Here is a 57,671-nt window from a genome sequence, read left to right on the forward strand (position 1 = left end):
TTGATAGTGCTTTCTTTTTTAATGGGACGATTTTTTTTAATGTGGCCTCAACGCTGAAACAACACAATAAAGGTCACTCACTATGGATAAAATCATCATCAGCCCAAGCAAATATGTGCAAGGTGAAAATGCTCTTCGCTCTATTGCGGGTTATGTTAAAGCACTAGGTGAAAACCCACTTGCCATTGCCGATGGATTTGTAACGAGCTTAGTTGGCGAAACAGTAAAAAAAAGCTTCGCTGATCAAAAAATGGCTCATTCAATGGAGCTTTTCAATGGTGAGTGTTCACGCCAAGAAATCGATCGCATTATCGATATCGCCTTAACTCAAAAAAATGATGTGATTATCGGTATTGGTGGTGGCAAAACGCTAGACACAGCAAAAGCGGTCGCTTTCTACGCTAAAGTTCCTGTCGTGGTTGTACCTACGATTGCTTCAACAGATGCGCCAACTAGCGCACTGGCTGTTATCTATACTCCAGAAGGCGAATTCAGCGAGTACTTACTATTCCCACAAAACCCGAACATGGTGGTGATGGATACAGCAATCATCGCAAAAGCGCCAGTACGCTTGCTTGTGGCGGGTATGGGTGACGCACTATCTACTTACTTTGAAGCACGCGCAAACATGACTTCTGGTAAAGCGACAATGGCGGGTGGCGCACCAACACGCTCCGCTCAAGCACTGGCTAAACTATGCTATGAAACGCTACTTGCTGACGGACTTAAAGCGAAAGTTGCGGCGGAGAACGGTGTCAGTACAACGGCTTTAGAGAACATCATTGAAGCGAATACTTACTTAAGTGGTATTGGCTTTGAAAGTAGCGGCTTGGCTGCAGCGCACGCAATTCACAACGGCCTAACCAAACTAGAAGAATGTCACCACCTATATCATGGTGAGAAAGTGGCGTTTGGTACATTGACCCAACTTGTGCTTGAAAATGCACCAATAGAAGAAATCAATACCGTTCTTGAATTCTGCCGCTCTGTCGGTTTACCAACTAACCTGTTCCAGATGGGTGTAAAAGAGTTGGACCACGACAAACTACGTGAAGTCGCAGCCGGTGCAACGGCGGAAGGCGAAACTATCCACAATATGCCATTCCCAGTAACGGCGGATGCGGTTTACGCAGCGCTTCTTACTGCGCATCAACTAGGCCAGTAACCTCACGTTTAACGCGAACGAATTTATAAGACGCCCCCAATTATTAAAGGTTTAAGATGTCTGATCTAATTTTAAATAACAAAGACTCATTTGTTCTAGATTCAATTCATGGAACGCTATACGCAGCGAAAAAAGCAAACCTAACACTGCTTGATTTTGACAACGATATTAAAGTCGTAGCGCGCAACGACTGGAACAAAGACAAAGTTGCCTTAATCTGTGGTGGTGGTTCTGGCCACGAGCCTGCGCATGCTGGTTTCGTTGGTAAGGGCATGCTAACTGCTGCGGTATGTGGCGACCTATTTGCGGCCCCAAGTGTCGACGCAGTGCTTAACGCAATTTTGCACGTAACGGGTGACGCTGGCTGTTTGGTTATCATAAAAAACTACACTGGTGACCGTTTAAACTTCGGCTTAGCGGTTGAGAAAGCAAAAGAAATGGGCTGTAAGGTTGATCTCATCGTTGTGGGTGATGATATCTCTATCCCAGGTAACCCTCAGCCGCGTGGTATCGCAGGTACGCTATTTGTGCAAAAAGTGGCGGGTCATGTTGCTGAAAAAGGTGGTTCTTTAGAAGAAGTAAAGCAAGCAGCTGTTAATGCGTGTGAAAAAACAGCGTCTATTGGTGTAGCGCTAACCAGCTGTTCACTACCAGGTGAAAGCAATGACCGCATTGCGCTAGGTAAAGCGGAACTTGGTCTTGGTATTCACGGTGAACCTGGAATTGAAACGATTGATCTGCCTAAAGCAAAAGAACTCGTTTCAACGATGGTCAGCAAAATTGTTGAAGCAAAGCCAATCAAAGAAAACGCAATTCTTCTAAATAATCTTGGTGGTCTTTCTCCAATTGAGATGAACATCGTCGTGAAAGAGGTAATGGAATCTGAGCTTGGTCAAAACACTAAGCTAATCGTTACTGGCTCGTTAGTCACAGCTATCGATATGAAAGGTTTCTCTATCTCTGCTATCCAGCTTGATGATGTGATTGTTGAAGCATTGACGTCTGATGTTGATGCGGATGCATGGCCAGGTATGGTTGAGTGTCGTGAAGTGCCTATCACTAAGTGTGAAAACTTGATCGCGAGGAAGGTGTTTGAACCGTCTTACGATGAAGCAGTCGCGCAAGTACTACGCAAAGTCTGTCTGTCGGTAATCAATATCGAGGCAGAACTAAACCACCTAGATTCAATTGTTGGCGATGGCGACACAGGCTCTACTTTTGCTGCAGGTGCTCGTAAAGTGCTTGCACAACTGGAAGCAAAGCAACTACCAATGCAAGACAATGCGAAGCTACTTACGACGATTGCAGATTGCCTAACTTCTGTGATGGGTGGTTCTTCAGGTGTTCTGCTATCAATCATGTTTACAGCAGCAGGTCGTGACTTTGAGCAAAACGGCTCTTTAGCGAAAGCAATGCAAGAAGGTCTGGCTCAAATGATGGCTTACGGGGGGGCGAAGCCTGGTGATCGCACGATGCTCGATGCTCTTCACCCCGCATTTGAAGCGTGGGTTAGCGAAGGCTTCAGCGCTGCAATTAAAGCTGCAAAGGCTGGTGCAGAAGCAACGGTAAACATGAACAGTGCTAAAGCGGGCCGATCTTCTTACCTAAACAGCGATAGTTTGTCAGGTACCAAAGATCCAGGTGCTTACGCGGTAGAATCGGTGTTTAGCCAATTCTTAAAATAAATTCGTCCTCATATTCGTAATCCCACTTACATAAAAATAAGGATTGCAAACCAAATTAAGGTGTAATAAATAATTGTCACACCTTAAGAGTGACTCTAAGTGAAATAAATGGAATCTTTATTTCTGGTTAGCCAGTTAATTTTTAAGGTCAATAATATGAACAAAGAAAATCTAGCTCGTTACTTTCAGTTCGCATTAGTTATTCTAGCAGGAGGTTCAATATTTCCTTTAGTTTATTTAAAAGCGCAGTACCAAGAAACCATATTGGAAGTGTTCAGTATGTCAATGGGACAAATGAACACCATTTATACTATATTGGGTTTTGTATTCCTTATTGGATATTTTCCAAGTGGCGTTTTGTGTGACAGATTTTCAGCCAAAAAATTATTGGCGGTTTCTTTATTAGGGACTGCAGCTGGAGGTTTTTGGTTTGCACAAGTGCCTAGTTACACGAGCGTGTTAATTATTTTTGCTATTTGGGGATTCTCATCGGTGTTTACCTTCTGGGGAGCTCACCTGAAAATTACCAAAATGTTAGCGAAAGAGGGCGAAGAAGGGCGCTTCTTCGGCATTCTTGACGGTGGTCGTGGATTGGTTGAAGCTGTGTTGGCAAGTATTGGTCTTGTGATATTTACTTCAGTACTTGGTGGAAGTATTGAGTTTTCAGATAAGAAACAAGCGCTTGAGTCGGTCATTTACATGTACTCGATAGCTTTGGTTATCGCTGCTGTACTTATTATGATCTTTGTCAAAGAAGATAAAGAGGTGACTGCTGCGACCAGCGAAGACAGCAAGATCAAACTATCTGATATTGGTAAAGTGTTTAAAAATAAACTGGTTTACCTGCACGGCTTGATCATTTTTGCCGGCTATACCATTTTTTGGACCAGCTACTACATTGGTGGCTACCTGCAAACCAGTTTGGGTTTTGATGCTGTAACCGTAGGTTCGATGATGGTCGGTCTACTATGGATGCGTCCTATCGGTGGTGTGCTTGGTGGTTTCTTAGCGGACAAGCTTGGTCAGGCGAACACTATCGCAGCTGGTATCTTAGGTGGTGTAGTTTGTTTGGGAGCTTTAGTGGTTGCGCCTAGCTCGTTGCCAACCTACTTAATTACCGCATTGGTCATGGTTACAGGATTATTTTCGTACATAATTCGTGGTACTTACTGGTCGCTTCTAGGTCAATCAAAAATTGATGCTGCAATAATGGGTACAGCTATTGGTGTTATTTCAGTAGTTGGTTACATTCCAGATATCATCATTCCTGAAATGAATACAGTATTATGGGATATATACGGGAATGAAGGAGGATACCACGCTTACTTTATTGTTAGCATGATGGTGGGTCTCGTAGGTTTTGTATTGACAATGCTGTATAAGCGAGAGCAAAAAAAAACCAGTGAAGTTAGTTTTAAATCTGATAATGAGAAATTATAACAATTATCTGGCAGTTAAGTGTTAACTATTTATTCCGGAAATTAATTTTTAATTACTCATAATTAAATTCATGAAAAAAATAAAGCGAGAAGTATTATGTTTAAAATGAATATCAATAATGATAAGAGCCGTTTTCACATTAAAGACGGTCAAAAAACAATGAAGGCTGTCGTGACTATGGGTAACGGTGGTTATGAAATGCTTGAGTACAAAGATGTACCAATTCCAGTTATCAGTGAAGGTGAAGTGCTAATTAAAGTACTTGCTGCGGGTGTGAACAACACAGAAATCAATACTCGTCTTGGTTGGTACTCATCGAAAGTAACCAAAAGCACCAACGACATGAGTGTAAATGATGAAGAAAAAGGCGCAGCAGCGAAAGAGGGCGATGGTGGCTGGAGCGAAGCAACACCATTCCCGTTCATTCAAGGTACGGACTGCTGTGGTGTTGTGGTTGAAGCGTTCGAAGAAGCTGATAAGCACCTAGTGGGTAAACGTGTACTAGTACGTGCTTGTATTCGTCATGAGGGCTTTGGATCTCGCGAAAATATTTGGATGGCTTCTGATTTTGACGGTGCTTTTGCTCAATACGTTAAGATTTCTGCAAGCGAAGTATTCCCAGTTGAGTGCGACTGGACGGACGCTGAACTAGGCATTATTCCATGTGCTTACGGTACATCTGAAAATATGGTTCAACGCTCCGGTGTAAAAGCGGGTGACCGTGTGTACGTTGCGGGCGCATCTGGTGGTGTTGGTTCTGCAGTTGTACAGTTAGCAAAACGTCGTGGTGCTTACGTTATCGCAGCAGCCGAAGGTGAAGATAAAATCGAACGAGTACGTTCATACGGTGCAGATGAAGTTATCGACTTTGGTAAAAATGCGTTAGACGTTTTGGGTGAAATGTCGGTAGATATCATTATTGATAATGTGGCTGGTGACAACTTCGCAAACAACCTAAAACTGCTTAAACGTGGTGGTCGTTACGCCACTTCTGGGGCTATTGCAGGGCCAATTGTTGAGCTAGATTTCCGTACAATGTACCTGAGAGATCTGACTCTTGTTGGTTGTACAGGTTGGGATGGGGCTGTATTCCCAAGCGTAATCGAAGCAATCGAAAAAGGCGAAATTAAACCAGCGCTTTCAAAGGCTTTTCCTCTTTCAGACATCGTTGAGGCTCAAAAAGAACTCGTGAGCCGCAAACATGTAGGCAAGCTTGTTCTAATTCCTGACCACGAAGATTAATTTAGTCGAGTCGGGGTTCACTGATCCTCGACTTTTTGAGGAAATCAAAATGTCTATTTTTGAGAAAGTTCATGAGATTAAGCACCCTATGTTGACTAAGGAAAACTGGGGTGAGGAGCAGCCGCTTGTTCGTGTCAATTTTCTAGGCAAAGAACTTGATATCAGTCAACCTTCATCAACGTTTTGGGTATACCTATTGGGTGTTATCGTCACATTGGTAGGTATTCAGTTCCTTGTGATGCAAGATGGTCAAATGTCTCGCCTCTGGTGGGGGATTTCGATGATCCTTTGGGGTGTGGGTGCGCTTATTGCGGGTACGAGTTATCAAGCATTCGGTTACGAACTCAAAGCCAAATACCGAGACGCGTGTTCGTGGACCACATGGTGGGAAATTGTTTACCTAATCTTCCAACAGGTGAGCATGAATGCCATGACAATTGCTATCGCATACTCTTCAATACCACCAGAGTCAATTTGGTTTGATATCTTCATTTGGTATGCAGTGATCGTTACCGTTGGTTACACCATTCTTACTCTTTGGGGTGCATTTACCGCAACTAAATCGGTGATCACCTTTGAGTTCATGATGATGGTGTCACTACCAAGTTTCCTAGCTTTCATCTTTATAAACACGGTAAGCTATATCAACACGGGTGCTACTTATGATTTGCTTTGCATGATCTCTTGGGCTTTGATTTATGCTTCATATTACTTCTACGATAAGTACTGGAAGGCGGGTATTGGGGAAGTTCTTTGGAAAGCGAAGAAAATTTGGTTCTCTGAAAACGATGTGCTTCACGTAATTCTAATTGCATGGTCTTTAGTGATGATCGCCGTGCCGTTTTTCACATTCGATTACGTAGTTTCTAATTAATAATATCGTTTAGATATAAAGTTAATTGTTCGTAAGGGGAATATTGTTCCCCTTTATATTTATCTTTTACTGAAATACTGTCTTCTGTATGGATGATTTATTTAGAAATTCAAAGGTAAAATCTCGAAGAGAGAAAATACTATCAATAATTGATGAGTTAGGGGCTGTTAATACAAAAGAACTATCTGAATACTTTAATGTAAGCAATCATACTATTCGTCGGGATTTAAATTTTCTGTCTAAGCAACTAGATTTAAAACGATACCACGGTGGAGCGAAATGTGTTAATTCTTTGATGGTTAAATGCAAGAATAATTATCGAAGTAGAATTAAAATAGGAAATGAGATATCGGCATTATTATTTAAAGGCAGTAAAGTGTATATAGATAGTCATTATATACGCGAAACCTTTGTGGGATTGTTACCTGATTTTAACTTGAAAATAGTAACTAATGATATTTATATTTATCATTTAATTTCAGATAAAGAACATATAAGCATGTTAATGCTGGGTGGTTGTGTTGGTCAATTTGGTTGCGATTGCAATCATGCTAATGCCATTAACTCTTCTTTTTTTGATGATGTAGATATAGCAGTTGTTGAAGTTGATTATATTGATAGTGATGGCTACATACTTAGTAAATGTTCATCTCAAGCCACACGGCAAAGACTTGCTTTAGAAAATGCTAAATATAAATATGTCATTTACAAGCCAAGAAATAATCCGATATCATCGGAATATATTTACAATGTATATTCGATAGGAAAGATAGGAAACCTAACTGAGATTATTAAATGAATATGGAACGAGAAAAGTTACAATATCAATTAGAACATGCAAGAGCTAATTACTGGATTTTTACAGTCTTCTGTGGGATATTGTTAGCTCTCACTATTAATAAAATCAGATTTTTTGAATTTGATGGAATCACAGTGTGTTATGTATCTCTGTTTGCTTTAGTTGGTTATGCAACATTAAAGTTATCTGAATATATAAAAAATCTGAAAGAAAAAATGAATTAACGTTATACCTGTGATCATTGAATATACTTCATTTTCCATGAAATCAGGATCATGCTACGCATCATGAAAATCGTACTCACTCCTGAGCAAAAAAGGCAACTCCAACAGATGCATGATTCCAATCGTGATGGTCGAAATACTCCTTTTAGTTGAATGAGGCTAAATAATATAGTTTTGGTGTATGTTTTGACGTGTTTTTTAACATAAATAGAGCAAATATCCAAAATTGTCTCAAGTCAATAAGCGCAAGCTAAGTCATCTGCTTTTTGACTATGAACAAGACTTTTAGCTTTACGTCTTTTCGCGCTATGATTGAACTGTATTGTTTATCCTAGTTTGGTGATGATGGATCAGAGTCCCCGTAATTTTAGTCGTCGTGATCTTTTTCGTGGTTTAGTTGCCAGCTTATTGATAGTGCAACTTGATTATAAAAGCAAAAAAATGGGGAGCGTGATTGCTCCCCATTGTCATTTTTACCACTGGTGGCATTACTTTTCTTTGATGGCTTCACAGCCTTTAGGTACGGCGATGGTCGATACATCCTTGCCAGATGCTTTTGCCGCTTTCACATCTATTTTGTATGAGTGCATTTGCCCACACAGGCGATGAGCAATATCAGTTCCTTCATCAATGTTCCCTTATTGACAATGCGTCTATACAAAATCTTGCGCAAGTGCTTTCGGAGCAATGGCAGTATGGTGAATACATGGTCAATAAAGAGGGGGCTGTATCAACGCATCGGCTGGGAGTCTCCAGTATTGCGGCCAAAGGCTTTGAGCGCAGAGGGCCGGATATTCATCTTGAATTGTCAACAGCGGCGATGGCGTATGAATACGCACAAGGACTTAGGGCTCATCATTTTCTTTTTGATGGGGAGCAATATTCAGAAGTGCCAGCCTGCAAGGTGATCGCTGGTTTTTACAATGGCGTTCGCTCCCACTCGCAGAAGATTCAAGAATCTGAGTTAGGTACATTGCTTAATGAAATATTTGCTATTGATAACGATATGGACATTCTTGAGCTCGACTCAGCGTTGTCTAATAGCTTAATGCGTTCGTTACCCAATATCGTTAATCAGTTTGCTGGTATGGATGAAGGTGAGCGGTTTCATAAGCTGAGAGAACTCAGGGAAGAAGTGGCTAAAATTGAAAAAATAAAAAACGAATGTCGCGATTAAATATATCAGGATTCCCTTCTGTCGCTGCTGGAGTTGGAATGGAGATGACAGGAATCAAGGGTGGTGCCATCGTTGCACTTGGTGGTTGGCTCCTCAATGCCCTCAACGTATATGCAGATGAATTGGAGCTTACGAACAGCCCAATATATACCAAACTCTCAAGCTTAAACCACTTCACTAGCCATGATGCTGTAATTGTACAGCGTGTAAGAGGTTCTATCTCAAGGCGGTAATATTTAGCTGTTAGTTAAAGGGGCTATTAAGGTAACGAACCTTTTCTTGTGATGGCTTGGAGTTAGACTTTTATCACTCCCGTACCCCAAGCCGTACCCATAACGATTTTTGCTACAATTAAAACCCTTTTAAATCCTTATTTAATGAGCTCCAACATCACACCCGCTTCCATGTGGTGGGTGTAAGGGAATTGGTCGAATAGCGCGAAACGAGTCACTTTGTGTGTTTCACACAGAGTGTCTAAATTTTCTTTTAAGGTTTCTGGGTTGCAGGAGATATACACAATCCGCTCGTAGCCTTGCACCATTTTGCAGGTATCGATATCCATACCCGAGCGCGGCGGGTCAACAAAAATGGTGTTGCAACGATAGCTTTTGAGATCAACTCCCGCTTGTTGCAAACGGCGAAACTCACGTTGACCTTCCATTGCTTGAGTAAACTCTTCGGCAGACATGCGGATGATTTGCACATTGTCTATTTTATTCGCCGCAATGTTGTATTGGGCGGAATCAACAGAAGGTTTGGCTAATTCGGTTGCGAGCACTCGCTCGAAATTTTTCGCCAATGCCAGTGAAAAGTTACCATTCCCACAGTAGAGCTCTAATAAATCGCCTTGGCTCTCTTGCGTACAGTCAACGGCCCATTCCAACATTTTTTGTGCGACAGTACCGTTTGGCTGAGTAAAGCTGTTTTCCACTTGTTGATAAATATAACTTTGACCATGTACGTTCAGCTTCTCAATCACAAAATCTCGATCGAGCACGACTTTCATTTTACGTGCACGGCCAATCAAATTGAGGTTGAATCCCTCATCATTGAGACGCTGTTTTAATGCTTTTGCTTGGGTTATCCATTCTTCATCGAGTTGGCGATGATAAAGCAGAGAAACCAGTACTTCACCACTAAGAGTGGAGAGAAAATCGACTTGGAAAAGTTTACGACGCAGTGAGTCGCTGCCTTTAAGTGCATCGACCAAAAGTGGCATTAAATCATTAATTAAACGACTGGCCGCAGGAAACTGGTCAACGCGGTATTTTTCACGCGTTTCTTGATTGAACATGATGTAATAAAGCTCATCACCTTCGTGCCAAACTCTAAATTCTGCACGCATACGGTAATGCTGCTCTGGTGATTCAAACACTTCCAACTGAGGCATGTTGTATTGTGCGAACATTTGGGTCAGACGCTCGGTCTTTTCCGCCAACTGTTGCTGGTAGTGTTGTGGGTTTACATCAAGAGTCGCCATGGTATTACCTTTGCTTGGGTATGGTGCATTCAAATAATAAAGAGCGCAGATTTTATTCAATCCCTCGCGCTTGTCCAGTGTTGTCCTGAATTAGTCATCAATTGTTAAGCAACAAAGGTAGCCTATACCAATCAGTACTAGACAAATTCTTAATAGAGCCATAGTATCGCCCTCAGCTGGTACTATCTAGCGGTATAGATGGCCGAAAAGGGAATCTGGTGTAAATCCAGAACTGACGCGCAGCGGTAAGAGAGAACGAACACCCAATATGACACTGCAGGAACAAATACTGTGGGAAGTCGGGTTAGTAGGTTAATCGCTCTCAAGTCCGAATACCTGCCAGCAACTGAGTGATGCAGTGGTGTTCCACTCAGTAGGATTCACGCGATTTAGGACAACATAATGCAAAAATCAGCACTGGCGATCGCTCTAGCATCGCTGCTTACCCCTATCTCTTATTTACACGCAAATGAAGCTCAACGTACAGAAACAGTCGTTGTGACGGCGAATCGTTTTGAGCAAAAGGCCAGTTCAACCTTGGCGGATGTGGAAATTATTACCCGTCAAGATATCGAACAAACACAAGCAAAAACATTGCCTGATTTGTTGCGTAGATTAACGGGTGTTCAGGTCACGCAAAATGGCGGACGTGGTCAGTTAGCCTCTTTATTTGTACGTGGCACAAGTTCAGATCAAGTATTGGTATTAGTGGATGGAATTCGTTTTGCTCGTGCTGCAAAAGGGGCGGTCGATTTCAACCAAATTCCACTAACTTATGTTGAGCGTATTGAATATGTTCGTGGCGCTCGAGCTTCGTTATATGGATCTGAAGCGATTGGTGGTGTGATTAACATCATTACTAAAGCTCGTTCACAACAACAAGGCACAACCGTAAGTGCTGGACTGGGTTCATTGGATTACCAAGAACTTAGTATTGCTTCTGGGGTTGCGATTGGTGAAAAAGGCCAGATGAATGTGGCTTTGGGCACAGAGAGTGATAAAGGTTACAACGTCCGTCCAGTTCCTGGAGTGAATGATGGTGATCGTCACGGTTTCAGGTCAGATAATGCGTTGTTGGGTTACGTGCACCAATTTGATGAGTCTTGGTCTTTGTTTGCCAACGCCCGCGCTTATGAAAATATTTATCAGTACGACAACAGCTATGGTGTTCGTGACTATAAAGAGGCAGAAAAGGATGACCTTTCTTTTACAATTGGCACTCAGTATCAAAGTGAACGTTGGTTATCTGAATTGCAGCTAACTACCCAGAAGCAAAAATCATGGGATTACACCCAATCTAAAGGAAAATACTCGGACACATCGGATAATCTTGAACAACGAAATATCCAGTGGATTAACCGCTATTTGGTCAATGATGTGTGGACGTTGGCTGGTGGTGTGGACTGGCGAGACGAGTCGTATCTTGATAAAACGGAGGATAAAGAGTTTGACCGCAGCAACACTGCTGCATTTGCTGTGGTTGCTGCTGAGTGGCAACAATGGCTGTTGGAGGCAAGTCTACGCTTTGATGATAACCAAGAGTATGGTTCGCAAACTACCCACAACATTGCTCTAGGGTATCAGTTTATCCCTGAGTTCGGGGTTAAAGCATCTTATGGCTCAGCATTTAAGGCTCCCAATTTATATCAACAGTACGCTCCATCTTCTGGCAATGCTAATTTACAACCGGAAGACGCAGATTCAGCAGAGTTGAGCTTCTACGGCTTATTTTCAGGTATTAAATGGTCTATCACTGGCTATGATTACAAAATCAATAACCTGATCGATTACAACTCAACAACGAAGAAGTACCAAAACGTAATTGGTGAAAGCCATATAAAAGGAGTTGAGTTTACAACCGAGTTTGCCACTGGAATTGTGCAGCACCAGTTAAGTGTTGACCTAAAAGATGCCGATGATAGTAAAGGGAAAACATTACAGCGTCGTGCTGAGCATATGTATAAGTGGAATGCGCTAGTGGCTTTCGAACAACTCGATTGGTCAATCGGATATCAATATGTAGGTAAACGTCCAGACAAAATTTATCCTTCTCAATATATAACGCTTGATGCTTATTCTCTCGTTGATACCTCAGTTAGCTACTATGTCACAGACTCGACGACTATTAGCGCTCGAATTGATAATTTATTAGATAAAGAGTACGAAACCGCCAATGGCTATCCTGCTGCTGAGCGCGCGTATTATCTTAATATTGGTTATCAGTTTTAAACGCAGGCATTGTCTTTAATCAAAAGCCAGTCAGAACATCTGACTGGCTTTTATTGTTTAATGCGTTATGTTAGTAGCGAGCCACTAAACTGACATTGTTAAACTCAGTGGTGCCATAGAGTGTAATGAAGTGGCGACCTGCTCGGGTATAAGTGAAGGTACAAACTTCATTATTGCCGTTACGGTAAGATGCGCAATCCCAAGCAGAAGGTTCTGGTTCTCTACCCAAACGAACGTAGAGATCAAGATTCCCCCTACCTCCGTTGGTCTCGATACTCAAGCGACGACCTGCAGGCACATCAATATAGAATTTTTTCAATTCACCTTGCTTGCCGCTGATGCCTGTAACCACTTTACCATTAGTCAGTTGACTATCCGGTTGCGGTTGCGGTTGCGGCTCTGGTTGCGGATTTGGCTCAGGATCCGGAGTGGTATTGTTATCGGTCAAACTATACAGCAGCTTATTAGTCGTGCCGCGCGTGTCGCTGACTTTGCCTTTGGTTGAGCGGTCGCTAAGCAGCGTTTTGATTTGATTCGGAGAGAGGTTCTTATTCTCTTGTAAGTACAAGGCTACGACCCCAGCTACATGCGGTGCCGCCATTGATGTGCCTCCCATAGTGGTGGTGCCTGTGTCTTTATGTGAAGCTGAGGTGACATCAGAGCCGGGAGCAAAAATATCAACACAGTTGCCCCAGTTAGAAGCCCACCAAAAGCTGCCATCTTGGCGTAAGTGATAAGAACGACGATCATTGCTATCGGTGGCGCCTACAGTGATACCACTTGGTTCACGTGCAGGGGATACTTGGCAAGCATCTTTATTATCGTTACCAGCAGCAATGACCGCAGTGACTCCTCTTTGGACGAGTCGAGCGACTGCTTGATCCATCGCCTGAGATATCCCTCCCCCTAAACTCAAATTGGCAACAGAAGGGCCGGACGCGTTTTGAGCCACCCAGTCAATACCACGGGCGATCGCTTCAGTTGAACCACTACCATCACATCCCAGCACTCGCACACCAACTAAGTTAACGTTTTTAGCTACACCGTATTGAGCGCCACCGATAGTGCCAGCCACGTGTGTGCCGTGGCCTTGGCAGTCACTTGCATCATTATCGTTATCGATAAAGTCATAGCCGGATTGTGCTCGTCCACCAAATTCGGGATGGTTGAAAGCAATACCGGTATCGATCACATAAGCAGTAACGCCACTGCCATCATAGTTGTAGTTATAACTACGATTAAGCGGTAGATCGCGCTGATCGATGCGGTCGATTCCCCAGGTTACGTTATCTTGAGCCGCATTCGCTGATGCAGAGATGATCGGATTAACCGTAATAATTTGGTTTTGCTCGATATAGTCGACGTTAGGATCAGCACGGAGAGTTTGTAATTGCTCAGCCGTTAGCTCTGCAGAAAAACCGCTTAACGCACTATCAAAAACATGTTTGATTTCGAGTGCATGCTTATTGGCTAATGCATTGACAGAGCGTTGAGTAAATTGCTGAAAAGCTTGCAAGTCATTACTCATGATTGTCGCTGGTTGTTTGAGTACAACAATATATTGATTTTTAATGCCTTTCCCTGAAGCGGCTTTCATCAATGGTGCTAATTGTTGAGGAGATGGTTTGCCAACAAACTCATTGGGCTGGGCTAATGCTGATGTTGCTGCGACGGAAAACGTCGAGACAATACATAAGCTTAAAAACTTTTTAAACATGATAGGTTTCCTTGAAAAGTGAATAAAAATGTTTGGATCGTGGCTCTCAACATAACGTTGGGCGCACAAGCAACGCTCTTTTGGTTCCAAAGCGGCTGCGCGTGAAAACTGTTTATAGCTTTCACATCTACACATTAAACTCACGCTGTTTGTTTTTTGTTCTATTTTTGTAAGGTGAACGTCAGGTCGTATATGCGTCTTCTTATTGATACAAATAGATTTTTTGCTCTAATCGATATGTATGTTTTTACAATATTGAGAGTAATATTTGTACTGAGTGTTGAGCCGGCAACGTATGTTTAAAATACAAAATGGAGTGCTTTTATTCACTAGAACAAGCTCATTGACACAGTAATTACTGAATGTGAGATCATCTACCAGCTTGATCGAGTCTAGAAATGACAATTCAAACTAACATCTCTTTTAACAAAAGGTATCTGGCATAGATTGCCTAATCGAAAAGAGCGAGTATGATCAGAACGTTTTTCTTAGTAAGGTGCTCAGAGTGTCGCAACCGTCTCAGCTTAATGTGCTTATCTTTGACTCTGGTGTTGGTGGGTTATCGGTTTATAAAGAGGTCCAAGCCAAACTACCACAATTGAACTACATCTACCTGTTTGACAATGAAGCTTATCCTTATGGTGAGCTCAATCAAGAGGTGTTAATTAAGCGTGTGGTTAGGTTGGTAAGCGATGTCGTGGTGAAAGAGCGCATTGATTTGGTCGTTATTGCTTGTAATACCGCAAGCACTATCGTCTTACCCAAGCTGCGTTCTTGTCTTGCTGTACCGGTTGTGGGGGTTGTTCCTGCGATTAAACCAGCCTCATCACTGGCCAATAAAGCCGTGGGACTCATTGCTACCCCAGCGACTATCACTCGTCAATACACTCACGATTTGATTCGAGATTTTTCATCTGACAAGAATGTTGAATTGCTAGGGTCAACGCGCTTAGTGGATATGGCAGAAGAAAAATTGAGGGGCAAAGCTGTCGATCTTGCAGAATTAAAAGAGATTCTTAGCCCTTTGGTGAACCGTATTGATGTGGCGGTCCTTGGCTGTACACACTTCCCATTAATAAAAGAAGAGATCCAAGCCGTATTAGGGAAGAGTGTCGTGCTAGTTGATTCCGGAGAAGCTATTGCTCGTCGTGTGCAAGAGCTATTGGGCGTGAAAAGCGAGCCACAATGCAAAATCAAACAACACAAGATATTATCAAGCGCACCTCCTTGGCAAGAAAGCGCGCTCAATAGTCGATTAGCTCACTTAGGGTTTACTCCTGTTCAAACATATCGTCATCAGGATGTTTAGGATCATTCGCCACACGTACCTTCAACGTACGCTGCATATAGTCTTTCTCATTCAGTGCTGAAATAGCACCATCTACATCAGCAGAAGCTATCACAACAAAGCCAAAGCCTCGCCTCTTGCCTGTGCGTTTGTCTTTCATTAAGCGAACAGCAAAAACTTCACCGTGTTTAGCAAATAGTTCACGGACGTGAGCCTCATTGGCTTTGTATGGCAAATTTCCGACATACAGTGTTTTCGTTGAGAGTTTTGATTCCTCATCGATTACCGTGTTGCTGCCAAAAAATTTAAAAACAAAAGCGGAAGAGACAACACCAAGAACAAAAGTAATTGCGGGAGACAGCGCGACCAGAGAAAAGAGGATTGCGCCTATGATTGCAAGAGATGCAATCAGTACAGTCGATTTATTAGAGTTCATATTTGAATACTACATATCAAGTAAAAGAAGAAGGATGTCTAGGATTAACAAAATAGACACATCAATCTTACGTTTATGCTTGGTGTTTTTCCAACCAATTGCTGTGATAACCTTCAAATGTTGAAGTTTTATTCAATAAAACGCGACATTGGTGGCTTTTTAAGCGAATGAAAGGTGATTTTAAAAAAGAACTTGTCACATCGTAAAACCTCCCTATAATGCCGCCTCACTGACACGGAGTGAGGCAAGCCTCACAAACGAGTTACTAGTTGAAAGAGAAAGATAGTTAAAAATAACTCTTGACTCTTAAAAACTAAAGCGTATTATTCGCACCCCTAGCGACACGGACTTAACGGTCTTGTTCGACAGGAACGCTCTTTAACAATATAAACCTATCAATCTGTGTGGGCACTCGTTGATGATAATCGAAAAAGATTTATCAATGAACTGAGTGACCTGAACTAGCAATAGTTCGAATGCTTTTTGATTTCACTTTTTCTTAAAAAGTGAAGACCAAGAAGCGGCACAGTCAATTCATTGTTGTTCTGTTGGAACAACAATAGCTTTAAAATTACTTTTTTACTTTCGAGTAAGAGCAGTTTTGAAGTCAGTATTCATTGAGCCGGTCTTAGGACCAACAAAACTTTAATTGAAGAGTTTGATCATGGCTCAGATTGAACGCTGGCGGCAGGCCTAACACATGCAAGTCGAGCGGCAGCACAGAGGAACTTGTTCCTTGGGTGGCGAGCGGCGGACGGGTGAGTAATGCCTAGGAAATTGCCCTGATGTGGGGGATAACCATTGGAAACGATGGCTAATACCGCATGATGCCTACGGGCCAAAGAGGGGGACCTTCGGGCCTCTCGCGTCAGGATATGCCTAGGTGGGATTAGCTAGTTGGTGAGGTAATGGCTCACCAAGGCGACGATCCCTAGCTGGTCTGAGAGGATGATCAGCCACACTGGAACTGAGACACGGTCCAGACTCCTACGGGAGGCAGCAGTGGGGAATATTGCACAATGGGCGCAAGCCTGATGCAGCCATGCCGCGTGTATGAAGAAGGCCTTCGGGTTGTAAAGTACTTTCAGTCGTGAGGAAGGTGGTGTTGTTAATAGCAGCATCATTTGACGTTAGCGACAGAAGAAGCACCGGCTAACTCCGTGCCAGCAGCCGCGGTAATACGGAGGGTGCGAGCGTTAATCGGAATTACTGGGCGTAAAGCGCATGCAGGTGGTGGATTAAGTCAGATGTGAAAGCCCGGGGCTCAACCTCGGAACCGCATTTGAAACTGGTTCACTAGAGTACTGTAGAGGGGGGTAGAATTTCAGGTGTAGCGGTGAAATGCGTAGAGATCTGAAGGAATACCGGTGGCGAAGGCGGCCCCCTGGACAGATACTGACACTCAGATGCGAAAGCGTGGGGAGCAAACAGGATTAGATACCCTGGTAGTCCACGCCGTAAACGATGTCTACTTGGAGGTTGTGGCCTTGAGCCGTGGCTTTCGGAGCTAACGCGTTAAGTAGACCGCCTGGGGAGTACGGTCGCAAGATTAAAACTCAAATGAATTGACGGGGGCCCGCACAAGCGGTGGAGCATGTGGTTTAATTCGATGCAACGCGAAGAACCTTACCTACTCTTGACATCTACAGAATCCTGCGGAGACGCGGGAGTGCCTTCGGGAACTGTAAGACAGGTGCTGCATGGCTGTCGTCAGCTCGTGTTGTGAAATGTTGGGTTAAGTCCCGCAACGAGCGCAACCCTTATCCTTGTTTGCCAGCACGTAATGGTGGGAACTCCAGGGAGACTGCCGGTGATAAACCGGAGGAAGGTGGGGACGACGTCAAGTCATCATGGCCCTTACGAGTAGGGCTACACACGTGCTACAATGGCGCATACAGAGGGCAGCAAGCTAGCGATAGTGAGCGAATCCCAAAAAGTGCGTCGTAGTCCGGATTGGAGTCTGCAACTCGACTCCATGAAGTCGGAATCGCTAGTAATCGTAGATCAGAATGCTACGGTGAATACGTTCCCGGGCCTTGTACACACCGCCCGTCACACCATGGGAGTGGGCTGCACCAGAAGTGGTTAGTTTAACCGCACTTTCTTCGGAGAGAGTGGAGGACGATCACCACGGTGTGGTTCATGACTGGGGTGAAGTCGTAACAAGGTAGCGCTAGGGGAACCTGGCGCTGGATCACCTCCTTATACGAAGATTACACTGATGAGTGTCCACACAGATTGATGGTTTATACAGTTTAAGAGACGAGGATGTTGCCAAACATTCTTACTTAGTGTCCCGTTCGTCTAGAGGCCTAGGACACCGCCCTTTCACGGCGGTAACAGGGGTTCGACTCCCCTACGGGATACCATCTTTAAATGTTCTTACGAGAATCTTTAAAAATGGTTTCTTTCTTTAGTAGAAAGTCAAATCGTGCTCTTTAACAATTTGGAAAGCTGACTGATAACAACGAACGTGTTTGTTGTTATCAAATAAAAGTTCTCAACATCAATGCGTTTAACGTATTGATACCAAACACATTCAAGTGTTCTTGGGAAAGCTTACTGCGGTAAGTTTTCAAAATTGAGTCCGGCAAAATCAAACGTCTCTCGCTCATTCAAATAATGAGAGACAACCTTGGTGACTTGTCTGCAACACGAAACTTCTTCGGGTTGTATGGTTAAGTGACTAAGCGTACACGGTGGATGCCTTGGCAGTCAGAGGCGATGAAGGACGTAGTAACTTGCGATAAGCGTAGATTAGGCAGTAACAGCCACTTGAGTCTACGATTTCCGAATGGGGAAACCCACGTGCATAAGCACGTATCCTTACCTGAATACATAGGGTAAGGAGGCAAACCGGGGGAACTGAAACATCTAAGTACCCCGAGGAGAAGAAATCAACAGAGATTCCGAAAGTAGCGGCGAGCGAAATTGGACTAGCCCTTAAGCTTTTAATGATGCAGGTGAAGCCTCTGGAAAGTGGCGCAATAAAGGGTGATAGCCCCGTAACTGTTCCATCATTATAAGTGAAATCGAGTAAGGCGGGACACGTGTTATCCTGTCTGAACATGGGGGGACCATCCTCCAAGGCTAAATACTACTGACTGACCGATAGTGAACCAGTACCGTGAGGGAAAGGCGAAAAGAACCCCTGTGAGGGGAGTGAAATAGAACCTGAAACCGTGTACGTACAAGCAGTAGGAGCAGGCATTGTCCTGTGACTGCGTACCTTTTGTATAATGGGTCAGCGACTTATATTCAGTGGCAAGGTTAACCGAATAGGGGAGCCGTAGGGAAACCGAGTCTTAACTGGGCGCTTTAGTCTCTGGATATAGACCCGAAACCGGGTGATCTAGCCATGGGCAGGTTGAAGGTTGAGTAACATCAACTGGAGGACCGAACCGACTAATGTTGAAAAATTAGCGGATGACTTGTGGCTAGGGGTGAAAGGCCAATCAAACTCGGAGATAGCTGGTTCTCCCCGAAAGCTATTTAGGTAGCGCCTCGGACGAATACTACTGGGGGTAGAGCACTGTTAAGGCTAGGGGGTCATCCCGACTTACCAACCCTTTGCAAACTCCGAATACCAGTAAGTACTATCCGGGAGACACACGGCGGGTGCTAACGTCCGTCGTGGAGAGGGAAACAACCCAGACCGCCAGCTAAGGTCCCAAATTACTACTAAGTGGGAAACGATGTGGGAAGGCTCAGACAGCCAGGATGTTGGCTTAGAAGCAGCCATCATTTAAAGAAAGCGTAATAGCTCACTGGTCGAGTCGGCCTGCGCGGAAGATGTAACGGGGCTAAGTAGTAAACCGAAGCTGCGGCAATACAGTTTACTGTATTGGGTAGGGGAGCGTTCTGTAAGCCGTTGAAGGTGTGTTGTAAAGCATGCTGGAGGTATCAGAAGTGCGAATGCTGACATGAGTAACGATAAGGGGGGTGAAAAACCTCCCCGCCGGAAGACCAAGGGTTCCTGTCCAACGTTAATCGGGGCAGGGTAAGTCGACCCCTAAGGCGAGGCTGAAAAGCGTAGTCGATGGGAAACGGGTTAATATTCCCGTACTGCTTATAATTGCGATGGGGGGACGGAGAAGGCTAGGTGGGCCAGGCGACGGTTGTCCTGGTTCAAGTGCGTAGGCTAAGAGACTAGGTAAATCCGGTTTCTTGTTAGGCTGAGACACGACGTCGAGCTGCTACGGCAGTGAAGTCATTGATGCCCTGCTTCCAGGAAAAGCCTCTAAGCTTCAGATTATAAGCAATCGTACCCCAAACCGACACAGGTGGTCGGGTAGAGAATACCAAGGCGCTTGAGAGAACTCGGGTGAAGGAACTAGGCAAAATGGTACCGTAACTTCGGGAGAAGGTACGCTCTTATTGGTGAAGTCCCTTGCGGATGGAGCTGACGAGAGTCGCAGATACCAGGTGGCTGCAACTGTTTATTAAAAACACAGCACTGTGCAAAATCGCAAGATGACGTATACGGTGTGACGCCTGCCCGGTGCCGGAAGGTTAATTGATGGGGTTAGACTTAGGTCGAAGCTCTTGATCGAAGCCCCGGTAAACGGCGGCCGTAACTATAACGGTCCTAAGGTAGCGAAATTCCTTGTCGGGTAAGTTCCGACCTGCACGAATGGCGTAATGATGGCCACGCTGTCTCCACCCGAGACTCAGTGAAATTGAAATCGCTGTGAAGATGCAGTGTACCCGCGGCTAGACGGAAAGACCCCGTGAACCTTTACTACAGCTTGGCACTGAACATTGAACCTACATGTGTAGGATAGGTGGGAGACTTAGAAGCGCAGTCGCTAGATTGCGTGGAGTCGACCTTGAAATACCACCCTTGTCGTTTTGATGTTCTAACGTAGGCCCCTCATCGGGGTTGCGGACAGTGCCTGGTGGGTAGTTTGACTGGGGCGGTCTCCTCCCAAAGAGTAACGGAGGAGCACGAAGGTGGGCTAATCACGGTTGGACATCGTGAGGTTAGTGCAATGGCATAAGCCCGCTTAACTGCGAGAATGACGGTTCGAGCAGGTACGAAAGTAGGTCATAGTGATCCGGTGGTTCTGAATGGAAGGGCCATCGCTCAACGGATAAAAGGTACTCCGGGGATAACAGGCTGATACCGCCCAAGAGTTCATATCGACGGCGGTGTTTGGCACCTCGATGTCGGCTCATCACATCCTGGGGCTGAAGTCGGTCCCAAGGGTATGGCTGTTCGCCATTTAAAGTGGTACGCGAGCTGGGTTTAGAACGTCGTGAGACAGTTCGGTCCCTATCTGCCGTGGGCGTTGGAAGATTGAAGGGGGCTGCTCCTAGTACGAGAGGACCGGAGTGGACGAACCGCTGGTGTTCGGGTTGTCATGCCAATGGCATTGCCCGGTAGCTAAGTTCGGAATTGATAAGCGCTGAAAGCATCTAAGCGCGAAGCGAGCCCTGAGATGAGTCTTCCCTGGCACTTTAAGTGTCCTAAAGGGTTGTTCGAGACTAGAACGTTGATAGGTTGGGTGTGTAAGCGCTGCGAGGCGTTGAGCTAACCAATACTAATTGCCCGTGAGGCTTAACCATACAACACCGAAGGGGTTTTGTGGACTCAATGAAAGAACATTGAATGTGTGAATGAGAATGAAGCAGCTTTCCGAATTAAGAAATTTGCTTGGCGACCATAGCGTTGTGGACCCACCTGACTCCATGCCGAACTCAGAAGTGAAACACAACAGCGCCGATGGTAGTGTGGGGTCTCCCCATGTGAGAGTAGGACATCGCCAGGCTTTGACTTGTTGTTTTTAGATTTTTTTTAAAAATCTAAAGGCAAAAAAAGTAGACGAAACGTCTAACCAGACACGCTGCGGAGCGGTAGTTCAGTTGGTTAGAATACCGGCCTGTCACGCCGGGGGTCGCGGGTTCGAGTCCCGTCCGCTCCGCCACTTATTAAGAAGCCCTGCTAGTAATAGCAGGGCTTTTTCGTTTTAGTTTCAATGAGATGATTGAGTCGTTTTAATCTCTCTTCTATAGCAGCTATATTCCCTGTGCTTATTCCTTGATGTCCTCTTGAGCGCTGAAATTCTTTTGGCTTATGTTCATCGAACAGAGTAGCTGCATGAAAGGTGCTACTATCTCAATCAATAGCCATATGAAAACAACGTGTAGGCATATAAAAAAGCCGACACGTTGTGTCGGCTAATCGTCTAGTGTTGTGCTTTACAGAATCTGTTTGAGTACTCTATCAGCTTTGAGTCGTGTCACTTTGCGTAGTAATTTTTGTACCGCATCAGGGTAGTTTTCTATCTTCTCTAGTTGCTTGTAGGTACAAACAAGTTGAGTGTGTCGAAGGATGTTGTCGATCTCTTGCTCAAACTTAGGTGTTAAATGGTGATAGTGATCTTGGATCAGAATGGCATTTTCGAGATCGAGCTTCCATGCTCTTGGATTTAAGTTATTACCAGTGATCAACATGTAGCGCTTATCCACCCATACGCCTTTTAGATGGAAGCTATTCTCTTCATGTTTCCAGAGATGGATAGAAAGATTTCGACTGGCAATATGGGCTTCATTTACTTTGGCAAAACGGCGTAGATTAAGCTCATATAAATAAGGTAAGCCGCCGATTGTCTTGAAGGTTTGCTCTGGGGAAATATAGAAGTCGTTTGCCGTTTTATCGCCAACGATAATGTGAACTTTCACACCCCGTTTCAATGCTTTCTTAACTTCTTTAGCGACACTTTTTGGAAAATTGAAATACGGAGTGCAGATAAAGACTTCATCTTTAGCATGAGCGATCAGTTGGTTAATATTGTGGTTGAGTTTATTTCGACGCTTTCCAATACCTACCAGTGGCGTCAAAGCCACTTGGTCGGCTGTTGGGATTTGTGACTCAAACTCATAGTTTGCTGTTGCTAGAGAGGCTCTAAATTGCCGAATATCAATTTTGATATCTTTCGTCGTTGGCTTCGATGTGTTTGATAAGTCATTGACAGCAGGATGACTTATCATTTTTTGCTGAATAAATTGTACCATGCTATCGGCAAGAGATTGGTTGTCGATGGTGTGATAGCGGTCGAATCGATAGCGCTCTTTGTGATGCAAATAAACGTTATTAAGGCTTGCTCCGCTATAGATCACCTGGTCGTCGACAATAAAACCTTTGAGATGTAAAACACCAAAAACTTCGCGGCCTCGTACAGGGATGCCGTATACAGGAATGGCGTGTTCGTGGTTCTGAGAGAACTCTTGATACATTGAAGCATTGCCTTCCGAAGCGGCCGCACCAATTAATCCACGTTGCGCTCTATGCCAATCAACGCAAATCGCAATATCTAAGCCAGGGTTTCTTTGCTTGGCATTATAGAGCTCCGTTAACACTTCTCTGCCTGCTTCGTCATCTTCTAAATACAGCGCTACAAGATAGATTCGTTTACTTGCCTGACGGATCGACTGGATCAGATGATTTTTAAATTCTTTTGCCGAAAATAAAACTTCAAAATGATCCGGTGATTGTGCGATGGTCGGCAATCGCTCGAATGGGTTTCTATGAGCAATCATATTGGATGATTTACCTTACTTATTTGCAAAATTGCGAACTGGGGATATTACCAAATTCAACGGTTCAATTGCTAGAAAAGCCGCGCATTCTCGTCATACTAGCCTAGGTATCTCATAGGAATGAGATCTTTACCACTGGATATATAGCGCTCAAACCGTTGCATAAGAGCTATTGGTAGTTCCTCTGTCATTATGGAGTGAAAACCATGACGAGCATAAAAGGGCTCAAGATGAGCGTATGCGAAGCAATAATCCTGATTATTGAGAATATTCTCGCTGCAATAATTGAGCAACTGCGACCCAATCCCTTTTTTTTGGTTTTCTGGCAGCACAAGCATGCCGGTCAGTAATCGATATACATCAATATTTTTAAATCTGACAACAGCAGATATCTGCCCATCGAGCGTGCCTATAACACACAATTCATCTTTCCTAGCTTTTGCTGAAGGGTAATGTTCTTTGTATATTCGTTTGATCAAAGGAAGTTTTATCGGGGGGAGTATGTCAAATTGTAGTTGCCACATTTCTTCCTGCTTCGAATAGTTATCTGTTGTAGAATGGTGTCAGTTTAATTTATCCATAGAATGCCATGCAATTACATCCCAATGCGAGCTTAAAAAAATACCACACTTTTGGCCTAGAACAATCTTGTCAATTATTAGCTGAAGTTTTCTCTGTGCAAGATTTGGTTGAAATTTACCAGAGCGCAGAATGGCAGACTTTGCCTAAGTTGATGTTAGGAAAAGGTAGCAATGTCCTTTTTACTTGTGATTTTCAAGGAATGGTTTTAAGCAACCAACTGAAAGGGCTACAGCACACGCAGGATGACAATTACCACTATTTGCATGTTTCTGGTGGTGAGGATTGGCCTTCACTTGTTGAATGGGCAGTGAAGCAAAATATTGCAGGACTTGAAAATTTGGCTTTGATACCTGGCTGTGCCGGTTCTGCTCCTATCCAAAATATTGGCGCTTATGGTGTAGAGTTTCAAGATGTGTGTGATTACGTTGATTATCTCTGTTTAGACTCTTTAACCGTCAAGCGCCTGAGCGCTAAACAATGTCTATTTGGTTATCGTGATTCTATTTTTAAGCACGCTTTGCACAGTAACGCGATCGTTGTAGCGGTAGGACTAAAGTTATTGAAGCAATGGCAACCCGTGCTTAATTACGGGCCTTTGCAAGAACTGGATAGTCATACTTGCCAAGCTATTGATATTTATAAACGGGTATGCGCTACTCGCAACGCCAAATTACCCGATCCGCGGGTGCTAGGTAACGCAGGAAGCTTCTTTAAAAATCCAATTATTAGTTTAGAGCATTGGCAGGCTCTGCTTGAGAGTTATCCCGATCTTGTTTCTTACCCCGTGGAAGAAGGCAGAAAAGTAGCGGCCGGTTGGTTGATTGATCAGTGTGGGCTCAAAGGGTATAGCTTAGGTGATGCTCAAGTGCATCCGAAGCAAGCTTTAGTGTTAGTAAATAAAGGTAGCGCTACAGCCTTTGATGTCATTCAACTAGCGATTAAAGTTTGCATAGCAGTTCAGGATAAATTTTCGATATCTTTAGAGCATGAAGTTCGATTTTTAGATGCGATTGGTGAAACGAACCTTGAGCATCTTGCTAAGGAATTAAAGTGAAAGAGCACAGTGTCAAACTATCATTACTTCGTCATCTAGCCAGTGGCGAGTTTTGTTCTGGTGAGTTGCTAGGAGCCGAACTTGGTATTTCTCGCGCTGCAGTCAGTAAGCATATTAAAGGGATTCAGGAGTGGGGAATTGATATTTTCCGCGTCCAAGGCAAAGGCTATCAGCTTGCTCAATCACTGAATTTACTTGATGCGACACAGATCCAAAATGCCGTGCGTAACCCTGTCGAGCTTTTCCCCATTATCGATTCAACCAACCAATACCTGTTAGAACGTGTAGATAACCTTGCTTCGGGCAGCGTTTGCTTAGCAGAGTATCAGGCTAATGGCCGGGGTCGGCGTGGGCGTCAGTGGATATCGCCTTTTGGCAGCAATCTTTATGTTTCCATGTACTGGCGACTCGACGCTGGGATGGCGGCCGCAATGGGGCTTAGCCTTGTGGTCGGGGTCGCGATTGTGGAAGCGCTAGCAAGCATCGGATTTGACGGTGTAAGGCTTAAGTGGCCGAACGACCTCTATTTTCAGGATAGAAAGCTGGCGGGCATTTTAGTAGAAATGACAGGGCAGGCTGGCGCAGCGGCACATTTAGTGATTGGGATGGGAATGAACATTTTCATGCCCGAAAATGAGCAAGCCATTGACCAGCCATGGGCAAGTTTGTCGCAGGTAGCCGCCGGTCTGAAAATAGACAGGAACTTGCTCGCGATTGTCTTTATTCAATCATTAGACCAAGCGCTACGTGATTACGAGCTTTATGGGATGAAGGATTTTATACCGCGCTGGAATCGACTCGATAACTTTATTGGTCGAAAAGTTAAACTGCTTATGGGCCCCAAAGAGGTCTATGGCGTGGTGCACGGGATCAACGAATATGGAGCGGTGTTGCTAGAAACAGAGAATGGAATGGAGAGTTACATTGGTGGCGAAATATCGTTACGCAAGGCAGAGTAACCGCTTTACCAAACTATTTTCTTAGTAGTATCTCTTCCACGGTATGATTGAGGCCTTTACGCAAAACTAACTGAGCACGCTCTTTGGTCGGTAAAATATTATGTTGCAGATTTTTACCGTTGATCGAGTGCCAAATGCTCTCAGCTTTTTCTCTCGCCTCTAGCTCAGACAGTTTTGTGTAGTGGCTAAAGTACGATCCCGTCTCCTTAAAGGCGCTGTGACGAAACTTCATAAAGCGTTCAACATACCACTTTTCAATAAGTTGACTGTCCGCATCGACATACAGTGAGAAATCTAAGAAATCAGAGATAAACACTCGATGTGGATCGTGTGGATAATCCATGCCGCTTTGCAAGACGTTCAATCCTTCGATGATCAACACATCTGGCCTATCGACGACTTTCTCTTCAGTGGTGATGTCGTAAGTAAGATGTGAATAGATCGGCGCGCTTACATTTCTTTTTCCTGCTTTAACATCCGACACAAACTGTACCAGACGTTTCATATCATAAGATTCAGGAAACCCCTTTTTTCCCATAATTCCTCTTTCATTAAGAATTTTGTTGGGAAAAAGAAACCCATCTGTCGTAATCAGTTCAACTTTGGGATGATTCTCCCAGCGTGAAAGAAGCGCTTTTAACAAACGCGCCGTGGTACTTTTCCCAACAGCGACACTTCCTGCGATGCCAATGATAAAAGGAGGCGATATATCGGTATTACCGAGAAATTGATGCAAAACCGCATTTCGGCTTTGTCTGGCGGCCACGTATAAATTAAGTAAGCGAGCTAAAGGCAGATAAATCTCAGCTGTTTCTTTCATCGTTAGGTTTTCATTAATACCTTGTAGCTCTTTTAAGTCAGCCTCAGAGAGAGTCATCGGGACAGAGTTACGTAGCTCGGCCCATTGATTGCGATCAAAAGAGATATAAGGACCCATAAAATACCTAACGATGACAGAAAAAGAAGAGGATGAAACATACATTAAGGTGAAAAGAATGGAAATGCCTTAAACGATAGAATTGAGTGAGAAAACGCATTTTGCTTGAAAAAGCAACGAACAGGCGAGATTTATGGGAAATTGGTTTTTTTTTAATATTTAGGCTTGCAAGGCTGAGCATCATTCAATAGAATGCGCTCCACTTATGCCGACTTAGCTCAGTAGGTAGAGCAACTGACTTGTAATCAGTAGGTCACCAGTTCGATTCCGGTAGTCGGCACCATTCTTTTTCGAAAGAATGAAGAAAAAATTTGGAGGGGTTCCCGAGTGGCCAAAGGGAGCAGACTGTAAATCTGCCGGCTCCGCCTTCGATGGTTCGAATCCGTCCCCCTCCACCATATTCTTAAGGAAATAGCTCTCAGAGTTACGTGTGCGGGCATCGTATAATGGCTATTACCTCAGCCTTCCAAGCTGATGATGCGGGTTCGATTCCCGCTGCCCGCTCCAATTTTTGAGTGCTGATATAGCTCAGTCGGTAGAGCGCACCCTTGGTAAGGGTGAGGTCCCCAGTTCAACTCTGGGTATCAGCACCAGCTCTCCAAGCAATTATCTCCTTTTGATATATACTCCTTACCAATAATTTTGGTTGCGTGGTCATCAAAGCCACCTAAATCCGTACCTAGAGGGACAACTCATGTCTAAAGCAAAATTTGAACGTACGAAACCGCACGTAAACGTTGGTACTATCGGCCACGTTGACCACGGTAAAACAACTCTAACTGCTGCTATCTGTACTACACTTGCAAAAGTGTACGGTGGTGAAGCGAAAGACTTCGCATCTATCGATAACGCTCCAGAAGAGCGCGAGCGCGGTATTACAATCAATACTTCTCACGTAGAGTACGATACACCAGCACGCCACTACGCACACGTAGACTGCCCAGGACACGCTGACTATGTTAAAAACATGATCACAGGTGCTGCGCAAATGGACGGCGGTATCCTAGTTGTTGCTGCAACAGATGGCCCAATGCCACAAACTCGTGAGCACATCCTACTTGGTCGCCAAGTTGGTATTCCTTACATCATCGTATTCATGAACAAATGTGACATGGTTGATGATGAAGAGCTTCTAGAGCTAGTAGAAATGGAAGTTCGTGAGCTTCTATCTGAGTACGATTTCCCAGGTGATGACCTACCAGTTATCCAAGGTTCTGCACTAGGCGCACTAAACGGCGAAGAGCAGTGGGAAGCGAAAATCATTGAACTTGCTGAAGCGCTAGACACTTACATTCCAGAGCCTGAGCGTGCAGTAGACCAAGCATTCCTACTACCAATCGAAGACGTATTCTCAATCCAAGGTCGTGGTACAGTAGTAACTGGCCGTATCGAGCGCGGTATCCTACGTGTAGGTGACGAAGTTGCGATCATTGGTATCAAAGACACAATTACAACGACTTGTACAGGTGTTGAGATGTTCCGTAAGCTGCTTGACGAAGGTCGTGCAGGTGAGAACGTTGGTGCACTTCTACGTGGTACTAAGCGTGATGAAGTAGAACGTGGTCAAGTACTAGCGAAACCAGGTTCAATCACTCCACACACTAAGTTCGAGTCAGAAGTGTACGTATTGTCTAAAGATGAAGGCGGCCGTCATACTCCGTTCTTCAAAGGCTACCGTCCACAGTTCTACTTCCGTACAACGGACGTAACAGGCGATATCTCTCTACCAGAAGGCGTAGAGATGGTAATGCCAGGTGACAACATCCAAATGGTTGTAGAGCTAATCGCTCCAATCGCGATGGATGAAGGTCTACGTTTCGCGATCCGTGAAGGCGGTCGTACAGTAGGTGCTGGTGTTGTTGCTAAAGTTATCGCTTAATTGCTGATTTAGCCGTTTAAATACGAATAGTATTTGACTAACAACTACTAAAAAGGGCATCATTTGATGCCTTTTTTCTGCGCTAAATTTGGCCGTTGTCGATTTGTTGGTCGATAAAGCCAGTGCAAAGGATTTAAGATAGAGACATTTCTATCTTGATGAGTATGTATAGGTAGCTTTACCTGTGCTATGGATTTGCCCTGCAACAGCGGGGTTGTTGTCGTCTATGTTAAGACTTGTAACAGGTTGGTTTATGAAAGCAAACAATGCTGAAATTCCTGATAGCTCAAGTGCAGCAGACACATTTAAGTGGATTGTCACTTTTGCTCTGTTAGCCGCCGCTGTTGTGGGTAATTACCTGTATGGTGAAATGTCTGTAGTACTTCGTGCTGCAGGTGTGGTTGCGCTGATTATTGCAGCACTCGGTGTTGCTGCGACAACCACAAAAGGAAAAGCGGCGATAGTGTTTGCGCGCGAATCTCGTATGGAAGTTCGTAAAGTGGTGTGGCCAACACGCCAAGAAACTATGCAAACAACACTAATCGTTTTAGCTGTAAGTATCGTAATGGCTCTAGCACTGTGGGGCATTGACGGCATAATGGTTCGTCTTGTCGCTTTTGTGACTGGGGTATAGAGGGTTTAATACATGAGTGAAGCTCCTAAAAAACGCTGGTATGTAGTTCAAGCCTTCTCTGGATTTGAAGGCCGCGTGGCGCAATCGCTGCGTGAGCATATCAAGATGCACGCAATGGAAGAATTCTTCGGTGAAGTTCTTGTTCCAACAGAAGAAGTTGTTGAAATGCGTGCAGGTCAACGCCGTAAAAGTGAGCGCAAGTTCTTCCCTGGCTATGTATTGGTACAGATGCTCATGAATGATGAGTCCTGGCACTTAGTGCGTAGCGTTCCTCGTGTAATGGGTTTCATCGGTGGAACCTCTGATCGCCCAGCTCCTATTACCGACAAAGAAGCGGATGCGATTCTTAACCGTCTAGAGAAAGCGAGCGAAGCTCCGCGTCCTAAGACGATGTTTGAAGCAGGTGAAGTGGTTCGTGTTAACGAAGGTCCCTTTGCTGATTTCAATGGTACCGTTGAAGAAGTGGATTACGATAAAAGCCGCATTAAAGTATCAGTTTCTATCTTTGGTCGTGCAACTCCTGTTGAGCTTGAGTTTGGCCAAGTCGATAAGGTTGATTAAAAAAACACCTTTTAGAGTTGTTAAGAGCGTGAAATGTGATTATAATTTCGCGCCTTATTTACACGTCTTTATGACAAAGTAACCGGGGAGCTGATCAGTTGATTGGCGTTTGTACCCACATTTAGGAAATATCATGGCTAAGAAAGTTGAAGCTTATATCAAGTTGCAAGTTGCATCTGGTATGGCGAACCCAAGTCCACCAGTTGGTCCTGCACTAGGTCAACGTGGTGTTAACATCATGGAATTCTGTAAAGCGTTTAACGCAAGAACAGAATCAATGGAGAAAGGCTTGCCTACTCCAGTTGTTATCACTGTATACAGCGACCGTTCTTTCACGTTCGTAACTAAGACTGCTCCAGCGGCTGTTCTTCTGAAGAAAGCTGCAGGCATCAAGTCTGGTTCAGGCCGTCCAAACACTGAAAAAGTGGGCACGGTCACTGATGCTCAAATCCAGGAAATCGCAGAAGCAAAAGCGGCTGACATGACTGGTGCTGACATTGAAGCGATGAAGCGTTCTATTGCGGGTACTGCTCGTTCAATGGGCCTAGTGGTAGAGGGTTAATATCATGGCAAAACTAACTAAGCGTATGCGCACTATTCGTGAGAAAGTTGACGCAACTAAAGAATACGAAATCAACGAAGCTGTAGCTCTTCTTAAAGAACTTGCAACGGCTAAATTCGTTGAGTCTGTAGACGTTGCTGTGAACCTTGGCATTGATGCTCGTAAATCTGACCAAAACGTACGTGGTGCAACTGTACTACCACACGGTACAGGTCGTGAAGTACGTGTAGCAGTGTTCACTCAAGGTGCAAACGCTGAAGCAGCTAAAGCTGCAGGTGCAGATTTAGTGGGTATGGAAGATCTAGCTGAGCTAGTGAAAAAAGGCGAAATGAACTTTGACGTTGTTGTTGCTTCTCCAGATGCAATGCGCGTTGTAGGTCAACTAGGTACCATTCTTGGTCCTCGCGGCCTAATGCCAAACCCTAAAGTTGGTACTGTAACTCCTAACGTTGCTGAAGCGGTTAAGAATGCTAAAGCGGGTCAGGTTCGTTACCGTAACGATAAAAACGGCATCATCCATACAACTATCGGTAAAGTTTCTTTCGAAACTAGCCAACTGCAAGAGAACTTAGAAGCTCTTTTAGTTGCGCTTAAGAAAGCGAAACCTTCTTCTGCTAAGGGTACTTACCTGAAGAAAGTGAGCATTTCTACTACCATGGGTGCTGGTGTTGCTGTTGATCAGAACACGCTAAGCGCTAAAGCGTAATAATACATTTGATTAGGTGCGGAATTTATGTATAATTCTGCGCCTAATATTTGTGGTTGGGGCTGAATTTAGTTCTTTGAACTATGACCCAGTCTCCGTCCAAGACCGTAGGCGTTATTTCTCTTTATGATAAATAACTTAATCGTACCTACGTAGATGGTGCCCGAACTGACAGAAAGCAGACTTTATTTTTAATAGATAAACTTTCTTCTGGGACTGCACCGAAATAACTCTCACTGTTGTGATAATAGTGAGTGGTGTAACGACAACCAGGAGTAAATCCAAGATGGCTTTAAACCTTCAAGACAAACAAGCAATTGTTGCTGAAGTCAACGAAGCGGCCAGTGGTGCACTTTCTGCAGTTGTTGCTGACTCTCGTGGCGTTCAAGTAGGCGCGATGACTTCTCTACGTAAACAAGCTCGTGAAGCGGGTGTTTACATGAGAGTTGTTCGTAATACTCTAGCACGTCGCGCAGTGGAAGGCACAGCTTACGAATGTCTACAAGACGTATTCGTAGGTCCTACTTTGATCGCATTCTCTAACGAGCATCCAGGTGCTGCAGCGCGTCTTTTTAAAGACTTCGCTAGAGAGAACAAGCACTTTGAAATCAAAGCAGCTGCATTTGAAGGCGCACTAACTGACGCTGAACTACTAGCGACACTACCAACTTACGACGAAGCAATCGCACGCCTAATGATGTGCATGAAAGAAGCTTCTGCTGGCAAGCTGGTACGTACTATCGCTGCTGTCCGCGATCAAAAAGAAGCTGCGTAATTCGCATTGCTTTTTATTGTTTGCTAAATAAACTTATTGTTGACTTAAAAGAGAATTGTTATGTCTATTACTAACGAGCAAATCCTAGATGCAGTTGCAGAAATGTCTGTAATGCAAGTTGTTGAACTTATCTCTGCTATGGAAGAGAAGTTCGGTGTTTCTGCTGCAGCTGCAGTAGTTGCAGGCGGCCCAGCAGCAGCAGCTGTTGAAGAGCAAACTGAATTCGACGTAATCCTAACTGCTGCTGGCGCAAACAAAGTACCTGTAATCAAAGCAGTACGTGGCGCAACTGGCCTAGGTCTTAAAGAAGCTAAAGCTCTAGTTGACGGCGCTCCAGCTGCAATTAAAGAAGCGGTTTCTCAAGCAGAAGCTGACGCACTTAAGAAAGAGCTAGAAGAAGCTGGTGCGACTGTTGAAGTTAAGTAATTATTACTTAATTTCTTAGCCGTAAGGCTAATGGCTGGTGGTTTATTGACCACCGGCCTTTTTGCGCTGTAGGGTATGGGTGAATTTTCCCGCTGTTTAGACGCTTATACTCGTGCAAAAGCACACAAACTATCATTTTTAGATGATGTTGTGTTACTACAGTAAACAGCTGTTAGTCACTGTCCAATGACCTTTTATTTTTGAATAATTGGTGGGCAGTTTGGGTCACTTATCAGCGAGCTGAGGAACCCCATGGTTTACTCTTATACCGAGAAAAAGCGCATCCGTAAGGACTTTGGTACTCGTCCACAAGTGTTGGACATTCCATACCTGCTATCGATCCAGCTCGATTCGTTCGACAAGTTTATCGAACAGGATCCTGAAGGACAATACGGTCTTGAGGCTGCTTTTCGTTCTGTATTTCCTATTCAGAGCTATAACGGCAATTCTGAGCTGCAATACGTTAGCTATCGTCTTGGTGAGCCAGTTTTTGACGTTAAAGAATGTCAAATTCGTGGTGTAACTTATTCTAAGCCACTACGCGTAAAACTACGCTTAGTGATCTTTGATAAAGACGCACCAGCAGGTACTGTAAAAGATATTAAAGAACAAGAAGTCTACATGGGTGAAATTCCGCTCATGACAGACAATGGTACCTTCGTAATTAATGGTACTGAGAGGGTTATCGTATCCCAGCTGCACCGAAGCCCAGGCGTATTCTTCGACAGCGATAAGGGTAAAACTCACTCATCAGGTAAAGTTCTTTATAACGCACGTATTATTCCTTACCGTGGTTCATGGTTAGATTTTGAGTTTGATCCAAAAGATAACCTGTATGTACGTATTGACCGTCGTCGTAAACTGCCAGCATCGATCATTCTTCGTGCACTTGGTAAATCGACAGAAGAGATCTTGGATCTGTTCTTCGAAAAAGTGAAGTTTGAAGTCAAAGACCAAACTCTTCTTATGGAGTTGGTGCCTGAGCGCCTGCGTGGCGAAACAGCGTCATTTGATATTGAAGCAAATGGTATCGTTTATGTCGAAAAAGGCCGTCGCGTAACGGCTCGTCATATCCGTCAACTAGAAAAAGATAACGTTGATTTTATCGAAGTTCCGGTTGAGTACATCGTAGGTAAAGTTGCGTCGAAAGATTATGTCAATGAAGCAACTGGCGAAGTCATCGTTAGCGCAAACCAAGAAATTAGCTTGGAAGCATTAGCGAATCTTTCACAAGCGGGCTATAAGAAACTTGAAGTTCTATTTACGAACGATCTTGATCATGGTCCATTTGTCTCTGAAACGCTACGCATCGACAGTACGGTTGATCGCATTTCTGCACTGGTAGAAATCTACCGCATGATGCGCCCTGGCGAGCCGCCAACAAAAGAAGCAGCCGAATCGCTGTTTGAAAGCCTATTCTTCTCAGAAGAACGCTATGACCTATCAACAGTAGGCCGTATGAAGTTCAACAGCTCAATTGAGCGTGAAGATGCCGGCGAGCTTGGTACGCTTGACGAAACTGACATCATCGAAGTGATGAAGAAGTTGATCGCCATTCGTAACGGCATTGGCGAAGTGGACGATATCGACCACCTTGGCAACCGTCGTATTCGCTCTGTTGGTGAAATGGCTGAAAACCAATTCCGCGTAGGTCTTGTGCGTGTTGAACGTGCAGTGAAAGAGCGCTTAAGCCTTGGCGATCTTGATGCGATCATGCCTCAAGATTTGATCAATGCGAAGCCTATCTCTGCGGCCGTTAAAGAATTCTTCGGTTCTTCACAGCTTTCTCAGTTTATGGACCAGAACAACCCACTTTCAGAAGTGACGCACAAACGTCGTATTTCTGCATTGGGTCCTGGCGGTCTAACTCGTGAGCGTGCTGGCTTTGAGGTACGTGACGTACACGTAACTCACTACGGTCGTCTATGTCCGATCGAAACGCCAGAAGGTCCGAACATCGGTCTAATTAACTCACTATCTGCATTTGCACGTTGTAACGAATATGGTTTCCTTGAGACTCCGTACCGTCGTGTTGTTGATGGTGTGGTGACTGATGAAGTTGATTACTTGTCAGCTATCCAAGAAGGTCAATTTGTTATCGCGCAGGCAAACGCCATTCTGACTGAAGAAGGTACGTTTGCAGATGAGCTGATCACAGCTCGTCAAAAAGGTGAATCTGGTCTTCACCCTCGTGAACATGTTGACTACATGGACGTTGCGACCAATCAGGTCGTATCAATCGCCGCTTCGCTTATCCCGTTCCTAGAACACGATGATGCGAACCGTGCATTGATGGGTGCGAACATGCAACGTCAAGCGGTTCCAACGTTACGCGCTGAGAAGCCGTTGGTTGGTACTGGTATCGAACGTAATGTAGCGGTTGACTCTGGTGTAACTGCCGTTGCCAAACGTGGCGGTATGGTGCAGTCAGTTGATGCGTCTCGTATCGTAGTTAAAGTTAATGAAGATGAACTTGTATCTGGTGAAGCGGGTATCGACATCTACAACCTAACTAAATACACACGTTCGAACCAAAACACATGTATTAACCAACGTCCTACTGTGATGCCAGGTGAACCTGTAGCTCGCGGTGATGTCCTTGCTGATGGTCCTTCAACAGACCTTGGTGAGCTAGCGCTTGGCCAAAACATGCGTATCGCATTCATGCCTTGGAATGGTTATAACTTTGAAGACTCGATCTTAGTCTCTGAGCGTGTCGTTCAAGAAGACCGTTTCACGACTATCCACATCCAAGAACTTTCTTGTGTGGCTCGTGATACTAAGCTGGGCTCTGAAGAGATCACAGCGGATATTCCAAACGTAGGTGAATCGGCTCTGTCTAAACTAGACGAGTCAGGTATCGTTTACATTGGTGCTGAAGTTAAGGGTGGTGACATCCTAGTTGGTAAAGTAACTCCGAAAGGTGAAACTCAGCTGACTCCAGAAGAGAAGCTACTACGTGCAATCTTCGGTGAAAAAGCCTCTGATGTTAAAGATACGTCACTGCGTGTACCAAACTCTGTTTCAGGTACCATTATCGATGTTCAAGTTTTCACTCGCGATGGCGTAGAGAAAGACAAGCGTGCGCTTGAAATTGAACACATGCAGCTAAAAGAAGCGAAGAAAGACCTTACTGAAGAGTTCCAAATTCTTGAAGGTGGTCTACTAGCGCGTGTGAAAGCTGTACTGATCAATGGTGGCTATTCTGAAGCGAAGCTTGATGCGATCGATCGTAAGAAATGGCTAGAGCAAACACTAGAAAACGACGAGCTACAATCTCAACTTGAACAGCTTGCTGAGCAGTGGGATGAGCTAAAAGCTGACTTCGATAAGAAGTTCGAAGCGAAACGTCGCAAAATCACTCAAGGTGATGATCTAGCGCCTGGCGTTCTGAAGATTGTTAAAGTTTACCTAGCGGTGAAACGTCGTATCCAGCCTGGTGATAAGATGGCAGGTCGTCACGGTAACAAGGGTGTAATCTCTAAGATCAACCCTGTTGAAGACATGCCTTACGATGAAAACGGTCAGCCGGTTGATATCGTATTGAACCCACTAGGTGTACCGTCACGTATGAACATCGGTCAGATCCTTGAAGTTCACTTAGGTCTGGCTGCAAAAGGTATTGGTGACAAGATCAACCAAATGGTTAAAGAACAACAAGAGCTGTCTAAGCAGCGTGAGTTCTTACAGAAGGTTTATGATCTTGGCGATACGCGTCAGAAAGTAGATATTGCTGCTCTGTCTGATGGTGATGTTCGTACTCTTGTGAACAACCTTCGTGGTGGTTTACCGATTGCAACTCCAGTATTTGATGGTGCGTCAGAAGCATCAATCAAAGAACTATTAAGCCTAGCCGACCTACCAACTTCTGGTCAGCTAACACTGTTTGATGGTCGTACTGGTGATGCATTCGAGCGTCCTGTAACTGTCGGTTACATGTACATGCTCAAACTGAACCACCTTGTTGATGACAAGATGCACGCTCGTTCAACAGGTTCGTACAGCCTAGTAACTCAGCAACCACTTGGTGGTAAAGCTCAGTTCGGTGGTCAGCGTTTCGGTGAGATGGAAGTGTGGGCACTAGAAGCATACGGTGCTGCATATACACTACAAGAAATGCTTACTGTTAAGTCAGATGACGTTAACGGTCGTACCAAGATGTATAAGAACATCGTTGATGGTAACCATAGCATGGAACCTGGCATGCCAGAGTCTTTCAACGTATTGCTGAAAGAGATCCGCTCGCTAGGTATCAACATCGAGCTAGAAGACGAAGAGTAATCTTGGCGGTAAACCCTCTGGATTATCCTGGTAGAAAGGCGCTCGCCGAGCGCCTTTTAACTCCTTACAGGAGCTGATTGTGAAAGACTTATTAAACTTTCTAAAAGCACAGCATAAGACCGAAGAATTTGATGCAATCAAAATCGGTCTATCTTCACCTGACATGATTCGTTCATGGTCTTTTGGTGAAGTTAAAAAACCTGAAACGATCAACTATCGTACGTTCAAGCCTGAACGTGATGGTCTGTTCTGTGCGCGTATTTTTGGTCCAGTCAAAGACTACGAATGTCTTTGTGGTAAATATAAGCGTCTGAAACACCGTGGCGTGATCTGTGAAAAATGTGGCGTTGAAGTTACACAAACTAAAGTTCGTCGTGACCGTATGGGCCACATCGAGCTTGCATCACCGGTTGCTCACATCTGGTTCCTAAAATCGCTACCGTCTCGTATCGGTCTGCTAATGGATATCCCTCTACGTGATATCGAACGTGTTCTTTACTTCGAAATGTATGTAGTAACCGAGCCGGGTATGACGGATCTAGAAAAGAGTCAGATGCTTACTGAAGAAGAGTATCTTGACCGTCTAGAAGAGTGGGGCGATGAGTTCACAGCGAAGATGGGCGCAGAAGCGATCAAAGACCTATTGGGTTCAATGGATCTTGTCGCTGAAACAGAGATGATGCGTGAGGAGTTACAAACCACTAACTCTGAAACTAAACGCAAAAAACTGACTAAGCGTCTGAAGCTTGTTGAAGCGTTCATCAGTTCAGGCAACAAGCCTGAGTGGATGATCCTGACTGTGCTTCCGGTTCTTCCGCCAGATCTACGTCCTCTAGTACCACTAGATGGCGGTCGTTTTGCGACATCTGATCTGAACGATTTGTACCGTCGTGTGATCAACCGTAACAACCGTTTGAAGCGCCTTCTAGAGCTAGCGGCTCCGGACATCATCGTACGCAACGAAAAACGTATGCTGCAAGAGTCTGTTGATGCGCTACTTGATAACGGTCGTCGCGGTCGTGCGATCACAGGTTCTAACAAGCGCCCTCTGAAATCTCTTGCTGATATGATCAAGGGTAAACAAGGTCGTTTCCGTCAGAACCTTCTAGGTAAACGTGTAGATTACTCAGGCCGTTCTGTAATCACAGTAGGTCCATATCTGCGTCTGCACCAGTGTGGTCTTCCTAAGAAGATGGCACTTGAGCTATTCAAACCATTTATCTACAGCAAGCTAGAAACTCGCGGCATGGCCACGACGATCAAAGCAGCTAAGAAAATGGTTGAGCGTGAAGAAGCGGTTGTTTGGGATATCCTAGACGAAGTGATTCGTGAACACCCAGTACTACTAAACCGTGCACCAACACTGCACCGTCTTGGTATTCAAGCGTTCGAACCTGTACTGATTGAAGGTAAAGCGATTCAACTGCACCCACTTGTGTGTGCGGCGTATAACGCGGACTTCGATGGTGACCAAATGGCGGTTCACGTGCCTCTAACTTTAGAAGCACAGCTTGAAGCTCGTACACTGATGATGTCGACGAACAACATTCTGTCGCCAGCATCAGGTGATCCTATCATCGTACCTTCACAGGACGTGGTCTTGGGTCTGTACTACATGACTCGCGAAAAAATCAACGCACAAGGTGAAGGTATGTACCTGGCTGGCCCTAAAGAGGCTGAGAAGGCATACCGTACTAAGACAGCGGCGCTACACGCACGCGTTAAAGTACGTATCACTGAAACCGTTGTTGATGAAGATGGTTACAGCACAACTGAGACTAAGATGGTCGATACGACTGTCGGTCGTGCCATGCTATGGCAAATCGTGCCTAAAGGCCTGCCATACAGCATCGTGAACCAGAAGCTTGGTAAGAAACAGATCTCAAATCTATTAAACGAAGCGTATCGTAAGCTTGGTTTGAAAGATACGGTCGTATTTGCTGACCAAATCATGTACACCGGTTTTGCTTATGCAGCACTGTCAGGCGTGTCAGTTGGTATCGACGACATGGTTGTACCAGCAGCGAAATACACTGAAATTGCTGAAGCAGAAGAAGAAGTACGCGAAATCCAAGAACAGTTCCAATCAGGTCTTGTTACAGCGGGTGAGCGCTACAACAAAGTTATCGATATCTGGGCGTCTACCAACGACCGTGTTGCGAAAGCGATGATGGATAACCTATCTTCTGAAACCGTGATCAACCGTGATGGCGTAGAAGAACAACAAGAATCGTTTAACAGCATCTATATGATGGCTGACTCGGGTGCTCGTGGTTCTGCGGCTCAGATTCGTCAGCTTGCTGGTATGCGTGGTCTGATGGCGCGTCCAGATGGTTCAATCATCGAAACGCCTATCACAGCAAACTTTAAAGAAGGCCTGAACGTACTACAGTACTTTATCTCTACCCACGGTGCACGTAAGGGTCTAGCGGATACAGCATTGAAGACAGCGAACTCAGGTTACCTGACTCGTCGTTTAGTCGACGTTGCACAAGATGTTGTGGTAACAGAACATGACTGTGGCACTCATGAAGGTGTCGACATGATGCCTCATATCGAGGGTGGTGATGTTAAAGTTTCTTTAACTGAACTGGCTCTTGGTCGTGTTGTGGCTGACGATGTGATGAAACCGGGTACTGATGAAGTACTTATTCCACGTAATACTCTGATTGATGAGAAGTGGTGTCAGATTATCGATGAGAACTCTGTCGATAATATGAAAGTACGTTCAGTGGTAACCTGTGATGCGGACTTCGGTTGCTGTGCGCTATGTTACGGTCGTGATCTTGCTCGTGGTCACCTAGTGAACCAAGGTGAGGCAGTCGGTGTTATTGCTGCTCAATCTATCGGTGAGCCGGGTACACAGTTAACGATGCGTACGTTCCACATCGGTGGTGCGGCTTCTACTGCTGCGGCAGAGAACAGTATCCAAGCGAAGAACAAAGGTTCGGTGAAACTTCACAACGCTAAGTTCGTTATCAATAAAGATAAGAAGCTGGTTATCACATCTCGTGCATCAGAGCTGACTATCATTGATGAATTTGGTCGCACTAAAGAAAAACACAAACTGCCTTACGGCTCTGTGTTGAGTAAAGGTGATAACGACACGGTTGAAGCTGGTCAAACAGTGGCTAACTGGGAAGCCCACACTATGCCAATCATCACTGAAGTGGCTGGTCGCATCCAATTCGTTGATATGATTGATGGTGTAACAGTTTCTCGCCAAACAGATGACCTAACGGGTCTATCTTCAAGCGAAGTAACCGAAGCCGCCGCTCGTCCAGCAGCAGGTAAAGATATGCGCCCAGCTATCAAACTTGTTGATGCGAAAGGTAAAGATGTCATGATCCCTGGCACTGATATGCCAGCTCAATACTTCTTACCGGGTAAAGCGATCGTTAACATCGAAGATGGTGCTGAAGTTGGTATTGGTGACACATTAGCGCGTATTCCACAAAAATCTGGCGGTAACCGAGACATCACGGGTGGTCTACCTCGCGTAGCTGACTTGTTTGAAGCTCGTCGACCAAAAGAGCCTGCGATTCTTGCTGAGCACACAGGTACTGTGAGCTTTGGTAAAGAAACTAAAGGTAAACGTCGTCTAATCATCACTCGTGAGGGTGACGAAACTTATGAAGAAATGATTCCTAAGCATCGTCAACTTAACGTGTTTGAAGGTGAGAAGATCGAACGTGGTGACGTTATTGCTGATGGTCCTGAGACTCCGCACGATATCCTACGTTTACGTGGTATCCATGCTGTAACGTCTTACATCGCTAACGAAGTGCAAGAAGTTTACCGTCTGCAAGGTGTTAAGATTAACGATAAGCACATTGAAACTATCGTTCGTCAAATGCTGCGTAAGTGTACGATCACTCATGCTGGTGACTCTGAGTTCCTAGCGGGTGAGCAAGTTGAATACTCACAAGTGAAAGTTGCAAACCGTAACCTAGAAGCGGAAGGCAAACAGCCTGCTCGTTTCGAGCGTGAGCTACTCGGTATTACTAAAGCATCTCTAGCGACTGAATCTTTCATCTCTGCGGCATCGTTCCAAGAGACAACTCGCGTACTAACAGAAGCGGCTGTTTCTGGTAAACGTGATGATCTTCGCGGTCTGAAAGAAAACGTAATCGTTGGTCGTCTGATTCCAGCGGGTACAGGTTTCGCTTACCACCAAGAGCGTCAAGCTAAACGTGCGGCACAGCTAAAAGGCCCGTCTGCTGAACAAGCGACAGATAACCTAGCGGCACTGCTAAACGCAGGTTTCTCTTCTGAAGAGTAATCTCAGCGCTGACTAAAAAAGGCACCTTCGGGTGCCTTTTTTGTGGCGCTTAATCAAATAGTGAATCTACGCCAATACTCATATCAAACTATTCAATATTAAGCGCCTGGAGGGATAGCTAAGCTGTCAGCGATGAGTTGAATTAAACTGTCTTCGACCGCAAAACGTACCTCAATGATCTCCCCCATTAACGAAAGATCACTGTCAAAATTTTCGAGATCATCTTCATCACTCACGGCCGCATATTTATCTGTGAAATTGAGTAGTGGCTCGGTAGTAACGATAATTTTACCGTAAGTTTGGTTAATTTCATCGGTGGCCTCAAAGCCAGTAGCACGCCACTTATCCATTACCATATCGTAAATTTTGAAGTGGCCTTCAGAAATATAATCCACTAATTGCTGACAAAAGCGCTGCAATGCTTCTGGAGAAGGAAGCTCATTGATATTCGCTTTGGTAGTGCAAGGTTGTAGTGCAGCTAATTTGCAATACTCTACAATCAAGGATTGTCGCGTATTTAGCCAGTGATCAATAACGTCACTGGAACCGCCCCATTGCTCTTGTGTGCGTTTTAGTTTTTTTAGCATGACCATGCCCTCATGATCGGGTCCCAAAATGGGTGACCGTTTCCTTTGCATAGGGTTGCATTTCATAGATACAACTCATTGTCCTTACTAGAATTTATAGAACTAAATTTGGAACGTTACAAATTCTGGTATGAATTTAGATTGCCAGTAAAATAGAGTAACTGCAAGAAGAGAGGTCGCAACATGTTAAAAAATAGTGACACAGAAATCGCTTATTGGTGTGTCGTTTCCGGAAGTGAGATCTGGACCATCAATGGTGAGTTACCGCTAGGGCCTGCGGACGAATATTCTCTGCCTTTAGAAAAAGCAGTTGTAGTAGATAGCTATGATGGATACCCAGTGATGTGGCTCAATGATGCAGACCTTGAAGGCGAGCGAGAAATGACCTCATTACGGGAATTATTGCACTTTAAACCGGCGATTTTTTACGCGATCAGCAAAGCGCTTCAATATGGTCACATGAGCCAAACGTTACGTTTTTGTCCGCAATGTGGTGGACGAAATTATCTGAATCACAATCAACTGGCGATGCAATGTTCAGAATGTCGAACGCTACATTATCCACGTATCTTTCCTTGCATTATTGTCGCGGTACGAAATCACGATAAAATCTTATTGGCCCAGCACCCAAGGCATCGTAACGGCATGTATACCGTGATAGCTGGTTTTTTAGAGGTAGGAGAGACGTTAGAGCAGTGCGTGGCACGTGAAGTACTTGAAGAAACAGGAATTCATGTGAAAAATATTCATTATTTTGGCAGCCAACCTTGGGCATTTCCATCGAGTATGATGATGGGCTTTGTCGCGGAATATGATTCTGGCACGATAAAACCTGATTACAGTGAATTAAGTGACGCACAATGGTTCTTAGCAAACGCTTTGCCTCCTGTCGCCCCCGAAGGTACGATAGCGAGAGCATTAATCGATTACACGCTAAGCGCAATAGAGCAAGATTCACAGACACAGTGCTAAAAAAAACCCTCCAATGAAGGAGGGGGTAAGTAAGATGTCGTTATGAGATGCCGAGTATAGAATACTCGGTTTATAATTATAGTTTTCGCTAGCGAACAAATTTTTAACACTGTTAACGGTTGCTTGCAAATTAAGCATTGATTTAAAAGTTAATAACATGATCTCGCTTGCAAAGCACAGCGCTTTTGGATCTTATTCAATGCTAGAATAACGCCATAAAAAATAATAAGCCTTAAATTGGAAGACGGAATGACTGAATTAAAAAATGACCGCTATTTGAGAGCGCTGTTAAAACAACCTGTCGATTGCACGCCTGTATGGATGATGCGCCAAGCCGGACGTTACCTGCCAGAGTATCGCGCAACGCGTGCCGAAGCTGGCGATTTTATGGCGCTGTGTAAAAATGCAGAGCTAGCTTCTGAAGTGACATTGCAACCATTACGCCGCTTTCCATTAGATGCCGCGATTTTATTTTCTGATATTTTGACCATTCCTGACGCGATGGGATTGGGTTTGTATTTTGAAGCGGGCGAAGGGCCAAAGTTTGAACGCCCGATCACTTGTAAAGCCGATGTCGATAAAATTGGCTTACCAGATCCGGAAGGCGAACTGCAATATGTGATGAATGCCGTACGTCAGATCCGCAAAGATCTGCAAGGTGAAGTCCCATTGATCGGCTTTTCAGGCAGTCCATGGACACTCGCAACTTATATGGTGGAAGGTGGCAGCTCAAAAGCCTTCACTAAGATCAAAAAAATGATGTACGCCGATCCTAGCGTGCTGCACGCCTTGCTCGATAAACTGGCTGACAGTGTTATTGAGTATCTCAACGCACAAATCAAAGCAGGCGCTCAGTCTGTTATGATCTTTGATACTTGGGGCGGAGTACTGACACCGCGCGACTACAATCTCTTTTCTCTACAGTATATGCACAAAATTGTGGATGGTTTAATTCGTGAAAATGAAGGTCGCCGCGTACCTGTTACTCTGTTTACCAAAAACGGTGGCATGTGGCTGGAGCAGATTGCTGCCACGGGTTGTGATGCCGTAGGACTTGATTGGACCATCAATATTGCCGACGCCAAAGCGCGTATCGGTGACAAAGTGGCGCTGCAAGGTAATATGGATCCTTCGATGCTTTATGCTCCGCATGATCGTATTCGCCAAGAAGTGGCGACGATTCTTGAAGGGTTCGGCCATGGAGGAACGGGCCATGTCTTTAACCTCGGACACGGTATTCATTTAGATGTGCCACCGGAAAATGCGGGCATATTTGTTGATGCGGTGCACGCCTTGTCTAAACCGTATCATCAATAATCGGTGGCAGTGCCTTGTCTTCGCTAAGGCTAAGGCACTGTTTTCCGAATCTCACTCTATTATTTGATAAGGTGCAGGCTTACAAAGGTTATAAGACAAGATGAAGACCAAAGATAAGATCGTTTATGCCGCCTTGGCGCTGTTTAATGAACATGGTGAAAGAACGGTGACGACCAACCATATCGCCGCGCACATCGAAATCAGCCCTGGTAATTTGTATTATCACTTTCGTAATAAACAAGAAATCGTTCGTGATATTTTTGCTCTTTATTCCACCGAGCTACTCGAACGTTTTCAGCCGATTGCGGCGCAGCGAGAGAGCTTAACGCTGTTAAAGCATTATCTTGATTCGCTCTTTACTTTGATGTGGAAGTACCGTTTTTTCTACGCTAATTTACCTGAAATCTTGCAGCGTGATGAGGCGTTACATGGTGAATACATTCAAGTGCAAGAAAAACTGCAAACTAATCTCATCAATATCATGCATGCTTTTGTCGACTTGAAATTGCTGTCAGTCGAAGAAGATGAGATGCGATCTTTAGTCACGACTTTGCATATGACGGCCTCGTGCTGGTTGAGTTATCAATCTGCGATGTCGTCTAAAGCACAGATCACCGAGCAAGTGATTCACAAAGGTATTTTGCAGATGATCGCAGTTGTTAAACCCAAAGCAACGGAACAAGGTCTTGAACAGCTTCTATTGCTAGAGGACGGAGTGCGGGTGATGCACGCATCATAATGTGTGCTTAGTTATAACCTTTGAGTATTGTTTTTAATCCTTTGAAGCTGTTAGCTTCTTAGTTATACATCTCTAAGGGTGGTGTTGATATGCACTATGACGTTTTCAACGGTGATGCCGATGGCATCATCTCTCTTCTTCAGTTGCGGCTTACTTACCCCCGCACGACGACACTGGTTACTGGGGTTAAGCGTGATATCAAATTGCTCCAGCGTCTCAATCTTCAATCACGAGATAGCCTGACCGTGTTAGATATTTCGATGGAGAAGAATCAGCGAGCTTTACAGCAGGCTCTTACGGCGGGGGTGACGGTGTTTTATGCCGATCATCACTATGCTGGCCCTATTCCCGAGACTCCGTTGCTTGACGCCCATATTGATTTGGACCCTAATACTTGTACGGCATTAATTATTGATCAGTGGTTAGGTGGTCCGTTCCATGAGTGGGCGATTGTGGCCGCTTATGGCGATAATTTGATTGCTAAAGCGGATACTTTAGCGCGCAACGCTGGGCTAAATAGCGCTCAAGCTGAACAACTAAAAAATTTGGGCACCTTGATTAACTATAACGGTTATGGAGAGACGGTAGAGCAGCTTCATTATCACCCTGCTGATTTGTACCAAGCCTTGCTGGTTTATCCTTCACCGTTTGATTTAATGAAGGATAACAACTCTCCTTTTTATCGTTTGCAGCAGGCTTATCAACAAGATATGCAGCTCGCCCAGTCATTAGCGCCCATCCATGACAGCATTTGTTTGAGTGTTTACAAGTTGCCTGATTGTGCATCCTCACATAGGGTGAGTGGAGTCTTTGGCAATTGGTTAGCCAATCAAGCTCCAGAGAGAGCACATCTGGTTTTGACAGAAAATGCATCAGGGAGTTATACCGTTTCGTTACGCGCGCCAGTAACTAATAAACAAGGTGCGGGTAAACTATGCAGCGCCTTTGCAACCGGAGGAGGGCGCGAAGCGGCGGCTGGAATTAATGCATTGGATAAAATGCAATTAGCTCAGTTGATCACACAAGTCGAAGCGTACTATTCACACTAATACTTACACGAATTGACAGAGTGTTGCTTGTGACTAGCTTTTCTATTTTGTTAGCGGCTGAGCCAGCGTATTGGATCTTCGGCTTTACTGTTACGGCGAATTTCAAAATAGAGTGCGGGCTGAGATTGGCCGCCAGTGTCGCCTGCTAAAGCAATAGTTTCACCAGCGATGACTTTATCGCCCTCTTTTTTCAGTAGGCTTTGGTTAAAGCCGTATAAGGTCATATCGCCTTTGCCATGATCGAGCAAAACCACCAGCCCATAACCACGTAGATATTCAGCAAACACGACCGTACCAGAATAAACCGCTTTGACATTTTGACCATAATTGGCGTCAATCACCAGGCCTTTCCAGTCAATTTGTCCACTTTGCCGCGTACCAAAAGCATGCAGGATTTTTCCTTTGACTGGCCAAGGTAGCTTGCCTTTTTGCGGCGCTAACCCATCCATTAGCACAGCATTACGTTTTGCTGCTTTGGCGATTTCTGCTTGTAATCGCATTTCATTGCGTTGCAATTCCGCTAAGTAGACTTTATCACCGGAAATGCTTTTTTGAATTTTACCCACTGTACTGCGTCGTTCTGACTGCGTTTTTGCCAACGTGTCGCGCTTTTGGGTCTGTTGCTCTAAAAGCGAGGCTATTTGATCTCGTTCAAGTTGTAGCTGTTTTTCACTTTCATTGAGCTCTGTCTGCGTAAGTTCAAGCTGTTGGATGGTTTGGCTGCGTGCCTTCGCCAAGTGCTGGTAATACTGACTGATGCGATCTTCTTCTACGCCATTATTGAGTATGTTTGATGAGGCCGTCGCTCGCTGAGTGGCGTAATAGGTTTTGATCAGTTGAGCTAATTTGGCAGTTTGCTGTGCTTTTTGTATTTCTAAGGCCGTGATCTTTTGCTTGAGTTTAGCGATATTAGCATTGGCCACTACCAATTCTGATTTGGTGTTTTTGATCTGACTTTCTAGACTTGAAATGCCTACTTCTTGCTTTTTAAGCGCATTTTGCAACGAATCGAGCTCTTTTTGTCGATTGTTTAACGCTTGCTGCTGACGAGAAATTTCTCCTTTCACCCCTTTGAGCTCTTGTTGAGTGGCAGCCATTAACGGTGAACTGGAGAGGCAAGCTAGCCCTAACACCATCACTAGGCTAAGTGCATGCCACCAAGTCGTTATAGTCAGTGGGTGTGGTGAAGGCTTGTTTCTCATCCGTTTTCAAGTCTCTATCAACAAAGTAGTGAGTCAGTATACTCAAAGCCATCGGCGAGGCGAAAGCCCTATGTCAAAACTTGCAATCAAATCGAGTTCTTGGGTGAAAAAAAGCCTCGATATTGATCGAGGCTCAATATCACGTGGTTGGTGAGTTATTTAAACAACACTTGACCAGACATTTCTGCTGGGATGTCCATGTTCGATAGAGCAAGCATCGTTGGTGCTAGGTCAGAAAGCTTACCACCGTCTTTTAGCTTAAGATCTTTGCTACCGACGTAGATAAGCGGCACTGGCAGATTGGTATGGGCAGTATGAATGCCCCCAGTTTCTGGGTTCACCATCATTTCAGCATTGCCGTGGTCTGCTGTGATCAGTAGCTGGCCATCGACTTCTTTAATCGCTTCAACCACTTTTCCGATACACTCATCAAGCGCTTCGCATGCTTTCACGGCCGCTTCGTAAATACCAGTATGACCAACCATATCGCCGTTCGGGTAGTTACAGATAATCGCATCGTATTTACCCGACTTGATTGCCGCAACGAGTTTTTCAGTCAGTTCAGGCGCGCTCATTTCCGGTTGCAGATCGTAAGTTGCCACTTTAGGTGAAGCAACCAATTGGCGCTCTTCGCCTGGGAATTCGTTCTCAACACCACCGTTAAAGAAGAAGGTGACGTGCGCGTATTTTTCTGTTTCAGAGATGCGCAACTGAGTTTTGCCCGCCTTTGATAGCCACTCACCGTAGGTGTTTTCTAGTGATGCTGGTGGAAATGCGCACAGCAGAGGAATGTCCGCGGCGTATTGGGTTAGCATCACAAAGTCAATTGCTGGGAACTTCGCACGTTCAAACCCGTTGAAATCTGGTATGAAAGCACGAGTAATTTCACGTGCACGGTCGGCGCGGTAGTTCATGAAAATCACGGCGTCGCCATCTTCAATCGCAGCAGAGTCTTGGCCTTCAGCTTTGATTTCTGTCGCTTTAACAAATTCATCATTTTCTTCACGTGCGTAAGCGGCTTCAAGGCCTGCCAGGGCGGAATCAAAAGTAAACTCTGCTTTGGCTTCAACCAATAGGTCGTAAGCTTTTTGTACGCGTTCCCAGTTGTTGTCGCGATCCATGGCGTAGTAACGGCCAATCAGTGAGGCGATACGACCTTTGCCTAATTTAGCAAATAGGTCTTGGAAGCGCTGTAATGAGGCTTCGGCACTGCGTGGTGGCGTATCGCGGCCATCAAGGAAGCAGTGGAGGTAGATTTTCTCAGCGCCACGGGCAGCAGCCATTTCAACGGCAGCGTAGATATGATCTTCATGCGAGTGAACACCGCCTGGAGACATCAAACCTAATAGATGAACCGCTTTGCCCGCTTTGATCGCTTTATCCATCGCGTTGACTAATGCTTCGGTTTGTTGGAATTCACCATCAAGAATCGATTTGGTAATACGCGTCAGGTCTTGGTAAACAATACGACCAGCACCGATATTGGTGTGACCGACTTCTGAGTTACCCATTTGACCATCCGGTAAACCCACATCCATACCAGAAGCCGAAATCAGAGTGTTTGGGTTGTTTGCAATTAAGCTATCCATGACTGGAGTATGTGCATTGCTGATTGCGTTGTGTGCGTTATCTTCACGGTAACCCCAACCGTCAAGAATTACTAAAGCCATTGGCTTCTTAGCTGACATAGTTATGACCTCGTCAAATTCAAAGTAACTTAAACAGAAATTAGCGTAATTTTACTACACTTTGAAGCGATTGCAGTAGGTTAAGATCAATGATTCTCCCTATCAATGCCTATAAAGGTAGCCTATTGATCAACATCGGTGCCTTTTTAGCGCCATTTAATAAACTAAAATTCCCGTCCCAAGTACGGCAAACAGTGCGCCGCACCAAGCGAAGCGGTTGGGCCGCTGTTTGGTATACATCCATAAAATAGGCAACAACATGATGGGCGTGGTTGAGGAGAGCAGGGCCACCATACCCACGTTGCCTTCACGCAGTGCGTAGAGAATTAACGTCATCCCTACCGCCATCGCAAGAAAACCGTTGATAGCGGTAATGGTAAAAATGGGCAGCGTAATGGCTTGAGTGGCGCGTGCTAATTTTGCACCAGTAGCCAACAGTAAGCAGTGTGCGGTGAAGGCGGTGAGCATTCGAATCGCGGAAGCGGCGATGGGGTCGACCCCCGTTTGCATCACAGGTTTGGCGATGATCCCACCCAATGCTTGGCATAGCGCTGCGATAAGGCCAAGTGCAATGCCAACCCATACTCGGCCTTTAATTGCTTCCAATGCATTATGATTTTGCCCTCGGCGGCCAAAAAAGATGGCCGTTAGAACGCCTGAAAAGACAAAAGTCGCTCCCATTAGCTCTGCATGGCTCATGCTTTCGCTGAATAAAAAATAGCCAAGAATGGCCGAAAAAACGGCATGGCAGGAAAAGAGTAAACCGGCTTGTCTTGGCCCCATGCGATTTAAACATGCAAACAGCGCCGTATCGCCAATGAATATGCCAATCAACCCCGAATACATCATGGGTGTCACCATCTCGCTGTTTACCGTTGCCCAGCCGCCAGTTGCCAGCGCCATGCTCACTAAAATGAGAGAAGTACAGCCCATGCGCCAACGGCTATAAGCAAAGGTTCCTAAATGGCGAGCGGGAGTAACAGACAGTAAACTGGCTACTGCCCAAAGAAACGCGGCAGCAAGCGCGAGCCATTCGTAGCCCATGTAGACATCCTTGAACGAGGGAAGGATCTCAATATGCCTTAAGCGCTAGGGGAAAACAAAGGGAATTTATGGGCTTGCCTCAATGTGATTAAAAGAGGCAAGCCAAGAGGATTTACACTTTAAAGCGGCGAATATCGTTACGCATGGCTTCTGCCGATAAATGCATTTCATGAGCGCTGTGGCTGCTCTGCTGAGTTTGGCTGATAGCTTTGCAGTGACTCCCAATACAAGCCGCAGTCACCAGAGGTTAGGTCAGTAACAGCGCGGCAGCATAGACAATGCACAAGCCAATAACACCAATAATCAGACCTGTTTTGGCCATGTCTTTACTCTCAATAAGCCCGGTAGAATAGGCCAGTGAGTTCGGCGGTGTTGAGACAGGTAAAATCATACCCAGTGAGGCAGAAAAGGCGACAACCACTAACAAACTTTGTATACCACCAATACTGGCCAAGCTTTCCATGGATGTGCCAATCGCGGCGGCGATCGGCATGAGTAAGTTAGCGGTCGCGGTATTGGACATGAAGTTTGCCATGAGCCAACAAACGAGCGACAGGGTGATGACGACCGAGATAGGCGATAGAGAACTGTAATCAATCGCGTGAGCTAATGCTGAAGCGAGCCCTGTTTTATCTAGCCCAATGCCAATCGCTATCCCGCCAGCCACTAGCCATAAGACGTCCCAGTTGATCTGTTTCAGTTCCTCTTTACCCATAATGCCGGTGAGTGTAAAAACCGCCAAAGGAATAATAGATACCACATAGGTGTTCATGCCGTGTAGAGAGGTGGTCATCCACAGCACTATGGTGGCAGCAAAAGTAATGTAGACCACGATTGCACGCCAATTTTTTTGGAATGTTCCGTTTAGTTTCAGCACCATCTGTTTTTCTGAAGAGGGGAACAGTTTTTGTAGCAAAAACCAAGCTAACGTGAGCTGAATAATCACAAACGGCAAGCCCATCATCATCCAAGAAAAGAAATCAATGCTATTGCTTCCGGTGAGATATTGCAGCGCGATTGCATTGGGTGGCGTACCGATAGGCGTGGCAATACCACCGGTGTTCGCTGCAATCGGAATGCAGAGCACTAAGGCTTTGATGCCTAAATCCCCTTTTGGAGCGGAAGCGACGATCGGTCCGAGCAGTGCCAGCATCATCACAGTAGTCGCGGTATTGGACATAAACATAGAAAATACCGCAGTGATCAACATTAGCCCCAGCATAATAAAGCGGGGTTGAGTACCAAAAGGTTTGAGTAAAACTCGGGCTAAGTTGTTGTCCAGTTCATATTTAGAAGCAGCAATCGCCAGTGCAAAGCCGCCCATGAACAAGATAATAATCGGTGAAGAGAAAGCGCTGAAAATATCGGTGTACTTCATTAACTCGCCGATATCATGCCCAGCGGGGGGCGAACGAAAGAGATGCAAGCCTTTATCTGAAATCATCACCAATTCGAGCGCAATGATCAAAATGGAGGTGGCAAATACAGGAACTGGCTCCAATACCCAAAGCAGAGCAGCCAATAAAAAAATAGCCAGTAATCGATGTTGAATTAAGGTTAAGTCATCAATCGGTATTACATCAATGGGCATCAGTAAAACACCGATGGGCAGCAAAAAGCAGATCGCAAGCTTTATCAGCATTCCCGTATTCATGGTAGGCATATCACATGACCTTCATTAGCTTAACTTGAAGTAACTAGCGTAAATGATATGTGAATTAAGGTCTTAGACGCGGCTTGAAATTTTGAGTTTTAGCGAAGGAATATGCAGCAGCTTTGTTTTTTATCAATAAAGAAAAAAAGCGAAATATCTAGAGGCGTTAGCTCTGAACATGCAGAGCTAACGCATTTTGCAGGGAACATTAAGAGATGGCGATTAACGTTGCTGTGCGTATGGAGTACCCATAACCGTTGTAGCATTGTGTTGCATAGACTCATCAAAGCGAATTTTATCTTTTGCAAACAGGTTGATCACCGTTGAGCCTAGCTTAAATCGACCCATCTCTTGTCCTTTTTTCAGTACAACAGAGGTATTGCCTTGGGCTGGATAATCCCAGCGATAAACGGTATTGCCGCGCGGAGGCGTGACAGTCCCTGACCAAACTAGCTCAATACTGCCAACAATGGTCGCTCCGACAAGCACTTGTGCCATTGGGCCAAACTCAGTATCAAAAATACACACCACGCGCTCATTGCGAGCAAACAGGTTCGGTACATTTTCGGCGGTTAGTGGGTTAACCGAGAAAAGATCGCCCGGTACATAAATCATTTGACGTAACACGCCATCGCAAGGCATGTGTACGCGGTGGTAGTCGCGAGGTGATAAATAAAGCGTGGCAAATTCGCCATCTTCAAACTCTTGCGCCAGCTTGGCATCACCACCGAGCAATTCTACCGCTGTAAAATGGTGGCCTTTCGCTTGGATAAGCTTGCCATCTTGAATCGGCCCGAATTGACTAACGCAAGCATCGGCCGGATGGGTGATTAAGCTATCACCGTCACTGATTGGCCGAGCATCGGCTTTCAATTCACGAACAAAGAATTCATTGAATGTTTTGAAATGGCTAGGATCTGAATGCAGAGCTTCATCCATGTTGACATTATATTGTTTAATAAACCAACGAATGACTGCAGTGGTTAGACCGCCAGCTTTCGCTGATGCGAGTTTACCCATCAGGCGTGTTAAGCCATGTTGTGGGATCCAGTATTGCAGTCCAACTTTAATTTTATCCATTGTCTCTGATTCCAATGTTAACTGTATGTTCTTCACTTTGGGCGCGAGATGTTACTGAAAAACTCTCACCATGTCAGCAGTTAGTTACCATTGCTTACGGATTATTCGATGGCGACAGATAAAAAATTTATCGATCAAGTCTGCGGACATTTGCCGGGGTAAGACTCGATGCTATTTATAAATCCGCTTTTTTGTTACGCGAATATTGGCGGTTGGCTTTGTTTTCCGACATGCTTTCTAAAATTCGGTGGTAGTTCTCAAAGCGCGTGTTACTAATATCACCTTTTTCTACCGCTTCACGTAATAAGCAACCCGGATCGTCAGCGTGTTTACAGTCTCTAAACTTACAGCCGCCTAAGAAGGGACGAAATTCGACAAAGGCTTCAGTGATCGCTTCAGCTTCCAAGTGCCATAAACCAAATTCACGCACTCCCGGCGAGTCGATCAAATCACCGCCTGTAGGGATATGATACAAGCGAGCCGCAGTGGTGGTATGCTGACCAAGTCCAGATGCTTGAGAAACTTCACCTTCTTCAATTTCATCTTCCAAATTTGGCATTAATGCGTTCACTAGGCTGGATTTACCGACACCAGATTGACCAACAAATATGTTGATCCGTCCGCTAAGTTCCGCTTCTAACTCAGCAATCCCTTCACCGCTTTTTTTGCTGACAAAAAGCACTTTGTAGCCAATGCGTTCGTACACACGTAACGACTCTTGATATTGGTTACGCAGTTCATCGCTGAGTAAATCAATCTTATTCAGTACCACTAGCGGCGCAATATTCACGGTTTCTGAAGCGATCAAATAACGGTCGATGATATTGAGTGACAGTTCCGGCAGTACGGATGACACAATGACCATCTGATCAATGTTTGCCGCTACTGGTTTCAAACCGTCGTAATAATCTGGACGAGTCAGAACCGATTTGCGCGGTTCAACCGCTTCGACAACGCCAGAGATACCGGCCATCGATTCGAGTCCAGGTCGCCAAATAACACGATCTCCCGAGACCAGCGTTTCAATGCCTCGGCGTAAATTACAGCGGTGGATGGTGTGAGTCTCTAAATCTTCAACATCGGCATGTTGGCCAAAACGAGTAATCACTAACCCAGTTTTTGCGGTGCCGAGCATGGCTTCATCCCACGAAACTGTGTCCTCTTTTTTGAGTCGTTTACTCTGATTATTACGAACGCGTCGTACTTGACCTTTCGTCAGCTTCTTTTTCTTTGCCACGATTATCTACTTCATGATTATGATACGTTTTGATCCAAGGTTGAGATTTTACTCAAAATCATACCGTTTGGATCCAATGTCCAAAGGTATCTTGGGGATCTGAATTTGGGTATAGTACCCTTTTTATCTGCAAACCAATATAGGCAACGTATTTATGTCTTTTAGCGATCAAAACTTGATTTGGGTTGATCTTGAGATGACAGGCTTAGACCCTGAAACTCACAAAATTATCGAGATTGCCACCATTGTGACTGATAGTGAGTTGAACATTTTGGCTGAAGGCCCAGTGTTGGCTGTTCATCAATCAGAAGCTGAATTGGCTAAAATGGATGAATGGTGCACCACCACACATACCAAAAGCGGTTTGGTCGAGCGAGTACGTCATGACTCAGTGACACAACAAGAAGCGGTTGAACAGACCATTACGTTTTTGGAAAAGTGGGTGCCTAAAGGTAAATCTCCGATTTGTGGCAACAGTATTGGGCAAGATCGCCGCTTCCTTTATAAACATATGCCTGAGCTGGAAGCCTACTTCCATTACCGTTATGTGGATGTCAGTACGCTAAAAGAGCTGACTCGCCGTTGGAAGCCAGAAGTATTGGATGGCTTTTCTAAGCAAGGTAGCCACCTGGCTTTAGATGATATTCGTGAGTCTATTGCTGAGCTTCAGTACTACCGTAAGACCATATTCAGTATTTAATTTTCAGAACGGCATTTTTTGCTGATGGCGTGTTAACCAGTTTTTGTGATTAATACGCCATATTTGCGTTCTTTTTCGTCAAAAAAAAAAAAAAAAGATTTTTTGCCAGTAAGGGCTTGCATCATAAGAAAATGCTCTTATAATTCGCAGCCCTGAACAACGGAAACGTTGTGAATGCGACACTAGCTCAGTTGGTAGAGCGCAACCTTGCCAAGGTTGAGGTCACGAGTTCGAACCTCGTGTGTCGCTCCAAATTCTTTTCGAAGAAAAGAATAGCGCTGCACAGCCTAGTTAAGGTTGAGGTCACGCCTCTTTGTTTAAAGAAAGTGAACCTCGTGTGTCGCTCCAAATTCTTTTCGAAGAAAAGAATAGCGCCGCACAACCCAGTTAAGGTTGAGGTCACGCCTCTTTGTTTAAAGAAAGTGAACCTCGTGTGTCGCTCCAAATTCTCTTGTTAGAGAGTGTAAGTTTTCATCGTACTTAACGGTGACACAATACGGACGCGGGGTGGAGCAGCTTGGTAGCTCGTCGGGCTCATAACCCGAAGGTCGTTGGTTCAAATCCAGCCCCCGCAACCAAATTCAGATTAAGCGTAAATACGATTAATCATTGCGACACTAGCTCAGTTGGTAGAGCGCAACCTTGCCAAGGTTGAGGTCACGAGTTCGAACCTCGTGTGTCGCTCCAGATTCTTTTCGAAGAAAAGAATAGCGCCGCACAACCTAGTTAAGGTTGAGGTCACGCCTCTTTGTTTAAAGAGAGTGAACCTCGTGTGTCGCTCCAGATTCTTTTCGAAGAAAAGAATAGCGCCGCACAACCTAGTTAAGGTTGAGGTCACGCCTCTTTGTTTAAAGAAAGTGAACCTCGTGTGTCGCTACAAATTCTCTTGTTAGAGAGTGTAAGTTTTCATCGTACTTAACGGTGACACAATACGGACGCGGGGTGGAGCAGCTTGGTAGCTCGTCGGGCTCATAACCCGAAGGTCGTTGGTTCAAATCCAGCCCCCGCAACCAAATTTAGATTAAGCGTAAATACGATTAATCATTGCGACACTAGCTCAGTTGGTAGAGCGCAACCTTGCCAAGGTTGAGGTCACGAGTTCGAACCTCGTGTGTCGCTCCAGATTCTTTTCGAAGAAAAGAATAGCGCCGCACAACCTAGTTAAGGTTGAGGTCACGCCTCTTTGTTTAAAGAAAGTTAACCTCGTGTGTCGCTACAAATTCTCTTGTTAGAGAGTATAAGTTTTCATCGTACTTAACGGTGACACAATACGGACGCGGGGTGGAGCAGCTTGGTAGCTCGTCGGGCTCATAACCCGAAGGTCGTTGGTTCAAATCCAGCCCCCGCAACCAAATTTAGATTAAGCGTAAATACGATTAATCATTGCGACACTAGCTCAGTTGGTAGAGCGCAACCTTGCCAAGGTTGAGGTCACGAGTTCGAACCTCGTGTGTCGCTCCAAATTCTTTTCGAAGAAAAGAATAGCGCCACGCAACCTAGCTAAGGTTGAGGTCACGCCTCTTTGTTTAAAGAGAGTGAACCTCGTGTGTCGCTCCAGATTCTTTTCGAAGAAAAGAATAGCGCCGCACAACCTAGTTAAGGTTGAGGTCACGCCTCTTTGTTTAAAGAAAGTGAACCTCGTGTGTCGCTCCAGATTCTTTTCGAAGAAAAGAATAGCGCCACGCAACCTAGCTAAGGTTGAGGTCACGCCTTTTTATTTAAAGAAAGCGAACCTCGTGTGTCGCTCCAAATTCTCTTGTTAGAGAGTGTAAGTTTTCATCGTACTTAACGGTGACACAATACGGACGCGGGGTGGAGCAGCTTGGTAGCTCGTCGGGCTCATAACCCGAAGGTCGTCGGTTCAAATCCGGCCCCCGCAACCAAATTCAGATTAAGCGTGAATGCGATTAATCATTGCGATACTAGCTCAGTTGGTAGAACGCAGTCTCACCAAGGTTGAGGTAACGACTGCTTGTTTAAAGAGTCAGCTTCGAGTGTCGCCCCAGCTTATTTCAGAGTATTCTCTGAACTCAAACCAGTATTTGGTTTATGCTCTTTCTTTAATGCTGTGAAGCATGACTCCCTAAAGTAAAAATAATCTGCAGTTCTAAGCGGATTTATTGCCGTCTTGATAAGTTACATACTGAATTTCAATACACAGGTTAGCCTCTGTAGAATCTAGCTGTTCGTCGTCATTTATTGCTATTCATTAACAGAGTTATCCACAAAAATAAAATGTGGATAACTTGGTGAATAAAGTGCTTTTAGCGGATATTTCAGAATAGTCAACAAAAGATCTTTGAATATAATTCGATTACTAGGTTTGTTGGTTCTTGTTTTAAGTGTTTGTTTTTATTTGTTTATTTGTTTGTTTTCTGCCCTTTTAATAAGGCGGGATATGATCATTAATGTCAAGATCTTTGATCCTTATCATTAATTTCAGATGTGGCTAACTTTTTTTAGTTATAGAAAACAGCGTTGTGTTTAAAATTTTGTCCACATATTGGTGTTTTGAGATACACATCAAACTCTGTGCTTAGAAGTTATGTAACCGCCTCATTTTTACGCATCACGCGGTAGCCCTTTTTCTACAATTCGAATTAAGCGCTGTTGCTTATTGCTCGAATGGCTATTTTCAGGTTCCGCTGATTTTCGTTGTTGTTCTACCAGCGCCCAATGTATATGCTCATCCAATAAATCTGATAAGCCTAGTCTCATATTGAGTGCAGTGACGATGCGTTGTGAGTATGGAGCGTTGCCTAGAGCGATAGAAAGGTTGCGTAACCATTGCTGGTGGCCAATGCGGCGAATAGCCGAACCTTCCATATAACGTAAGAAGGTGGCCTCATCCCAAGCAAACAGTTCAACTAAGTCTGGTTCATCCAGTGCTTGACGGCGATGAAAATCACTTTGTTGAGTGAGGTTGGAAAAGCGATTCCAAGGGCAGACCAACTGGCAATCATCACAGCCGTAAATGCGGTTACCCATTGCCTTGCGAAACTCTTCAGCAATTACGCCATCATATTCTATGGTGAGGTAGGAGATGCATCGGCGAGCATCAACAACACCGTCTTCCACTATGGCTTGTGTAGGGCATGAGGTGATGCAGGCAGTGCATTTGCCACATTGATTACTGCTTGGTGTATCGACCGGCAGCGGTAAATCAATCAGTAGTTCGCCAAGAAAAAACCAAGAACCACTCTCTTTATCAAGGATAAGCGAATGCTTGCCAGCCCAACCAAGCCCTGCTTTTTGTGCTAAAGGCCGCTCTAGTATTGGTGCGGAGTCGACAAAAGGGCGATAACCGAGTGCCCCCACTTCTTGTTCAATCTTTTCGCCGAGTTTTTTGAGCTGGTTGCGTACCAGTTTATGGTAGTCACGCCCCAGAGCGTAGCGGCTGATATAAGCGTAATTGGGATTATTCAAATCACTGGCAAACCGAGCATCTGGGGGTAAGTAATTCATG

Annotated in this window: 40 protein-coding genes, 14 tRNA genes, 3 rRNA genes and 1 riboswitch (1 of these 58 only partly in view); of the genes, 43 read left to right on the plus strand and 14 right to left on the minus strand. The window is 44.8% G+C overall.

Annotated elements, in window-relative coordinates:
* Nucleotides 1-82: 82 nt before the first annotated feature.
* From CCZ37_RS00870 to CCZ37_RS00910, 8 genes are all read left to right on the plus strand, one after another.
* Nucleotides 83-1,165: a glycerol dehydrogenase gene (locus CCZ37_RS00870; RefSeq protein ID WP_094499533.1), complete on the plus strand. Its 1,083-nt coding sequence runs from the start codon at nt 83-85 to the stop codon at nt 1,163-1,165.
* A 56-nt stretch (nt 1,166-1,221) separates the two neighbouring features.
* Nucleotides 1,222-2,850, plus strand: a complete 1,629-nt coding sequence (locus tag CCZ37_RS00875) for a dihydroxyacetone kinase subunit DhaK (protein WP_094499534.1) — start codon at nt 1,222-1,224, stop codon at nt 2,848-2,850.
* A gap of 108 nt (nt 2,851-2,958) precedes the next feature.
* Nucleotides 2,959-4,290 carry an MFS transporter gene (locus CCZ37_RS00880; RefSeq protein WP_208613921.1) on the plus strand — a complete coding sequence of 444 codons (1,332 nt, stop codon included), beginning with the start codon at nt 2,959-2,961 and terminating at the stop codon, nt 4,288-4,290.
* Nucleotides 4,291-4,386: 96 nt separating this feature from the next.
* Nucleotides 4,387-5,532, plus strand: a complete 1,146-nt coding sequence (locus tag CCZ37_RS00885) for a zinc-binding dehydrogenase (protein WP_244187275.1) — start codon at nt 4,387-4,389, stop codon at nt 5,530-5,532.
* 49 nt (nt 5,533-5,581) lie between these two features.
* On the plus strand, nt 5,582-6,406 hold the full coding sequence (locus CCZ37_RS00890) for a hypothetical protein (RefSeq protein WP_094499535.1): 825 nt from the start codon (nt 5,582-5,584) through the stop codon (nt 6,404-6,406).
* An 88-nt stretch (nt 6,407-6,494) separates the two neighbouring features.
* Nucleotides 6,495-7,205 carry a DeoR family transcriptional regulator gene (locus CCZ37_RS00895; RefSeq protein WP_094499536.1) on the plus strand — a complete coding sequence of 237 codons (711 nt, stop codon included), beginning with the start codon at nt 6,495-6,497 and terminating at the stop codon, nt 7,203-7,205.
* Nucleotides 7,202-7,429, plus strand: coding sequence for a hypothetical protein (locus CCZ37_RS00900; RefSeq protein WP_094499537.1), 228 nt, complete (start codon nt 7,202-7,204; stop codon nt 7,427-7,429). The genes CCZ37_RS00895 and CCZ37_RS00900 overlap by 4 nt, the downstream gene beginning before the upstream one ends.
* Before the next feature lie 580 nt (nt 7,430-8,009).
* Complete coding sequence (locus tag CCZ37_RS00910; protein WP_244187276.1) at nt 8,010-8,606, plus strand: hypothetical protein; 597 nt, start codon at nt 8,010-8,012, stop codon at nt 8,604-8,606.
* Between the two features lie 370 nt (nt 8,607-8,976).
* Here CCZ37_RS00910 and trmA read toward each other — a convergent pair whose 3' ends face one another.
* A complete protein-coding gene (gene trmA, locus CCZ37_RS00915) occupies nt 8,977-10,086 on the minus strand; it encodes a tRNA (uridine(54)-C5)-methyltransferase TrmA (RefSeq protein WP_094499538.1) in 1,110 nt (369 codons plus the stop codon).
* A 160-nt stretch (nt 10,087-10,246) separates the two neighbouring features.
* Nucleotides 10,247-10,444: riboswitch (cobalamin riboswitch) on the plus strand.
* A gap of 44 nt (nt 10,445-10,488) precedes the next feature.
* On the opposite strand from trmA, the gene btuB reads away from it, so the two are divergent.
* Entirely contained in the window at nt 10,489-12,315 is a 1,827-nt protein-coding gene (gene btuB / locus CCZ37_RS00920) for a TonB-dependent vitamin B12 receptor (RefSeq protein ID WP_094499539.1), read from the plus strand.
* Between the two features lie 70 nt (nt 12,316-12,385).
* On the opposite strand, the gene CCZ37_RS00925 is transcribed toward btuB, so the two are convergent.
* The gene (locus CCZ37_RS00925) at nt 12,386-14,032 is read right to left on the minus strand and encodes a S8 family peptidase (protein ID WP_094499540.1); all 1,647 of its coding nucleotides are present in this window, start codon (nt 14,030-14,032) and stop codon (nt 12,386-12,388) included.
* Nucleotides 14,033-14,537: 505 nt separating this feature from the next.
* On the opposite strand from CCZ37_RS00925, the gene murI reads away from it, so the two are divergent.
* Nucleotides 14,538-15,341: a glutamate racemase gene (gene murI / locus CCZ37_RS00930; protein ID WP_208613922.1), complete on the plus strand. Its 804-nt coding sequence runs from the start codon at nt 14,538-14,540 to the stop codon at nt 15,339-15,341.
* Here murI and CCZ37_RS00935 read toward each other — a convergent pair.
* Nucleotides 15,304-15,756: an RNA recognition motif domain-containing protein gene (locus CCZ37_RS00935; protein ID WP_094499542.1), complete on the minus strand. Its 453-nt coding sequence runs from the start codon at nt 15,754-15,756 to the stop codon at nt 15,304-15,306. The genes murI and CCZ37_RS00935 overlap by 38 nt on opposite strands.
* A 646-nt stretch (nt 15,757-16,402) precedes the next feature.
* Here CCZ37_RS00935 and CCZ37_RS00945 point away from each other — a divergent pair.
* From CCZ37_RS00945 to CCZ37_RS00965, 5 genes are all read left to right on the plus strand, one after another.
* Nucleotides 16,403-17,961 (plus strand): 16S ribosomal RNA (locus tag CCZ37_RS00945).
* 88 nt (nt 17,962-18,049) lie between these two features.
* A tRNA-Glu gene (locus tag CCZ37_RS00950) sits at nt 18,050-18,125 on the plus strand.
* Between the two features lie 307 nt (nt 18,126-18,432).
* Nucleotides 18,433-21,324, plus strand: a 23S ribosomal RNA gene (locus CCZ37_RS00955).
* A gap of 87 nt (nt 21,325-21,411) precedes the next feature.
* A 5S ribosomal RNA gene (rrf, locus tag CCZ37_RS00960) occupies nt 21,412-21,527 on the plus strand.
* Together the 16S, 23S and 5S rRNA genes with 2 tRNA genes alongside form the textbook arrangement of a ribosomal RNA operon.
* A 79-nt stretch (nt 21,528-21,606) precedes the next feature.
* Nucleotides 21,607-21,683: transfer RNA gene (locus tag CCZ37_RS00965), tRNA-Asp, on the plus strand.
* 274 nt (nt 21,684-21,957) lie between these two features.
* On the opposite strand, the gene pssA is transcribed toward CCZ37_RS00965, so the two are convergent.
* Nucleotides 21,958-23,298 carry a CDP-diacylglycerol--serine O-phosphatidyltransferase gene (gene pssA, locus CCZ37_RS00970; RefSeq protein ID WP_094499543.1) on the minus strand — a complete coding sequence of 447 codons (1,341 nt, stop codon included), beginning with the start codon at nt 23,296-23,298 and terminating at the stop codon, nt 21,958-21,960.
* A gap of 98 nt (nt 23,299-23,396) precedes the next feature.
* Complete coding sequence (locus tag CCZ37_RS00975) at nt 23,397-23,822, minus strand: GNAT family N-acetyltransferase (protein ID WP_010318969.1); 426 nt, start codon at nt 23,820-23,822, stop codon at nt 23,397-23,399.
* Nucleotides 23,823-23,887: 65 nt separating this feature from the next.
* Here CCZ37_RS00975 and murB point away from each other — a divergent pair, with 65 nt between their 5' ends.
* Both murB and birA read left to right on the plus strand, forming a co-directional pair.
* On the plus strand, nt 23,888-24,934 hold the full coding sequence (gene murB / locus CCZ37_RS00980; RefSeq protein ID WP_010318970.1) for a UDP-N-acetylmuramate dehydrogenase: 1,047 nt from the start codon (nt 23,888-23,890) through the stop codon (nt 24,932-24,934).
* The gene (birA, locus tag CCZ37_RS00985) at nt 24,931-25,893 is read left to right on the plus strand and encodes a bifunctional biotin--[acetyl-CoA-carboxylase] ligase/biotin operon repressor BirA (protein ID WP_010318971.1); all 963 of its coding nucleotides are present in this window, start codon (nt 24,931-24,933) and stop codon (nt 25,891-25,893) included. Before murB ends, birA begins: the two co-directional genes overlap by 4 nt.
* Nucleotides 25,894-25,906: 13 nt before the next feature.
* Here birA and coaA read toward each other — a convergent pair whose 3' ends face one another.
* A complete protein-coding gene (gene coaA / locus CCZ37_RS00990) occupies nt 25,907-26,830 on the minus strand; it encodes a type I pantothenate kinase (protein ID WP_010318972.1) in 924 nt (307 codons plus the stop codon).
* A 207-nt stretch (nt 26,831-27,037) separates the two neighbouring features.
* On the opposite strand from coaA, the gene CCZ37_RS00995 reads away from it, so the two are divergent.
* The 13 genes from CCZ37_RS00995 (at nt 27,038) to rpoC (ending at nt 40,936) form a co-directional block, all read left to right on the plus strand.
* A tRNA-Thr gene (locus CCZ37_RS00995) sits at nt 27,038-27,113 on the plus strand.
* 30 nt (nt 27,114-27,143) lie between these two features.
* A tRNA-Tyr gene (locus CCZ37_RS01000) sits at nt 27,144-27,228 on the plus strand.
* A gap of 34 nt (nt 27,229-27,262) precedes the next feature.
* Nucleotides 27,263-27,337, plus strand: a tRNA-Gly gene (locus CCZ37_RS01005).
* A 10-nt stretch (nt 27,338-27,347) separates the two neighbouring features.
* Nucleotides 27,348-27,423, plus strand: a tRNA-Thr gene (locus CCZ37_RS01010).
* A gap of 101 nt (nt 27,424-27,524) precedes the next feature.
* Complete coding sequence (gene tuf, locus CCZ37_RS01015; RefSeq protein WP_013857920.1) at nt 27,525-28,709, plus strand: elongation factor Tu; 1,185 nt, start codon at nt 27,525-27,527, stop codon at nt 28,707-28,709.
* A gap of 253 nt (nt 28,710-28,962) precedes the next feature.
* Entirely contained in the window at nt 28,963-29,343 is a 381-nt protein-coding gene (gene secE, locus CCZ37_RS01020) for a preprotein translocase subunit SecE (RefSeq protein WP_010318967.1), read from the plus strand.
* 12 nt (nt 29,344-29,355) lie between these two features.
* Nucleotides 29,356-29,904, plus strand: coding sequence for a transcription termination/antitermination protein NusG (nusG, locus tag CCZ37_RS01025; RefSeq protein WP_010318966.1), 549 nt, complete (start codon nt 29,356-29,358; stop codon nt 29,902-29,904).
* A gap of 133 nt (nt 29,905-30,037) precedes the next feature.
* Nucleotides 30,038-30,466 carry a 50S ribosomal protein L11 gene (gene rplK, locus CCZ37_RS01030; RefSeq protein ID WP_010318965.1) on the plus strand — a complete coding sequence of 143 codons (429 nt, stop codon included), beginning with the start codon at nt 30,038-30,040 and terminating at the stop codon, nt 30,464-30,466.
* Between the two features lie 4 nt (nt 30,467-30,470).
* The gene (gene rplA, locus CCZ37_RS01035; protein WP_010318964.1) at nt 30,471-31,172 is read left to right on the plus strand and encodes a 50S ribosomal protein L1; all 702 of its coding nucleotides are present in this window, start codon (nt 30,471-30,473) and stop codon (nt 31,170-31,172) included.
* Between the two features lie 286 nt (nt 31,173-31,458).
* Nucleotides 31,459-31,947: a 50S ribosomal protein L10 gene (gene rplJ / locus CCZ37_RS01040; protein ID WP_026027617.1), complete on the plus strand. Its 489-nt coding sequence runs from the start codon at nt 31,459-31,461 to the stop codon at nt 31,945-31,947.
* A gap of 60 nt (nt 31,948-32,007) precedes the next feature.
* Nucleotides 32,008-32,373, plus strand: coding sequence for a 50S ribosomal protein L7/L12 (rplL, locus tag CCZ37_RS01045; RefSeq protein ID WP_094499544.1), 366 nt, complete (start codon nt 32,008-32,010; stop codon nt 32,371-32,373).
* Nucleotides 32,374-32,625: 252 nt separating this feature from the next.
* The gene (gene rpoB, locus CCZ37_RS01050; RefSeq protein ID WP_017043938.1) at nt 32,626-36,654 is read left to right on the plus strand and encodes a DNA-directed RNA polymerase subunit beta; all 4,029 of its coding nucleotides are present in this window, start codon (nt 32,626-32,628) and stop codon (nt 36,652-36,654) included.
* A gap of 79 nt (nt 36,655-36,733) precedes the next feature.
* Nucleotides 36,734-40,936, plus strand: coding sequence for a DNA-directed RNA polymerase subunit beta' (gene rpoC, locus CCZ37_RS01055; RefSeq protein WP_010318960.1), 4,203 nt, complete (start codon nt 36,734-36,736; stop codon nt 40,934-40,936).
* A 98-nt stretch (nt 40,937-41,034) separates the two neighbouring features.
* Here the strand turns inward: rpoC and CCZ37_RS01060 are convergent, their stop codons facing one another.
* Nucleotides 41,035-41,529 carry an Rsd/AlgQ family anti-sigma factor gene (locus CCZ37_RS01060; protein ID WP_010318959.1) on the minus strand — a complete coding sequence of 165 codons (495 nt, stop codon included), beginning with the start codon at nt 41,527-41,529 and terminating at the stop codon, nt 41,035-41,037.
* A gap of 177 nt (nt 41,530-41,706) precedes the next feature.
* On the opposite strand from CCZ37_RS01060, the gene nudC reads away from it, so the two are divergent.
* From nudC to CCZ37_RS01080, 4 genes are all read left to right on the plus strand, one after another.
* The gene (nudC, locus tag CCZ37_RS01065) at nt 41,707-42,495 is read left to right on the plus strand and encodes an NAD(+) diphosphatase (protein WP_010318958.1); all 789 of its coding nucleotides are present in this window, start codon (nt 41,707-41,709) and stop codon (nt 42,493-42,495) included.
* A gap of 249 nt (nt 42,496-42,744) precedes the next feature.
* Nucleotides 42,745-43,812 (plus strand): uroporphyrinogen decarboxylase, encoded by a 1,068-nt coding sequence (hemE, locus tag CCZ37_RS01070; RefSeq protein ID WP_010318957.1) that lies wholly within the window; start codon nt 42,745-42,747, stop codon nt 43,810-43,812.
* Nucleotides 43,813-43,912: 100 nt separating this feature from the next.
* A complete protein-coding gene (locus tag CCZ37_RS01075) occupies nt 43,913-44,551 on the plus strand; it encodes a TetR/AcrR family transcriptional regulator (protein ID WP_094499545.1) in 639 nt (212 codons plus the stop codon).
* Nucleotides 44,552-44,640: 89 nt separating this feature from the next.
* Entirely contained in the window at nt 44,641-45,600 is a 960-nt protein-coding gene (locus tag CCZ37_RS01080; protein WP_010318955.1) for a hypothetical protein, read from the plus strand.
* Between the two features lie 50 nt (nt 45,601-45,650).
* On the opposite strand, the gene CCZ37_RS01085 is transcribed toward CCZ37_RS01080, so the two are convergent.
* The 6 genes from CCZ37_RS01085 to rsgA form a co-directional block, all read right to left on the minus strand.
* A complete protein-coding gene (locus CCZ37_RS01085; RefSeq protein ID WP_010318954.1) occupies nt 45,651-46,736 on the minus strand; it encodes a murein hydrolase activator EnvC family protein in 1,086 nt (361 codons plus the stop codon).
* 221 nt (nt 46,737-46,957) lie between these two features.
* On the minus strand, nt 46,958-48,490 hold the full coding sequence (gene gpmM / locus CCZ37_RS01090; protein WP_010318953.1) for a 2,3-bisphosphoglycerate-independent phosphoglycerate mutase: 1,533 nt from the start codon (nt 48,488-48,490) through the stop codon (nt 46,958-46,960).
* 156 nt (nt 48,491-48,646) lie between these two features.
* Nucleotides 48,647-49,534: a DMT family transporter gene (locus tag CCZ37_RS01095; RefSeq protein ID WP_094499546.1), complete on the minus strand. Its 888-nt coding sequence runs from the start codon at nt 49,532-49,534 to the stop codon at nt 48,647-48,649.
* A gap of 247 nt (nt 49,535-49,781) precedes the next feature.
* A complete protein-coding gene (locus tag CCZ37_RS01100) occupies nt 49,782-51,197 on the minus strand; it encodes an SLC13 family permease (protein WP_094499547.1) in 1,416 nt (471 codons plus the stop codon).
* 213 nt (nt 51,198-51,410) lie between these two features.
* Complete coding sequence (gene asd / locus CCZ37_RS01105) at nt 51,411-52,268, minus strand: archaetidylserine decarboxylase (protein ID WP_013857937.1); 858 nt, start codon at nt 52,266-52,268, stop codon at nt 51,411-51,413.
* 175 nt (nt 52,269-52,443) lie between these two features.
* Entirely contained in the window at nt 52,444-53,505 is a 1,062-nt protein-coding gene (gene rsgA, locus CCZ37_RS01110) for a small ribosomal subunit biogenesis GTPase RsgA (protein WP_010318949.1), read from the minus strand.
* A 154-nt stretch (nt 53,506-53,659) separates the two neighbouring features.
* Between rsgA and orn the strand changes: the two genes are divergently transcribed.
* The 9 genes from orn to CCZ37_RS01155 all read left to right on the plus strand — a co-directional run bounded on the left by orn (nt 53,660) and on the right by CCZ37_RS01155 (nt 56,088).
* Nucleotides 53,660-54,205, plus strand: a complete 546-nt coding sequence (orn, locus tag CCZ37_RS01115; protein ID WP_010318948.1) for an oligoribonuclease — start codon at nt 53,660-53,662, stop codon at nt 54,203-54,205.
* Nucleotides 54,206-54,381: 176 nt separating this feature from the next.
* Nucleotides 54,382-54,457 (plus strand) — tRNA-Gly (locus CCZ37_RS01120).
* Nucleotides 54,458-54,706: 249 nt separating this feature from the next.
* Nucleotides 54,707-54,783 (plus strand) — tRNA-Met (locus tag CCZ37_RS01125).
* Nucleotides 54,784-54,816: 33 nt separating this feature from the next.
* Nucleotides 54,817-54,892 (plus strand) — tRNA-Gly (locus tag CCZ37_RS01130).
* Between the two features lie 249 nt (nt 54,893-55,141).
* Nucleotides 55,142-55,218, plus strand: a tRNA-Met gene (locus tag CCZ37_RS01135).
* A 33-nt stretch (nt 55,219-55,251) separates the two neighbouring features.
* A tRNA-Gly gene (locus CCZ37_RS01140) sits at nt 55,252-55,327 on the plus strand.
* 153 nt (nt 55,328-55,480) lie between these two features.
* Nucleotides 55,481-55,557 (plus strand) — tRNA-Met (locus tag CCZ37_RS01145).
* Between the two features lie 33 nt (nt 55,558-55,590).
* Nucleotides 55,591-55,666 (plus strand) — tRNA-Gly (locus tag CCZ37_RS01150).
* Between the two features lie 345 nt (nt 55,667-56,011).
* Nucleotides 56,012-56,088, plus strand: a tRNA-Met gene (locus CCZ37_RS01155).
* A 679-nt stretch (nt 56,089-56,767) separates the two neighbouring features.
* On the opposite strand, the gene queG is transcribed toward CCZ37_RS01155, so the two are convergent.
* On the minus strand, nt 56,768-57,671 hold the 3' portion of the coding sequence (gene queG / locus CCZ37_RS01160; RefSeq protein ID WP_094499548.1) for a tRNA epoxyqueuosine(34) reductase QueG. Its footprint extends 224 nt past the window's final position; only the last 904 of its 1,128 coding nucleotides appear in the window; its start codon lies off the right edge, out of view; it ends in the stop codon at nt 56,768-56,770.

It is taken from the genome of Vibrio qinghaiensis (assembly GCF_002257545.1).
GTDB classification, from domain to species: Bacteria; Pseudomonadota; Gammaproteobacteria; order Enterobacterales; family Vibrionaceae; genus Vibrio; species Vibrio ordalii.

Excerpts from the sequence above, each read along its gene's own strand:
- CCZ37_RS00870 (WP_094499533.1), top strand. The coding sequence starts at position 83 with ATGGATAAAATCATCATCAGCCCAAGCAAATATGTGCAAGGTGAAAAT.
- CCZ37_RS00875 (WP_094499534.1), top strand. The coding sequence starts at position 1,222 with ATGTCTGATCTAATTTTAAATAACAAAGACTCATTTGTTCTAGATTCA.
- CCZ37_RS00880 (WP_208613921.1), top strand. The coding sequence starts at position 2,959 with ATGGAATCTTTATTTCTGGTTAGCCAGTTAATTTTTAAGGTCAATAAT.
- CCZ37_RS00885 (WP_244187275.1), top strand. The coding sequence starts at position 4,387 with ATGTTTAAAATGAATATCAATAATGATAAGAGCCGTTTTCACATTAAA.
- CCZ37_RS00890 (WP_094499535.1), top strand. The coding sequence starts at position 5,582 with ATGTCTATTTTTGAGAAAGTTCATGAGATTAAGCACCCTATGTTGACT.
- CCZ37_RS00895 (WP_094499536.1), top strand. The coding sequence starts at position 6,495 with ATGGATGATTTATTTAGAAATTCAAAGGTAAAATCTCGAAGAGAGAAA.
- CCZ37_RS00900 (WP_094499537.1), top strand. The coding sequence starts at position 7,202 with ATGAATATGGAACGAGAAAAGTTACAATATCAATTAGAACATGCAAGA.
- CCZ37_RS00910 (WP_244187276.1), top strand. The coding sequence starts at position 8,010 with ATGAGTGCATTTGCCCACACAGGCGATGAGCAATATCAGTTCCTTCAT.
- trmA (WP_094499538.1), bottom strand. The coding sequence starts at position 10,086 with ATGGCGACTCTTGATGTAAACCCACAACACTACCAGCAACAGTTGGCG.
- btuB (WP_094499539.1), top strand. The coding sequence starts at position 10,489 with ATGCAAAAATCAGCACTGGCGATCGCTCTAGCATCGCTGCTTACCCCT.
- CCZ37_RS00925 (WP_094499540.1), bottom strand. The coding sequence starts at position 14,032 with ATGTTTAAAAAGTTTTTAAGCTTATGTATTGTCTCGACGTTTTCCGTC.
- CCZ37_RS00935 (WP_094499542.1), bottom strand. The coding sequence starts at position 15,756 with ATGAACTCTAATAAATCGACTGTACTGATTGCATCTCTTGCAATCATA.
- pssA (WP_094499543.1), bottom strand. The coding sequence starts at position 23,298 with ATGATTGCTCATAGAAACCCATTCGAGCGATTGCCGACCATCGCACAA.
- CCZ37_RS00975 (WP_010318969.1), bottom strand. The coding sequence starts at position 23,822 with ATGTGGCAACTACAATTTGACATACTCCCCCCGATAAAACTTCCTTTG.
- murB (WP_010318970.1), top strand. The coding sequence starts at position 23,888 with ATGCAATTACATCCCAATGCGAGCTTAAAAAAATACCACACTTTTGGC.
- coaA (WP_010318972.1), bottom strand. The coding sequence starts at position 26,830 with ATGGGTCCTTATATCTCTTTTGATCGCAATCAATGGGCCGAGCTACGT.
- tuf (WP_013857920.1), top strand. The coding sequence starts at position 27,525 with ATGTCTAAAGCAAAATTTGAACGTACGAAACCGCACGTAAACGTTGGT.
- secE (WP_010318967.1), top strand. The coding sequence starts at position 28,963 with ATGAAAGCAAACAATGCTGAAATTCCTGATAGCTCAAGTGCAGCAGAC.
- nusG (WP_010318966.1), top strand. The coding sequence starts at position 29,356 with ATGAGTGAAGCTCCTAAAAAACGCTGGTATGTAGTTCAAGCCTTCTCT.
- rplK (WP_010318965.1), top strand. The coding sequence starts at position 30,038 with ATGGCTAAGAAAGTTGAAGCTTATATCAAGTTGCAAGTTGCATCTGGT.
- rplA (WP_010318964.1), top strand. The coding sequence starts at position 30,471 with ATGGCAAAACTAACTAAGCGTATGCGCACTATTCGTGAGAAAGTTGAC.
- rplJ (WP_026027617.1), top strand. The coding sequence starts at position 31,459 with ATGGCTTTAAACCTTCAAGACAAACAAGCAATTGTTGCTGAAGTCAAC.
- rplL (WP_094499544.1), top strand. The coding sequence starts at position 32,008 with ATGTCTATTACTAACGAGCAAATCCTAGATGCAGTTGCAGAAATGTCT.
- rpoB (WP_017043938.1), top strand. The coding sequence starts at position 32,626 with ATGGTTTACTCTTATACCGAGAAAAAGCGCATCCGTAAGGACTTTGGT.
- CCZ37_RS01060 (WP_010318959.1), bottom strand. The coding sequence starts at position 41,529 with ATGGTCATGCTAAAAAAACTAAAACGCACACAAGAGCAATGGGGCGGT.
- nudC (WP_010318958.1), top strand. The coding sequence starts at position 41,707 with ATGTTAAAAAATAGTGACACAGAAATCGCTTATTGGTGTGTCGTTTCC.
- hemE (WP_010318957.1), top strand. The coding sequence starts at position 42,745 with ATGACTGAATTAAAAAATGACCGCTATTTGAGAGCGCTGTTAAAACAA.
- CCZ37_RS01075 (WP_094499545.1), top strand. The coding sequence starts at position 43,913 with ATGAAGACCAAAGATAAGATCGTTTATGCCGCCTTGGCGCTGTTTAAT.
- CCZ37_RS01080 (WP_010318955.1), top strand. The coding sequence starts at position 44,641 with ATGCACTATGACGTTTTCAACGGTGATGCCGATGGCATCATCTCTCTT.
- CCZ37_RS01085 (WP_010318954.1), bottom strand. The coding sequence starts at position 46,736 with ATGGTGTTAGGGCTAGCTTGCCTCTCCAGTTCACCGTTAATGGCTGCC.
- gpmM (WP_010318953.1), bottom strand. The coding sequence starts at position 48,490 with ATGTCAGCTAAGAAGCCAATGGCTTTAGTAATTCTTGACGGTTGGGGT.
- CCZ37_RS01095 (WP_094499546.1), bottom strand. The coding sequence starts at position 49,534 with ATGGGCTACGAATGGCTCGCGCTTGCTGCCGCGTTTCTTTGGGCAGTA.
- CCZ37_RS01100 (WP_094499547.1), bottom strand. The coding sequence starts at position 51,197 with ATGCCTACCATGAATACGGGAATGCTGATAAAGCTTGCGATCTGCTTT.
- asd (WP_013857937.1), bottom strand. The coding sequence starts at position 52,268 with ATGGATAAAATTAAAGTTGGACTGCAATACTGGATCCCACAACATGGC.
- orn (WP_010318948.1), top strand. The coding sequence starts at position 53,660 with ATGTCTTTTAGCGATCAAAACTTGATTTGGGTTGATCTTGAGATGACA.